At 69.0% G+C, this 56,919-nt stretch carries 51 protein-coding genes (2 of these 51 running past the window's edge); 29 read left to right on the top strand and 22 right to left on the bottom strand.

All coding sequences use genetic code 11. The features are described 5' to 3' along the window. The 3 genes in view from glgX to treZ are tightly spaced (each overlapping or abutting the next) and all read left to right on the top strand, a layout consistent with a single transcriptional unit that may run on beyond the window. Nucleotides 1-1,335 carry the 3' portion of a glycogen debranching protein GlgX gene (gene glgX, locus ACSHWB_RS47695; RefSeq protein ID WP_439659971.1) on the top strand. It extends 771 nt beyond the left edge of the window, so only the last 1,335 of its 2,106 coding nucleotides appear in the window; its start codon lies beyond the left edge, outside the window; it ends in the stop codon at nt 1,333-1,335. Next, complete coding sequence (treY, locus tag ACSHWB_RS47690; protein WP_439659970.1) at nt 1,335-3,413, top strand: malto-oligosyltrehalose synthase; 2,079 nt, start codon at nt 1,335-1,337, stop codon at nt 3,411-3,413. The genes glgX and treY overlap by 1 nt, the downstream gene beginning before the upstream one ends. Then, nucleotides 3,410-5,083 (top strand): malto-oligosyltrehalose trehalohydrolase, encoded by a 1,674-nt coding sequence (treZ, locus tag ACSHWB_RS47685; RefSeq protein ID WP_439659969.1) that lies wholly within the window; start codon nt 3,410-3,412, stop codon nt 5,081-5,083. The genes treY and treZ overlap by 4 nt, the downstream gene beginning before the upstream one ends. On the opposite strand, the gene ACSHWB_RS47680 is transcribed toward treZ, so the two are convergent. Beyond that, nucleotides 5,002-5,346, bottom strand: coding sequence for an ANTAR domain-containing protein (locus tag ACSHWB_RS47680; RefSeq protein ID WP_439659968.1), 345 nt, complete (start codon nt 5,344-5,346; stop codon nt 5,002-5,004). The genes treZ and ACSHWB_RS47680 overlap by 82 nt on opposite strands. A 187-nt stretch (nt 5,347-5,533) precedes the next feature. Here ACSHWB_RS47680 and ACSHWB_RS47675 point away from each other — a divergent pair, with 187 nt between their 5' ends. The 3 genes from ACSHWB_RS47675 (at nt 5,534) to ACSHWB_RS47665 (ending at nt 6,851) form a co-directional block, all read left to right on the top strand. Then, nucleotides 5,534-5,713, top strand: coding sequence for a CsbD family protein (locus ACSHWB_RS47675; protein WP_319981380.1), 180 nt, complete (start codon nt 5,534-5,536; stop codon nt 5,711-5,713). After that, complete coding sequence (locus ACSHWB_RS47670; protein ID WP_439659967.1) at nt 5,691-6,326, top strand: UdgX family uracil-DNA binding protein; 636 nt, start codon at nt 5,691-5,693, stop codon at nt 6,324-6,326. The genes ACSHWB_RS47675 and ACSHWB_RS47670 overlap by 23 nt, the downstream gene beginning before the upstream one ends. Nucleotides 6,327-6,593: 267 nt before the next feature. Further along, nucleotides 6,594-6,851, top strand: a complete 258-nt coding sequence (locus ACSHWB_RS47665) for a helix-turn-helix domain-containing protein (RefSeq protein ID WP_401041549.1) — start codon at nt 6,594-6,596, stop codon at nt 6,849-6,851. 15 nt (nt 6,852-6,866) lie between these two features. Here ACSHWB_RS47665 and ACSHWB_RS47660 read toward each other — a convergent pair whose 3' ends face one another. After that, the gene (locus tag ACSHWB_RS47660; protein WP_439659966.1) at nt 6,867-8,045 is read right to left on the bottom strand and encodes a cytochrome P450; all 1,179 of its coding nucleotides are present in this window, start codon (nt 8,043-8,045) and stop codon (nt 6,867-6,869) included. A 164-nt stretch (nt 8,046-8,209) separates the two neighbouring features. Here ACSHWB_RS47660 and ACSHWB_RS47655 point away from each other — a divergent pair, with 164 nt between their 5' ends. Beyond that, a complete protein-coding gene (locus ACSHWB_RS47655) occupies nt 8,210-11,011 on the top strand; it encodes a glycosyl hydrolase family 95 catalytic domain-containing protein (protein WP_439659965.1) in 2,802 nt (933 codons plus the stop codon). Continuing rightward, complete coding sequence (locus ACSHWB_RS47650; RefSeq protein ID WP_439659964.1) at nt 11,008-12,996, top strand: NPCBM/NEW2 domain-containing protein; 1,989 nt, start codon at nt 11,008-11,010, stop codon at nt 12,994-12,996. Before ACSHWB_RS47655 ends, ACSHWB_RS47650 begins: the two co-directional genes overlap by 4 nt. Here the strand turns inward: ACSHWB_RS47650 and ACSHWB_RS47645 are convergent. Continuing rightward, the gene (locus ACSHWB_RS47645; protein ID WP_439659963.1) at nt 12,950-14,275 is read right to left on the bottom strand and encodes an amino acid permease; all 1,326 of its coding nucleotides are present in this window, start codon (nt 14,273-14,275) and stop codon (nt 12,950-12,952) included. The two genes, ACSHWB_RS47650 and ACSHWB_RS47645, sit on opposite strands and share 47 nt — an antisense overlap. Before the next feature lie 116 nt (nt 14,276-14,391). On the opposite strand from ACSHWB_RS47645, the gene ACSHWB_RS47640 reads away from it, so the two are divergent. Further along, entirely contained in the window at nt 14,392-14,886 is a 495-nt protein-coding gene (locus tag ACSHWB_RS47640; protein WP_439659962.1) for a hypothetical protein, read from the top strand. Here the strand turns inward: ACSHWB_RS47640 and ACSHWB_RS47635 are convergent. From ACSHWB_RS47635 to gabT, 4 genes are all read right to left on the bottom strand, one after another. Continuing rightward, entirely contained in the window at nt 14,861-15,373 is a 513-nt protein-coding gene (locus ACSHWB_RS47635; protein ID WP_439659961.1) for a CAP family protein, read from the bottom strand. The two genes, ACSHWB_RS47640 and ACSHWB_RS47635, sit on opposite strands and share 26 nt — an antisense overlap. A 419-nt stretch (nt 15,374-15,792) precedes the next feature. Next, the gene (locus ACSHWB_RS47630) at nt 15,793-16,755 is read right to left on the bottom strand and encodes a LacI family DNA-binding transcriptional regulator (protein ID WP_439659960.1); all 963 of its coding nucleotides are present in this window, start codon (nt 16,753-16,755) and stop codon (nt 15,793-15,795) included. Between the two features lie 309 nt (nt 16,756-17,064). Next, complete coding sequence (locus tag ACSHWB_RS47625) at nt 17,065-18,477, bottom strand: aldehyde dehydrogenase family protein (RefSeq protein ID WP_439659959.1); 1,413 nt, start codon at nt 18,475-18,477, stop codon at nt 17,065-17,067. After that, entirely contained in the window at nt 18,372-19,655 is a 1,284-nt protein-coding gene (gene gabT, locus ACSHWB_RS47620; protein ID WP_439659958.1) for a 4-aminobutyrate--2-oxoglutarate transaminase, read from the bottom strand. Before gabT ends, ACSHWB_RS47625 begins: the two co-directional genes overlap by 106 nt. A gap of 81 nt (nt 19,656-19,736) precedes the next feature. Here gabT and ACSHWB_RS47615 point away from each other — a divergent pair, with 81 nt between their 5' ends. Further along, complete coding sequence (locus ACSHWB_RS47615; protein WP_439659957.1) at nt 19,737-20,999, top strand: PucR family transcriptional regulator; 1,263 nt, start codon at nt 19,737-19,739, stop codon at nt 20,997-20,999. Here ACSHWB_RS47615 and ACSHWB_RS47610 read toward each other — a convergent pair. Both ACSHWB_RS47610 and ACSHWB_RS47605 read right to left on the bottom strand, forming a co-directional pair. Beyond that, a complete protein-coding gene (locus ACSHWB_RS47610) occupies nt 20,973-21,770 on the bottom strand; it encodes an intradiol ring-cleavage dioxygenase (protein WP_439659956.1) in 798 nt (265 codons plus the stop codon). The two genes, ACSHWB_RS47615 and ACSHWB_RS47610, sit on opposite strands and share 27 nt — an antisense overlap. Before the next feature lie 199 nt (nt 21,771-21,969). After that, a complete protein-coding gene (locus tag ACSHWB_RS47605) occupies nt 21,970-23,118 on the bottom strand; it encodes an FAD-dependent monooxygenase (protein ID WP_439659955.1) in 1,149 nt (382 codons plus the stop codon). Between the two features lie 75 nt (nt 23,119-23,193). Between ACSHWB_RS47605 and ACSHWB_RS47600 the strand changes: the two genes are divergently transcribed. Further along, nucleotides 23,194-23,655, top strand: coding sequence for a MarR family winged helix-turn-helix transcriptional regulator (locus ACSHWB_RS47600; protein WP_439659954.1), 462 nt, complete (start codon nt 23,194-23,196; stop codon nt 23,653-23,655). Here the strand turns inward: ACSHWB_RS47600 and ACSHWB_RS47595 are convergent. The 3 genes from ACSHWB_RS47595 to ACSHWB_RS47585 are packed head-to-tail and all read right to left on the bottom strand — an operon-like array spanning nt 23,642 to nt 28,822. Then, entirely contained in the window at nt 23,642-26,020 is a 2,379-nt protein-coding gene (locus ACSHWB_RS47595; protein ID WP_439659953.1) for a TIM-barrel domain-containing protein, read from the bottom strand. The two genes, ACSHWB_RS47600 and ACSHWB_RS47595, sit on opposite strands and share 14 nt — an antisense overlap. Continuing rightward, nucleotides 26,017-27,393, bottom strand: a complete 1,377-nt coding sequence (locus ACSHWB_RS47590; RefSeq protein WP_439659952.1) for a glycoside hydrolase family 28 protein — start codon at nt 27,391-27,393, stop codon at nt 26,017-26,019. The genes ACSHWB_RS47595 and ACSHWB_RS47590 overlap by 4 nt, the downstream gene beginning before the upstream one ends. 4 nt (nt 27,394-27,397) lie before the next feature. Continuing rightward, entirely contained in the window at nt 27,398-28,822 is a 1,425-nt protein-coding gene (locus ACSHWB_RS47585) for a glycoside hydrolase family 28 protein (protein WP_439659951.1), read from the bottom strand. Between the two features lie 139 nt (nt 28,823-28,961). Between ACSHWB_RS47585 and ACSHWB_RS47580 the strand changes: the two genes are divergently transcribed. After that, nucleotides 28,962-29,924, top strand: a complete 963-nt coding sequence (locus ACSHWB_RS47580; protein WP_439659950.1) for a helix-turn-helix domain-containing protein — start codon at nt 28,962-28,964, stop codon at nt 29,922-29,924. Here ACSHWB_RS47580 and ACSHWB_RS47575 read toward each other — a convergent pair. The 4 genes from ACSHWB_RS47575 to ACSHWB_RS47560 all read right to left on the bottom strand — a co-directional run bounded on the left by ACSHWB_RS47575 (nt 29,918) and on the right by ACSHWB_RS47560 (nt 35,544). Then, entirely contained in the window at nt 29,918-33,625 is a 3,708-nt protein-coding gene (locus ACSHWB_RS47575) for a S8 family serine peptidase (protein ID WP_439659949.1), read from the bottom strand. The genes ACSHWB_RS47580 and ACSHWB_RS47575 overlap by 7 nt on opposite strands. Before the next feature lie 159 nt (nt 33,626-33,784). Then, entirely contained in the window at nt 33,785-34,420 is a 636-nt protein-coding gene (locus tag ACSHWB_RS47570) for a lamin tail domain-containing protein (RefSeq protein WP_439659948.1), read from the bottom strand. Nucleotides 34,421-34,557: 137 nt separating this feature from the next. Beyond that, nucleotides 34,558-35,007, bottom strand: coding sequence for a lamin tail domain-containing protein (locus ACSHWB_RS47565; protein ID WP_439659947.1), 450 nt, complete (start codon nt 35,005-35,007; stop codon nt 34,558-34,560). A gap of 228 nt (nt 35,008-35,235) precedes the next feature. After that, a complete protein-coding gene (locus ACSHWB_RS47560) occupies nt 35,236-35,544 on the bottom strand; it encodes a helix-turn-helix transcriptional regulator (protein ID WP_439659946.1) in 309 nt (102 codons plus the stop codon). 254 nt (nt 35,545-35,798) lie between these two features. On the opposite strand from ACSHWB_RS47560, the gene ACSHWB_RS47555 reads away from it, so the two are divergent. The 4 genes from ACSHWB_RS47555 (at nt 35,799) to ACSHWB_RS47540 (ending at nt 39,489) form a co-directional block, all read left to right on the top strand. Then, on the top strand, nt 35,799-36,209 hold the full coding sequence (locus ACSHWB_RS47555) for a nuclear transport factor 2 family protein (protein WP_093604291.1): 411 nt from the start codon (nt 35,799-35,801) through the stop codon (nt 36,207-36,209). Further along, the gene (locus tag ACSHWB_RS47550) at nt 36,206-36,823 is read left to right on the top strand and encodes a ScbR family autoregulator-binding transcription factor (RefSeq protein WP_439659945.1); all 618 of its coding nucleotides are present in this window, start codon (nt 36,206-36,208) and stop codon (nt 36,821-36,823) included. Before ACSHWB_RS47555 ends, ACSHWB_RS47550 begins: the two co-directional genes overlap by 4 nt. A 92-nt stretch (nt 36,824-36,915) precedes the next feature. Beyond that, nucleotides 36,916-38,148, top strand: coding sequence for an ATP-grasp domain-containing protein (locus tag ACSHWB_RS47545; RefSeq protein ID WP_439659944.1), 1,233 nt, complete (start codon nt 36,916-36,918; stop codon nt 38,146-38,148). Nucleotides 38,149-38,217: 69 nt separating this feature from the next. Next, nucleotides 38,218-39,489: a serine/threonine-protein kinase gene (locus ACSHWB_RS47540; RefSeq protein WP_439659943.1), complete on the top strand. Its 1,272-nt coding sequence runs from the start codon at nt 38,218-38,220 to the stop codon at nt 39,487-39,489. A gap of 9 nt (nt 39,490-39,498) precedes the next feature. Here the strand turns inward: ACSHWB_RS47540 and ACSHWB_RS47535 are convergent, their stop codons facing one another. From ACSHWB_RS47535 to ACSHWB_RS47525, 3 genes are all read right to left on the bottom strand, one after another. Continuing rightward, the gene (locus tag ACSHWB_RS47535) at nt 39,499-40,164 is read right to left on the bottom strand and encodes an HAD family hydrolase (protein WP_439659942.1); all 666 of its coding nucleotides are present in this window, start codon (nt 40,162-40,164) and stop codon (nt 39,499-39,501) included. Nucleotides 40,165-40,186: 22 nt separating this feature from the next. Continuing rightward, on the bottom strand, nt 40,187-41,482 hold the full coding sequence (locus tag ACSHWB_RS47530; protein WP_439659941.1) for a wax ester/triacylglycerol synthase family O-acyltransferase: 1,296 nt from the start codon (nt 41,480-41,482) through the stop codon (nt 40,187-40,189). 61 nt (nt 41,483-41,543) lie between these two features. Further along, the gene (locus ACSHWB_RS47525; protein ID WP_439659940.1) at nt 41,544-42,440 is read right to left on the bottom strand and encodes an anti-sigma factor RsbA family regulatory protein; all 897 of its coding nucleotides are present in this window, start codon (nt 42,438-42,440) and stop codon (nt 41,544-41,546) included. Between the two features lie 181 nt (nt 42,441-42,621). On the opposite strand from ACSHWB_RS47525, the gene ACSHWB_RS47520 reads away from it, so the two are divergent. After that, nucleotides 42,622-43,356 carry an alpha/beta fold hydrolase gene (locus tag ACSHWB_RS47520; protein WP_439659939.1) on the top strand — a complete coding sequence of 245 codons (735 nt, stop codon included), beginning with the start codon at nt 42,622-42,624 and terminating at the stop codon, nt 43,354-43,356. Between the two features lie 216 nt (nt 43,357-43,572). On the opposite strand, the gene ACSHWB_RS47515 is transcribed toward ACSHWB_RS47520, so the two are convergent. Continuing rightward, a complete protein-coding gene (locus ACSHWB_RS47515; RefSeq protein WP_439659938.1) occupies nt 43,573-44,112 on the bottom strand; it encodes an MOSC domain-containing protein in 540 nt (179 codons plus the stop codon). A 264-nt stretch (nt 44,113-44,376) separates the two neighbouring features. Between ACSHWB_RS47515 and ACSHWB_RS47510 the strand changes: the two genes are divergently transcribed. The 9 genes from ACSHWB_RS47510 to ACSHWB_RS47470 all read left to right on the top strand — a co-directional run bounded on the left by ACSHWB_RS47510 (nt 44,377) and on the right by ACSHWB_RS47470 (nt 53,804). Next, nucleotides 44,377-45,372: a LacI family DNA-binding transcriptional regulator gene (locus ACSHWB_RS47510; protein WP_093604271.1), complete on the top strand. Its 996-nt coding sequence runs from the start codon at nt 44,377-44,379 to the stop codon at nt 45,370-45,372. A gap of 115 nt (nt 45,373-45,487) precedes the next feature. Then, nucleotides 45,488-47,131 carry an ABC transporter substrate-binding protein gene (locus ACSHWB_RS47505; protein ID WP_439659937.1) on the top strand — a complete coding sequence of 548 codons (1,644 nt, stop codon included), beginning with the start codon at nt 45,488-45,490 and terminating at the stop codon, nt 47,129-47,131. A 4-nt stretch (nt 47,132-47,135) separates the two neighbouring features. Next, a complete protein-coding gene (locus ACSHWB_RS47500; protein WP_439659936.1) occupies nt 47,136-48,041 on the top strand; it encodes an ABC transporter ATP-binding protein in 906 nt (301 codons plus the stop codon). Continuing rightward, entirely contained in the window at nt 48,038-49,018 is a 981-nt protein-coding gene (locus ACSHWB_RS47495; RefSeq protein WP_439659935.1) for an ABC transporter permease, read from the top strand. The genes ACSHWB_RS47500 and ACSHWB_RS47495 overlap by 4 nt, the downstream gene beginning before the upstream one ends. Nucleotides 49,019-49,025: 7 nt before the next feature. Next, the gene (locus ACSHWB_RS47490) at nt 49,026-49,844 is read left to right on the top strand and encodes an ABC transporter permease (protein WP_439659934.1); all 819 of its coding nucleotides are present in this window, start codon (nt 49,026-49,028) and stop codon (nt 49,842-49,844) included. Then, nucleotides 49,841-50,797, top strand: coding sequence for an ABC transporter ATP-binding protein (locus tag ACSHWB_RS47485; protein WP_439659933.1), 957 nt, complete (start codon nt 49,841-49,843; stop codon nt 50,795-50,797). Before ACSHWB_RS47490 ends, ACSHWB_RS47485 begins: the two co-directional genes overlap by 4 nt. Then, on the top strand, nt 50,790-52,124 hold the full coding sequence (locus ACSHWB_RS47480; RefSeq protein WP_439659932.1) for a GH1 family beta-glucosidase: 1,335 nt from the start codon (nt 50,790-50,792) through the stop codon (nt 52,122-52,124). The genes ACSHWB_RS47485 and ACSHWB_RS47480 overlap by 8 nt, the downstream gene beginning before the upstream one ends. Nucleotides 52,125-52,340: 216 nt before the next feature. Further along, the gene (locus ACSHWB_RS47475; RefSeq protein ID WP_439659931.1) at nt 52,341-53,588 is read left to right on the top strand and encodes a lysine N(6)-hydroxylase/L-ornithine N(5)-oxygenase family protein; all 1,248 of its coding nucleotides are present in this window, start codon (nt 52,341-52,343) and stop codon (nt 53,586-53,588) included. A 21-nt stretch (nt 53,589-53,609) separates the two neighbouring features. Continuing rightward, the gene (locus tag ACSHWB_RS47470; RefSeq protein WP_439659930.1) at nt 53,610-53,804 is read left to right on the top strand and encodes an MbtH family protein; all 195 of its coding nucleotides are present in this window, start codon (nt 53,610-53,612) and stop codon (nt 53,802-53,804) included. Here ACSHWB_RS47470 and ACSHWB_RS47465 read toward each other — a convergent pair. After that, nucleotides 53,782-54,474: an SDR family oxidoreductase gene (locus tag ACSHWB_RS47465; protein WP_439659929.1), complete on the bottom strand. Its 693-nt coding sequence runs from the start codon at nt 54,472-54,474 to the stop codon at nt 53,782-53,784. The two genes, ACSHWB_RS47470 and ACSHWB_RS47465, sit on opposite strands and share 23 nt — an antisense overlap. Next, complete coding sequence (locus ACSHWB_RS47460) at nt 54,471-55,289, bottom strand: hypothetical protein (protein WP_439659928.1); 819 nt, start codon at nt 55,287-55,289, stop codon at nt 54,471-54,473. The genes ACSHWB_RS47465 and ACSHWB_RS47460 overlap by 4 nt, the downstream gene beginning before the upstream one ends. A 66-nt stretch (nt 55,290-55,355) precedes the next feature. Between ACSHWB_RS47460 and ACSHWB_RS47455 the strand changes: the two genes are divergently transcribed. The 3 genes in view from ACSHWB_RS47455 to ACSHWB_RS47445 are tightly spaced (each overlapping or abutting the next) and all read left to right on the top strand, a layout consistent with a single transcriptional unit that may run on beyond the window. Then, nucleotides 55,356-55,724 (top strand): GntR family transcriptional regulator, encoded by a 369-nt coding sequence (locus ACSHWB_RS47455; RefSeq protein WP_439659927.1) that lies wholly within the window; start codon nt 55,356-55,358, stop codon nt 55,722-55,724. Further along, nucleotides 55,724-56,599, top strand: coding sequence for an ATP-binding cassette domain-containing protein (locus tag ACSHWB_RS47450; protein WP_439659926.1), 876 nt, complete (start codon nt 55,724-55,726; stop codon nt 56,597-56,599). The genes ACSHWB_RS47455 and ACSHWB_RS47450 overlap by 1 nt, the downstream gene beginning before the upstream one ends. After that, nucleotides 56,596-56,919, top strand: partial view of a hypothetical protein gene (locus ACSHWB_RS47445; RefSeq protein ID WP_439659925.1) — the beginning only. It continues 336 nt past the right edge of the window; the window shows 324 of its 660 coding nt (coding positions 1-324); the start codon lies at nt 56,596-56,598; the stop codon falls past the right edge of the window. Before ACSHWB_RS47450 ends, ACSHWB_RS47445 begins: the two co-directional genes overlap by 4 nt.

Genomic DNA, 56,919 nt, shown 5'->3' with positions numbered 1-56,919 from the left:
GGCATCGAGGTCATCCTCGACGTCGTCTACAACCACACGGCGGAGGGCAACCACCTCGGGCCCACGCTGTCGATGCGCGGTATCGACAACGAGTCGTACTACCGGCTCGAAGAGGAAGACCCGCACTACTACACGGACTACACGGGTACCGGTAACTCGCTGAACGTGCGCTCGCCGCACACGTTGCAGCTCATCATGGACTCGCTGCGGTACTGGGTCACCGAGATGCACGTCGACGGCTTCCGGTTCGACCTGGCGGCGACGCTGGCGCGCGAGTTCTACGACGTGGACCGGCTGGCGACGTTCTTCGAGGTCGTGCAGCAGGACCCGGTGGTGTCGCAGGTCAAGCTGATCGCGGAGCCGTGGGACGTCGGGCCCGGTGGGTACCAGGTCGGCAACTTCCCTCCACTGTGGACGGAGTGGAACGGCAAGTTCCGCGACACGGTCCGCGACTTCTGGCGCGGTGAGCCGGCGACGATGGGCGAGTTCGCGTCGCGCATCACCGGCAGCAGCGACCTCTACCAGGACGACGGCCGGCGGCCGTACGCGTCGATCAACTTCGTGACGGCGCACGACGGCTTCACGCTGAACGACCTGGTGTCGTACAACGACAAGCACAACGAGGCCAACGGCGAGGACAACCAGGACGGCGAGAGCCACAACCGGTCCTGGAACTGCGGTGTCGAGGGGCCGACGGACGATCCGGAGATCCTCGCGCTGCGGGCGCGGCAGCGGCGGAACCTGATGGCGACGACGTTGCTGTCGCAGGGTGTGCCGATGATCGTGAACGGTGACGAGTTCGGCCGCACGCAGAACGGCAACAACAACGCGTACTGCCAGGACAACGAGGTCTCCTGGGTCGACTGGTCGCTGCTGGAGGCCAACAAGGAGCTGGCCGACTTCACCGCGGCGCTCACCGCGTTCCGCAAGGCGCACCCGGTGTTCCGGCGCAAGCGCTTCTTCGCGGGCAGGCCGATCCGCAAGGGCGACGAGCTGCGCGACATCGCGTGGTTCACGCCGGCCGGCGAGGAGATGACCGAGCAGAACTGGGAGGACGACCTCGGCAAGTGCATCGTCGTCTTCCTCAACGGCGAGGGCATCCCCGACCTCGACTCGCGCGGCATGCGGGTGGTCGACGACTCGTTCCTGATGGCCTTCAACGCGCACTACGAGGACATCCAGGTCACGTTGCCCGAGCCCGAGTACGGTCCCGAGTGGAGGGTCGTCGTGGACACCACGACAGGTGAGGTCGGCGGCAAGGAGAAGCCGATCGCCGCCTCCGGGCAGCTGTCGCTGACCGCGCGGTCGCTCGTCGTGCTGCAGCGGGTGGGCTGATGGGCGCGCCGTCCTCGACGTACCGCGTCCAGCTCACACCGTCCTTCACCTTCGCTGACGCCGCCGGTGTCGCGGACTACCTGGCACGCCTGGGCATCGGCGCGCTGTACGCGTCGCCGATGCTCGACGCGCGGGAGGGTTCCACGCACGGCTACGACGTCGTGGACCCGACCCGCGCCCGGCCGGAGCTGGGCGGCGACGAGGGCAGGGTGGCGCTGCAGGACCGGCTGAAGGCACTGGACCTCGGTCTGGTCGTCGACATCGTGCCGAACCACATGGTCGTGCCGAACCCGTGGTGGGAGGACGTGCTCGAGCACGGCCAGGCGTCGCAGTACGCGAAGTACTTCGACATCGACTGGTCGTCGGGCAAGGTGCTGCTGCCGGTGCTGGGCGAGGACGCTCCCGACGAGGTCCACGAGCACTACCTGAAGGCGAACTGGCGACGCGGCAACACCGAGCTGAACTACCGCAGGTTCTTCGACATCACCGAGCTCGCGGCGGTCAGGGTCGAGGACCCGGAGGTGTTCGAGGCGACGCACCGCGCGGTGTTGTCCTGGGGTGTCACGGGGTTGCGCATCGACCACCCGGACGGGCTCGCCGACCCCGGCGGGTACTTCCGGCGGCTGCGCGAGCACTTCGACGGCTGGCTCGTGGTGGAGAAGATCCTCGGGCCGGACGAGTCGCTGCCGCAGAGCTGGCCGGTCGACGGCACGACGGGCTACGACGCGTTGCGCGAGATCTGCGGCGTGTTCATCGCCCCCAGGGACGCCTTCAGCGGCGACTTCCACGAGATCGAGCACTCGTCGCGGCAGCAGGTCGCGGACTCGATCCTGGTGGCCGAGGTGCGCCGGATCGCGCGGCTGGTCCAGGGCGTCGAGTTCGAGGACGCCTGCAAGGCCGTCGCCGAGGTGATGGTCAACTTCCCGGTGTACCGCTCCTACCTCCCGGAAGGCCTGCGGCACTGGGAGATCGCGGTGCAGCGGAGCAGGTCGTCCGCGGTGCGCGCGTTGGACGAGCAGGTCCGCGCCGACCCGCACGGTGAGCTGGCGACGAGGATCCAGCAGACGTCCGGCATGGTCGTCGCGAAGGGCACCGAGGACACCGCGTTCTACCGGTACACGAACTTCGTTGCGCTCAACGAGGTCGGCGGTTCGCCGGACCGGTTCGGGATGCCCGTCGGCGAGTTCCACGAACGCGCGGCCCGGCGGGAGTCCGCGGAGCCGACCGCGATGACGGCACTGTCCACCCACGACACCAAGCGGTCGGAGGACGTGCGCGCGAGGCTCGCGGTGCTGGCGGAGATCCCGAACGAGTACCTGGCGTTCGAGGCCGAGATGAGCCAGAAGCACGGCCTCTCCGAGCCTTCGCTGAACCGCCTGGCGTGGCAGTCGCTCGTCGGCGCGTGGCCGCTCACGGAGGAACGCCTGGGCGCCTACCTCGAGAAGGCGTCCCGCGAGGCCAAGATCAAGACGTCGTGGGTCGACCGGAACGCCGAGTTCGACGCCGAGGTGGCCGCCTGGCCGGCGAAGGCGCTGAACGAGCCGGAGGTCGCGGCGTTCGCGGAACGGATCAAGGCTCCCGGCTGGTCGAACTCGCTGGGGCAGAAGCTGGTCCAGCTCACCGCGCCGGGTGTGCCGGACGTGTACCAGGGCACCGAGCTGTGGGACTTCTCACTGGTCGACCCGGACAACCGCAGGCCGGTCGACTACGACGTGCGCCGGGACCTGCTGGCACGCCTGGAGTCCGGCTGGCTGCCGGAGGTCGACGACTCGGGCGCGGCGAAGCTCCTGGTGGTGCAGAAGGCTTTGCAGGTGCGCAAGCGCGGTCTGCACGGTTACCGGGCGTTGCACGCGGAAGGTCCGGCCGCCGAGCATGTGCTGGCGTTCGAACGGTCCGGCGTGATCACCGTGGCGACGCGGCTGCCGGTCGGCCTGGAGCAGAAGGGCTGGCAGGACACGGTTCTGCCGTTGCCGGGTGCGAAGTGGACGGACGTCCTCACCGGGCGGCCGGCGACGGAGGACCTGGCCTCGTTGCTCGAGACCTATCCGGTAGCGCTGCTGGTGCAGGGGGATCAGTGAGCTTCTCCGTCTGGGCGCCCGCGCCCGAGTCGGTGCACGTGCGGGTCGACGGTGCCGACCACGAGATGAAGCGCGACGGCGACTGGTGGCACTCCGAGGCCGAGGGGACGGACTACGCGTTCGTCATCGAGGGCAAGGCGTACCCGGACCCGCGGTCGCTGTGGCAGCCGAACGGCGTGCACGAGGCCTCCCGCGTGTACACGCACGACTTCGAGTGGACCGACGGCGCGTGGACCGGCAGGGCGTTGCCGGGCGGCGTGATCTACGAGCTGCACATCGGCACGTTCACGGCCGAGGGCACGTTCGACGCGGCCATCGGCCGGCTGGACCACCTGGTGGACCTCGGCATCACGTTCGTCGAGGTCATGCCGGTCAACAGCTTCGACGGCGTCGAGGGCTGGGGCTACGACGGCGTGCTGTGGGGTGCCGTGCACCACCCCTACGGCGGGCCGGACGGGTTCAAGCGGTTCGTGGACGCCTGCCACGCGCGCGGCCTGGCCGTGCTGCTCGACGTGGTCTACAACCACCTCGGGCCGTCCGGCGCGTACCTCGACAAGTTCGGGCCGTACTTCGCCGGGCGCAACGACTGGGGCCCCGGGCTGAACCTGGACGGGCCGGGCTCCGACGAGGTGCGCCGGTACGTCATCGACAACGCGCTGCAGTGGCTGCGGGACTTCCACGTCGACGGGCTGCGGCTCGACGCGGTGCACGCACTGGCGGACAGCCGTGCGACCCACGTCCTCGAGGAGATGTCCGTCGAGGTGGACGCGCTCTCGGCGTCCGTGGGCCGTCCGCTCACGCTGATCGCCGAGTCGGACCTGAACGACGCCAAGCTCGTGACGGCGCGCGAAGGCGGCGGGTACGGCCTGCAGGCGCAGTGGTCCGACGACCTGCACCACTGCCTGCACGTCGCGCTGACGGGCGAGACCTTCGGCTACTACGAGGACTTCGCGGCACCGGGTGCGTTGAAGAACACGCTGGAGAAGGTGTTCTTCCACGCCGGCACCTGGTCGTCGTTCCGGGGCAAGCACCACGGCAAGCCGGTCGACACGGCGCTGATCCCCGGCTATCGGTTCCTCGCGTACACGCAGAACCACGACCAGATCGGCAACCGGGCCACGGGCGACCGGCTGTCCGCGTCGGTGTCCACCGGCAGGTTGCTGTGCGCGGCCGCGATAGTGCTGACCTCGCCCTACACGCCCATGATCTTCATGGGGGAGGAGTGGGCTGCGTCCACGCCGTGGCAGTTCTTCGCGTCCTTCCCGGACCCGCAGCTCGCGGAGGCCGTCCGGACGGGCCGGCGGCGGGAGTTCTCCCGGCACGGCTGGGGCGAGTCCGACGTTCCTGACCCGATGTCGCCGCAGACGGTCGAGAATTCGCGGCTGCGCTGGGACGAGGCCGCTGAGGGCGACCACGCCGTCGTCCTGGACACCTACCGCGCCCTGATCGCGTTGCGCCGCTCCCGCCCGGAGCTGGCCGACCCGCGGTTGGACAGGTTCGTGGTGGAACAGGACGGGGAGTGCCTCGTGCTGCACCGCGGAGTGCTCCGCGTGGTGGTGAACCTCGGCACGACCCCCGTCCCGCTGCCTCAGGGAGACGTGCTGCTGACCTCCTCGGCGAACCCGTCGTCGCTCCCACCGGAGTCGTTCGCGGTCGTCGCGTCGACGTGATCCCACAGCATCTGGTCGGCCGGTTCGACGGGCCGTCCCAGGTACGCGTGCACGAACGCCATGACCAGCCGGTCGGCGGCGACGTGCAGCTTGATGTTGTGGTGCTGGGAGATGTGCACCAGCAGCTGGAACGCCTGCTGGGGTGTGCAGGGTTTGCGCGCGGCGATCAGGCCTGTGGCCTGCCCAATGACTGTCCGGGACACCAGGGCTTTGCGCAGCCCCGCCACCTCGGCCTCCAGGGCGGTGATTCTCGCGGACGACACCGCCTGCTCCTTTCGCGTCGTCACGGTCACAGCGGCATGCCGGTGTGACGACGGGCTCTGGGAGCTGCGTTGCGAAGGGCGGGCACACCCAGGGCAAGCCGTCACATCGGCTTGCGGCTGGGTTCTCAACCGCGAGTGATCACCTTAGCAACTGTTTCAGAGCGTGCTCGCCGGGTAACCACCTCACATGGGTGCCGAGGAGAAGTTCAGCAACAAGGCAGACGAACTCAAGGGTCGCGCCAAGGAAGCCGTCGGTGACGCCACGGACAACGAGCAGTGGCAGGCCGAGGGTCGCGCCGAGCGCGCGAAGGCCGACATCAAGCAGGCCGGCGAGAAGGTCAAGGATGCCTTCCGCTCGGACAAGTAGCAGCAAGAGCAAGACGGCGGACGCCGCCCAGTACGTCCCTGAGGGGGCAGACTGGGCGGCGTTGCAGTCTGCGGCCAAGAAGTGTCGCGGTTGCGAGCTGTACAAGGACGCCTCACAGACCGTGTTCGGCGAAGGTCCGGTGCCGGCGCGGCTGATGATGGTGGGGGAGTGCCCCGGTGACCACGAGGACACCGAGGGCCACGTGTTCGTCGGCCCTGCTGGGCGATTGCTGGACAAGGCGTTCAAGGCCGCCAGGATCGATCGCTCGAAGACGTACCTGACGAACGCGGTGAAGCACTTCCGGTTCACCGAACGGGGAAAGCGCCGGATTCACCAGCAGCCCCGGCGCAGCGAGGTCGTGGCCTGCTTCCCGTGGCTGCGGGAGGAGATCCGCGTGGTGAGACCGCGGCTCGTGGTGGTGCTGGGGGCCGTCGCGGCGAAGGCGGTGCTGGGGCCGTCGTTCAAGCTGACCGAGCACCGCGGCGAGGTGGTGGAGCACGACGGGCTGCGGGTCGGCGTGACGGTGCACCCGTCGGCGGTGGTGCGGGCGGAGAACTTCGGCGAGGCGTTCGACGCGTTCGTGGCGGATCTTCTCGCCGTGAAGAAGGCCTGAAACGGGACAACCCCCGGACGACTCCTGCGCGAGCAGGCCGAGCGGGACCAGCGCTCGAAGTCCGGGGGCCGGGTGGCTGCCTGGGTTTACGACAAGGCGTCACCAAAAGGCGGTCCTATCGGACAGCCACCTCACGAGTCCTGTTGCTATACAACTTTGGACCACCTCCTCTCGTGTGTAAGACGAACCTATGTCGATCCCGGCCGGGCTCGCAACGGACTTTTCTCACGCCACCCGGCACGTCTGGTTCGCGTAGAATCCGCAGCCATGGTGCGCATCCCACTGACGTCGCTGGAACGGGAGCGCGGCAGGCGGCTCGGTCAGATGCTGCGGGACGCCCGCGGCGAGGAGAGCATGGTCGAGATCGCGGCCCGCGCCGGCCTGTCCGCCGAGACCGTGCGCAAGATCGAGACCGGACGTGCCCCCACGCCGTCGTTCTTCACCATCGCCGCCCTCGCGGGTGCGCTCGGGATCTCGCTCGACTCGATCAACGAACTGCTGACCCCGCAAAGCCGGTCGGCGTAGCTCACCGCCTGGCCGTCACCACGTGACCGGCATCGCCAGCGGACCCCGCATGGCCATGCCCACCCGCCATTCCACGTCACCGGCCAAACGCAGGTCCGGGAACCGTTGGAGCAGCGCCGTCAGCGCGACCTGCACGTCCATCCGCGCCAGCTGCGCGCCGATGCAGTGGTGCGGCCCGTGCCCGAACGCGAGGTGTCCCTTGGCGTTGCGCGTCACGTCGAACCGGTCCGGGTCGAGGAACTGGCGGGGATCGCGGTTGGCGGCGTGCTTCGCGAGCAGGACGGCCTCGCCCGCGCGCACCGTGCCGCCGCTCAGCTCGACGTCCTCCAGGGCGTAGCGGGGCAGGACGTCCGCGACCTGCTGCCCGGGGATCCACCGCAGCATCTCCTCGACGGCGCCCGGCATCAGGCCCGGCTCCGCGCGCAGCAGTGCGGCCTGGTCGGGGAACCGCAGCAGGGTGTGGACCGAGTTGGCGATCTGGCTCGCGGTCGAGTCGTACCCCGCGCCGAGCAGCAACACCGTGATCTGCACCAGTTCTTCGGCGGTGAGCCGGTCGCCTTCCTCCTGTGCCACCACCAGCGCGCTGATCAGGTCGTCCTCCTGGTGCACGCGGCGCTGGTCGGCGAGGCCCGCCAGGTAGCCCGCCAGTTCCCCGAGCTTCGACAGCTTCTCCTCGTCGGTCATCGCCGTGGTGGACATGAACGCCTCGGCGAGCGACTGGAAGTGGTCGCGGTCGTCGTACGGGACCCCCAGCAGATCGCAGACCATCAAGCCGGGCAACGGAATCGCGTACGCGGTCAGCAGATCGGCCGGCGGCCCGGCCTTCTCCATCTCGTCGAGCAGGTCGGCGGCCACGCGTTCCGCGGTGGCGCGCAGCTGTTCGACGCGGCGCACGGTGAACGCGTGCGACAGCAGGCGGCGCAACCGGGTGTGGTCCGGCGGGTCCATGTCGGTCAGGATCGCGCCGATGCGCGTCGGGCCCATCCTGGGGGTGTCCCGCACGGCCGCCTGCGCCAGGCTGAACCTCGGGTCGCTCAGCGCTAATCGGACGTCGTCGTATCTCGTGAGCAGCCAGCCCTCTTCCCCGTGGGGGAGTTTGACGCGGGCCAGGGGTTCGTCGTCACGCAGTCGGGCGTATGTCGGGTCGAGGTCGAGCCCGTCCACCGGACCGAACGGGTAGGAACGCGCTGTCATGAGCATCCTCCAAGGGTTTGCGGCAGCCTCAGCGTACTTCCGGTAAACGCTTACATCCGAGGCTTGACCGGTCTTGACCGTCTTCATTGGCGGTCCTAGGCTGCGTTCGGACCTACACATCCGATCTTTAGGCGCCGCCGCCAACGGACCTGAAGGGTGCTGGAGTGGAGCTGTCGCGGCGCGGGCTCATGGGCGGGGTGGTGGCGGGAGCGGCGCTCACGGCGCTGCCCGCCGGGGCGGAAGCGGAGACTTCCGGATGCACGACGAGGATCGACTGGGAGAGGTTCCTCGGTGAGCAGGACCTGGTGTGGTTGCGGGTTCCGCGCGCCTGGTACGAGGGACCGTTCCTGGGCAACGGGTTTCTCGCCACCGCGGTCTACCGCGAGCCCGGCGCGAACGCACTCCGGTTCACCGTCGACCACGCGGAGGTGCAGGACCACCGGCCGCAGTTCGGCAACGAGTGGGGTGTGGCACGGCTGCCGGTCGGACGGCTGCTGCTGACGCCGGTCGGCACGATCACCGGGGTCGACCTGCGGCTCGACCTGTGGAACGCCGAGCTGCGCGGCAAGATCCTCACGGACCGCGGTGAGCTGGCGGTCAGGTCGTTCGTGCACGCCGAGAAGTCGTTGCTGTGCCTGGAGGTTCGCCCCACGAGTGGCGAGCGGGCGTTCCGGCTGGAGTTCCAGGCGCTCGACGCGGTGAGTCCGCGCACGATCCGCGAGCCACCGCCCGCGACGTTCCCGCCCAACCCGAAACCCGTCAGCCGCACCGTGAACGGGCTGACGCTCGTCATCCAGGAGATGGTCGCGGGTGGACAGACGGCCACGGCGTACCGGACGCGCGAACGCCGAAGCGGCAAGGACTTCCTGTTGTCGGTGGAACATTCGTTCCCGGACAGCACCGCGGAGGCCGCGGTCAGGACCGCGATCACCACGGCGCCACCACCGCTGGTGCTGCGCGGGCAGCACCAGCGGTGGTGGCACCGCTTCTACCGCAAGAGCTTCGTGTCCGTGCCGGACGCGCTGATGCAGAGCTTCTACTGGATCCAGCTGTACAAGCTCGCGTCGGGCGCACGCCGCGAAGCACCGATCATGCCGACCACCGGGCCGTGGCTGGAGCCGACGCCGTGGCCGTCGGTGTGGTTCAACCTCAACGCGCAGCTCGAGTACTGGCCGGTGCTCGCCTCGAACCACCTCGAGCTCGACCCCATCCCGCGCACGATCTCGCAGCACCAGCAGATCCTGGTCGACGCGCTGCGGCCCGAGTTCCGCGCGGACTCGATGGGGTTGCGGCGCAGCACCGACCCGACGTTTCAGGACGCCGGGTTCGTCGGCTCGCCGCTGCACCCGTCGCCGGACCCGGAGATCGGGAACCTGCCGTGGCTGCTGCACAACGCGTGGCTGCACTACCGGCACAGCATGGACGAACGGGTCCTGCGCGACACCGTCTTCCCGGTGTTGCGCAGATCCACGAACTACTACCTGCATTTCCTGCGCAAAGGTGACGACGGCAGGCTGCACCTGCTGCCCACCTACTCGCCCGAGTACGGCGTCGCGCCGGACTGCAACTACGACCTCGCGCTGCTGCGCTGGTCGTGCCGCACGCTCATCGAGTCGGCGCGGATCCTCAAGATCGCCGACCCGCTGGCCCCGCGCTGGCAGGAGGTGCTGGACCAGCTCGTCGAGTACCCGGTGGACGCGGGTGGTTTCATGATCGGCGCCGGGGTGCCGTTCGCGAAGTCGCACCGGCACTACTCGCACCTGCTCGCCGTCTACCCGCTGCACGAGGTCACCTGGGAGCAGCCGGAACGCCGCGACCTCATCGCGCGCTCGCTGAAGCACTGGCTGAGCTTCGAGGGGTCGTTGCGGGGCTTCACCTTCACCGGCGCCGCCTCGATCGCGGCCCAGATGACCCGCGGAGATGAGGCGCTGGGCTACCTGCGCGAGTTCGTGGCCAGGTTCGCGCAGCCCAACACCATGTACTTCGAGGCGGGGCCGGTGATCGAGACGCCGCTGAGCGCCGCGAAGTCGTTGCAGGACATGCTGGTGCAGAGCTGGGGCGGGCTGATCCGGATCTTCCCTGCGGTGCCGGCTGCGTGGCGGGACGTCACGGTCCACAACACCCGCACCGAGGGCGCGTTCCTGGTCAGCGCGGTGCGGCGCGGTGGCAGGACCCGGTTCGTGCGCGTCCGCAGCGAGGCCGGTCAGCCGTGCCGCGTCCGCACGGGCATCGACGGGCCGCTGACCGTGCGCGGCTGCTCGCGGTGGAGCGTGCGGGACGGCGTGGTCGAACTGGAGGTCGCCCGCGGCCAGGAGGCCCTGATCCACGCCAAGGGGGAGCGCGACTTCACGATCGCGCCGGTGCGGGTCACGTCCCCCGCACAGCGCTGGGGGCTGCCCGCGTTGCCGCCCGGTGGCAGCGCGGTGCCGGTGGACATCAGTGCCGCGTTCGACAACGACGGGCTGTCGAACGAGTTCACCAGCCGTGACGGCGACTTCGACGGTCTCGGTAACACCTATCCGGCCGCTCAACTGCCGCAGACCGGGTCCGTCACCGACGACGGTGTGCTGTTCGAGTTCCACAACGGCGACGAGGCCAGCAGGAACAACACCGTCGCAAATGGACAGACGCTCGCTGTTCCCGTTGGCAGGTACACGAAGCTGCACCTGCTCGTGGCCGCCGACACCGGCAACGTCGAGGCGGACGGTGCGGTGGTGTACGCCGACGGCGCCGCCGCGGCCAAGTTCCGCGTGACGGCCTGGCAGCAACGGCCGCAGTTCGGCGAGTCGGAACCCGTGACCACGACGCTGATGCACACGCCGTCCGGTCCGGTGACCAGGCAGGTGTCGATCTTCCACCAGTCCGTCGACCTGGACGCCGCCCGAGAGCTCTCCGCCGTCACCCTGCCCAGGACGGGCGGGCCACGCCTGCACGTCTTCGCGATCACCTTGGAGAAGCCGAAGTGAGATCACTGCTCACCGCGCTGGCGCTGGTCGCAGCGTCCGTGGTCGTACCGGCAACACCCGCAGCGGCCGTGGACCCGACGTTGGCGCTGACGCCACCGATGGGGTTCAACAACTGGAACACCACCGGCTGCGACATCAACGAGCAGATGATCCGCGACATGGCGGACATCTTCGTGACGAAGGGGCTCAAGGACGCCGGCTACCAGTACGTCAACGTCGACGACTGCTGGGCGGACGCGACCCGCGACCCCGAGACCGGACGGCTGCGCAACCACCCCGTGCGGTTCCCCAGCGGCATGAAGGCGCTGGCGGACCACATCCACGCGCGTGGTCTCAAGTTCGGCATCTACACGAGCGCCGGCGTGCAGACGTGCGCCAAGACCATGCCGGGTGCGCTGGACCACGAGGAGATCGACGCGCAAACGTTCGCGGACTGGGGCGTCGACTACCTGAAGTACGACAACTGCAACAACGAGGGCCGTCCCGCCCTGGAGCGCTACACGAAGATGCGGGACGCGCTGAAGAAGACCGGACGGCCGATCGTCTACTCGATCTGCGAGTGGGGCCAGAACAAGCCGTGGGAGTGGGGCAAGGGCGTCGGGCACCTGTGGCGCACCACCGGCGACATCAACGACACCTGGTCCAAGACCGTCGAGATCCTCAAGCTCAACGCGCCGCTGGACGCCTACGCCGGGCCCGGCCACTGGAACGACCCCGACATGCTGGAGGTCGGCAACGGGCGGCAGAGCACCGTCGAGTACCGGAGCCACTTTGCGCTGTGGTCGATCATGGCGGCCCCGCTGCTGATCGGCGCGGATCTGCGCAAGGTCTCCGCCGAGCATCTCGACATCCTGCGCAACAAAGAGATCATCGCGGTCAACCAGGACCGGCTGGGCGTCCAGGGCAAGGTGATCCACCAGGAGAACGGGCACTGGGTCTTCGTGAAGCCGCTGGCCAACGGGGACAAGGCGGTGGCCTTGTTCAACGAGTCCGAGGTGAACGCGACGATCTCGACCTCGGCGCGTGCGGCGGGGTTGCCGCGCAGCGTCGGTTACACCGTGCGGGACCTGTGGCAGGGCAAGGACTTCCAGTCCGCCGGGCAGATCTCCGCCTCGCTGCCGCCGCACGGCACCGCGATCTTCCGGGTGAAGGCGTCGCAGGACTGGTACCGGCACGAGCCCGCGATCGACACCTCGCTGGACGTCGCGGCCACGGTGCCCGGCATCCCCGGCACGATCACGCCGGCCGGGGAACCGTTCGTGGCCACCGTGACCGCCACCAACCAGGCGCCGGTTCCGCTGCTGAACGCGTCGCCCTCCTTCGCGGCGCCCGCCGGGTGGAAGGTCGAGAAGCTCTCCGCCGAACGGGCACCGGTCCTGCTGACCTCGCAGTCGGTGCAGGGCAGGTGGCGCGTCACACCCCCTGCCGGCGTCACGCCTGGGGCACATGCGTTGCGCGGCTCGCTGGGCGTGACCTGGGTCGGGCACGGCAGGTTGTCGCGGCCCGTGGAGGCCGGGGTGCTCGTGCCGGGTGCAGGGCCGTCAGGGGAGGTGTGGGCCAGCGACGTCGCGTTCACCACCGAACGCAGCGGGTACGGGCCGGTCGAGCGGGACCGGTCCAACGGCGGCTACGTCGGTGGTGACGGCAAGACGTTGACCATCAACGGGAAGACCTACACGAAGGGACTCGGCGCGCACGCCCAGGCCGAGCTGATCCTGTACGTGGGCGGGCGGTGCACGTCGTTCTCGTCCGAGGTCGGCATCGACGACGAACGCGACGTGAACCAGGTCGGCTCGGCGGTCTTCGAGGTCTGGGCGGACGGCACCAAGGTCGCCGACAGCGGGCTGCGGACGTGGCGCGACGACGCCGTGCCGGTGGCGGGGTCGTTGCGGGGCGCCAAGTTCCTGCGGCTGGTGGTCGGCGACGGCGGTGACGGCGTCAGGTTCGATCGGGGAGACTTCGCCGGCGCAAGGCTGTCCTGCTGAGTGCCACCGCGGCGATGACGGCGACGAGCACGCCCGTGGACAGGATCTGCCCGCGGGCCTGCTCGTCGCTGAGCATCAGCACGATGATGCCGAGGATCGCCGCCAGCGCCACCCAGGACAGGTACGGGTAACCCCACATGGGGACCGCCGGGTTCTCGTACGTGCGGCGCAGCCGGATCTGCGAGATCGCGACGAACGCCCAGACGACCAGCAGCGCCGAGCCCACCGCGTTGAGCAGCAGCAGGAACACCGTGTCCGGCCACAGGTAGTTGAGCAGCACGGAGAAGAAGCCGAACGCCGTGGAGGCGAGCACGGCGTTGCGCGGGACGCCGTTGCTCTTGGTGAGCAGTGCCTGCGGTGCCTCGCCGCGTTCGGCGAGCGAGCTGAGCATGCGGGCCGCGCCGTAGAGGGTGGCGTTGATGGCGCTCAGCAGCGCCACGAAGATGACGACGTTCATGATCTGCCCGGCCGCCGGGATGCCGATCCGGTTGAGCACCGCGACGTACGGGCTCGCGCCGACCTCGGAGTCGTTCCACGGCAGGAGCGTCACGACCACGGCCATCGAGCCGAGGTAGAAGACCAGCAGCCGGGTCATGGATGTCCGGACGGCCTTCTTCACGGCGTGCTGGGGGTCCTCCGCGTCGGCCGCGGCGATCGTGACGACCTCCAGCCCGCCGAACGCGAACACCACCGCCACGAACCCGGCGATCACGCCGCCCCAGCCGTGCGGGAGGAAGTCCTGCAGGTTCTGCGTGCCAGGGGAGTCGACGCCGGGGAGCAGCCCCGCGATGGCGGCCGCACCCAGCACCAGGAACAGCACGATCGCGGCGACCTTCAGGCCGGCGAACCAGAACTCGAACTCGCCGAAGTTGCGGACGCCCGCGAGGTTCACGGCTGTCAGCGCCGCCATGAAGATCAGCACCCACGCCCACTGCGGCACCGCGGGCACCCAGCCGGACGCGATCTTGGCCGCGCCGGTCGCCTCGACCGCGAGCACGACACCGACGGCCGCCCAGTAGGTCCAGCCGACCGTGAAACCGGCCCACGGCCCTATCGCCTTTTCCGCGTGCACTGAGAACGCGCCACCACTCGGGTGTTCCGCGGCCATTTCCCCGAGCATGCGCAGGACGAGCAGAGCCAGAATTCCGGCAAGTCCAAATGAGATGAGCACCGCCGGTCCGGCGAGCGCTATGCCCGCACCCGTCCCGACGAACAGACCCGCTCCGATCACGCCTCCCAGCGCGATCATGGTGACATGCCGTTCCCGCAGGTGAGTCACGCTCTCCAGCCCCGTTCGAGTGTGCCGATGGCGGCCCGATAGTGAGTTCATGGCGGCGGAGAGTCAAATCGTGTGATCGGAGTTACACCGTACTGAAACAAGTGAGGGTGAGATCCATGAACTCGCCTAAGGGAGTACTGCCGTCCGGGGTTCTGCCACAACTCGACACGTTCTCCGGCTCACTCGAGCGTTACTCGAACTGGGGCTGGCTGGTGCTGCGGTCGGAGAACCGGCTGCTGCTGACCACCGACCACACCGTGTCCGCCGTGGAGATGGCGGCGGGGATCGGCGGGGAGGTGCAGCACTACCTGTCCGTGCGGATGCTCGGCGGGCCGGTGGTGGTGTTGCCCTCCGCGTCTGGGACCGCTGGGCGATGGCTCATCCTCACCGAATCCGCCGACGAGGCCTCGCAGGTGAACCTGATCCGGCTGCGCGCCCGCGGGGCGCTGACCCACCGGCTGGGGACGCTCGTGCCGTTGCCGCCGTCCCGGATCGACGGGGGCGGGGTGCGGTGGTCGGGCGAGGTGCCGGCGTCGCGGCCGTTCCTGCCGCCGTTCTCGGCGGTGGTGGCCGCGTTGCGGGCTGTTACGGAGACAGCCGGGCTGCGCTGACGGGTGACATCACGTTCGCCCTGAAGTGACCGAGGGTGTTGCCGCGCTCGGCGAAGTTCAGCACCACGTACGTGCCGTTGCGGCCTTGCGTCAGGCCGACGCCCACGCGGTCCGACGACCGCCAGACCATCGCGGTGAAGTGCAGGACGCCGTAGTCCACGTGTGACTGCGTCATCTCTTTGCCGTAGTCGTAACCGCGCGATTCGCCGTACCAGTCTTCCAGGGCTTTCACGATCACTGAATCGATTGGCTTCGTGCGCCCGGTCTTGTAGAGGTTCTCGCCGTACGCGTTGTCCGGGCGGTGTTCGAAACGCTTTGTCGTGTGCAGGTGATCGGCCCATTCTTGCGCTGTTCTTGACACTTCGGAATCGAGGGAGAGAGGCGCGACACCGTGCTTTGCGCGGTAGGAGTTCAGCAGTTCCACCGTCTTGGCAACGAGGTCCGAGGCGTGTGCAGGGGGTGGTGGGAACATCAGGGCTGCCGCCACGGCGATTACGGTGAGCATCGATCGCATAGCTAGCTTTGTCCCCCAAATGGTGCATGGCGGGCAAGACCGACCAGTAAAATCGCTGTCTTGATAGGCGCTGCGTAGTCGTGGTGTAGCCTTAGTGTGTGACCCAGGTCACGGGTGGGCTAGGTGTGAGGGGACACCCCTACGACCCCCTTGGGTTACCGCCGACTACCCCGGTTGCGATGCAAATTCACTCCACAGGACGCGGCTGAGGCTCTACGGTTTGTGATGTCGAACACCAACGTGAGGAGCTTGTCATGGATGGCTACGAAATTCTCGCCGACGAAGACGGCCACGTTCGCGGGTACGACTAGAACCCACTCGACGGGCCGCGCGAGGGAGTCACCCGAAGCGACTCCCTCGCGGCCTGAGTGGTCAACCGGCCACTTGTCCGGTCAGGACGAAGAATGCGCGCGGGTCGTGCTCGCGCGGACCACGAGCGTCGTCGGGAGTTCCCGGTGCTCGGCCGGTCCGCCGTCGAGCAGGGTCGCGAGGAGGTCGACGGCGACCTCGCCGGCGTCCTCGGTGGGCATGTGGACGGTCGTCAGCGCGGGCGAGCACATCGTCGCGTAGAGGATGTCGTCGAAGCCCGTGACGCTGATCTGCTCCGGCACCTTGACGTCGTGCTCCGCGAGGTAGGCGAGCGCGCCCAGTGCGATCAGGTCGTTGTAGGCGATGAACGCCGTCGCGCCGGTCTTGAGCGCCTGCTCGGCGGCCGCGTAACCGCCGTCGAAGTTCGGTTCGAACGAGCCGAGCAACCGGGCGCGGCCACCCAGGCCCTGCATCCTGCGGTTGTTCGACCACGCCGCGGCCGGGCCGCCCAGGTAGACGTAGTCCTCGTGGCCCAGCGACTCCAGGTGCGCGACCACCTGCTCCATGCCGGAGGCGCTGTCCATCAGCACGGACGAGACGCCCGGCACGATCCGGTTGATCAGCACCAGCGGTGTCGCCGCGGCCAACTCGACGATCGTCTCGTCCGTCAGCAGCGACGCGCACAGCACCACGCCGTCGACCTGCGACGCCATCGTCCGCACCAGCTCGGCCTCGGTCTCCGGGTCCTCCCTGCTGTCGCAGAAGAACACCGAGGTGCCCGCCTCGCCCGCCTTCGTCTGCACGCCCCGCAGGACGGAGGGAAAGAACGGGTTGAGCAGGTCGGGCACCACCACGGCGAGGTTCCCGGTGCGGCCGGTGATCAGGCTTCTCGCCGCCCGGTTCGGCTGGTAGCCGAGCCCGGCGACGACGTCCAGGACCCGTTGCCGGGTGGCTTCCTTGACCAGTCCCGGCGCGCTGAGCGCACGCGAGACCGTCGAGACGGAGACCTGAGCCTGGCGAGCGACATCCCTGATCGTGACGGCCACGCGCAAATCATCGCAGTCAAGGTCAAGAGCGCCGCACTCGTGCGGCTGGCACCTGGCCAGAGGTCTTGCCCGAGACCTCGTGTCCTTGTTGGCGCCGAGGCGTCTGCAAGTACCACCAACTCTTGATCGAATCGCCGTCAACCACACCCAACCTGTTCGCCGTCCGACGAACAGGCGCTGCGTTCTCAGGCCCCAGTTGGTAGTAGGAAAGTGCCTGTTGATGTTGAGTTGGTGGTACTTGCAGACGCCATCAGGGCCAGGCGCGGGGCCGCTTGGGCGAGTAACGAACGCAACTTCTGGCAACAGGCTTTAGAGCTCCAGGCCCGTCAGGACCAGAACGCGCTGTTCGGTGAGGTCGTCCATGGCCGCGCGCAGGCCCTCCCTGCCGATGCCGGACTCCTTCACACCGCCGTACGGCATCTGGTCCGCGCGGTAGCTCGGCACGTCGCCGACGATCACACCACCGACCTGGAGTCGTTGCGCGGCGCGGAAAGCGAGCCGCACGTCGGTGGTGAACAGCCCGGCCTGCAGGCCGTACCGGGAGGCGTTGACGAGGTCGAACGCCTCCTCGACGCTGTCGACCCTGGTCAGCGTCACGACCGGGCCGAACACCTCCTCGACGTTGACCTTCGAGTCTTCCGGCACGTCAGTCAGCACGGTCGGCGCGTAGGTGCGGCCCTCGCGGGTGCCGCCGGTCAGGACCGTCGCCCCTGCCTCCCGCACCCACTCCTCGACGCGGTCGGCGGCGGCGTCGTTGATCAACGGGCCGACGTCGCCGGCCACGTCGAGCTTGTTCACGTGCTGCACAACGGCTTCCGAGACCGCGTCGTACACGTCGGTGTGCACGTAGACGCGCTGCACCGAGATGCAGGACTGGCCGGCCTGGTACATCGCGAACGTGGCGATGCGCTGCGCGGCGAACTCGACGTCCTGCCAGTCCGGCGCGACGATCGCGGCCGCGTTGCCGCCGAGCTCCAGCGTGACGTGCTTGCGCGGCACGCGTTCCTTGATGCCCCAGCCGACCGGGCCGGAGCCGGTGAACGAGACCACCGGCATACGTGGGTCCTCGACGAGGCGCGCGGTGTCCTCATTGGACAGGTGCAGGATCGAGAAGGCGCCGTCGGGCAGGTCGGTCTCGGCCAGCAGCTCGCCGAGCAGGAACGCGACCTTCGGCGTGGCGGGCGCGGGCTTCAGCACGATCGGCGCACCGACCGCGATGGCCGGGGCGACCTTGTGCGCCACCAGGTTCAGCGGGAAGTTGAACGGCGCGATGCCCAGCACCGGACCGCGCGGCACCCGGCGGACCAGCGCGAGGCGACCCTCCGCGGACGGGTCGGTGTCGAGGCGCTGCAGCTCACCGGAGAACCGGCGCGCCTCCTCGGAGGCCCAGCGGAACGTGGAGATCGCGCGGGTCACCTCGACGCGGGCCCACTTCAGCGGCTTGCCCGAGTCGTCGTTGATGGCCTGGGCGAACTCCTCGGCGCGTTCGGCCAGCCGCCGGGACACGTGGTCCAGCGCGGACGCACGGCGGTGTGCCGGCAGGGCGGCGAGTTCGGGAGCGACGGCGACGGCCTTCGCGACGGCGTTCTCGACGTCCGCGGGGGTGTGGAATTCGATCATGCGAGCAGGGCTCCTTCGAGCACGTCGAGACCTTCGGCGAGCAGGTCGTCCGGGATGACCAGTGGGGGCAGCAGGCGGATCACGTTGCCGTAAGTGCCGCACGTCAGCACGACGACACCCTGTTCGTGGCACGCCTTCGCGACGCGCGCGGCGACATCGGGCGTGCGTTCGGTGAACTCGATGGCGAGCATCGCGCCACGGCCGCGGATGTCCGCGATGACGTCGGTCTTCTCCGCGATCGCCCTGAGCCTGGCCAGCACGGTCTCCTCGATGCGGCGGGCGGCGGCGTTCAGGTCGCGTTCGCGCATCGTGCGGATGGCGCCCAGGGCCGCCGCACACGCCACCGGGTTGCCGCCGTAGGTGCCGCCGAGGCCGCCGACGTGCACGGCGTCCATGATCTCGGCGCGACCCGTGACGGCGGCGAGCGGCAGACCGCCCGCGATGCCCTTGGCCGTGGTGATCAGGTCCGGCACCACGTCCTCGTGGTCGAGCGCGAACCACTCGCCGGTCCGGCAGAAGCCGGTCTGGATCTCGTCGGCGACGAACAGCACACCGCGCTCACGGCACCATTCAGCGAGCGCGGGCAGGAAGCCCTCGGCGGGGGCGATGAACCCGCCTTCGCCCTGGATCGGCTCGATCACGAGTGCGGCGGTGTTGTCCGCGCCGACCTGCTTCTCGATCGCGGCGATCGCACGCGCGGCCGCCTCGGGCCCGGTCAGGCCGTCGTGCAGCGGGTAGGAGGCCGGCACCCGGTAGACCTCGGGCGCGAACGGGCCGAACCGGTGCTTGTACGGCATGTTCTTGGCGGTCAACGCCATCGTGAGGTTCGTGCGGCCGTGGTAGCCGTGGTCGAACACCACGACGGCCTGCCTGCCGGTGACGTGCCTGGCGATCTTGACCGCGTTCTCGACGGCCTCGGCGCCGGAGTTGAACAGCACCGACCGCTTCTCGTGGTCGCCGGGCGTGAGCTCGTTCAACGCCTCGCAGACCTCGAGGTAGCTCTCGTACGGCGTGATCATGAAGCAGGTGTGGCTGAACCGGTCGATCTGCGCGTGCACCGCCTCGGCGACGGCGGGAGCGGGGTTGCCGACGTTCGTCACGGCGATGCCGGAGCCGAGGTCGATGAGCTGGTTGCCGTCGACGTCGATCAGCAGGCCGTCGTCGGCGGAGTCGATGTAGGCGGGCAGCGTCGAGCCCACCCCGGCGGCGACGGCGCCCTTGCGCCGCGCCTGGAGTTCCAGCGATTTGGGACCGGGGATCGCGGTGCGCAGTCGGGTCATAGGCTCAGCATGGCCCTGGTCAGCAGGCTGCGCAGTGTCTGAAATGGCGATCTGTGGGCGTTGAGATGTACAAAGTGGCACATGCCCATCACGCTGCGGGAACTCGCCGGGAAGCTCGCGTTGCCGGTGCTCGCCGGGGACGTGTCGAGGCCGGTCGGGTGGGTGCACGGGACGGAACTGGAGGATCCGACGCCGTTCCTGGAGGGCGGCGAGCTGTTGCTGACGACAGGTCTCAACGCCCTGAGGGACGGGTACGTCGAACGGCTCGTGCGCGCAGGGGTCGTCGGACTCGGCTTCGGCACCGGTCTGGGGCACGACGTCGTGCCGCCCGCACTGGTGGAAGCGGCGGCTCAGGCGGGACTGGGACTGGTCGAGGTGCCGCGCGAGGTGCCGTTCATCGCGATCAGCAAGGCCGTGTCGAAAGCGCTGGCCGCGGACGAGTACGCGGCTCTGACCAGGACCAGCGAAGCCCAGCGCGCGCTCACCAGAGCCGCTGTCCGCGCCGGTGTCGGGGGAGTGGTGCGCAGGCTCGGCCAGTGGATCGACGGCTGGGCCGTGCTCCTCGACGCGGCCGGCGAGCCCGTGCACGCCCACAACCCGCGTCTCATCCCTGACCTGACCGCCGAGCTCGCCCGGCTGAAGACCGCGGGCGGCCTGGCCAGCGCCGCGTTCGAGCTCGACGGCGTGCACGTTTTCCTCCAGGTCCTCGGCAGCCGCGCCCGAGGCGTGCTGGCGGTCGGCACCGCCAAGCCGGATCCGGGCATCGTCAACACGGCGGCGTCGCTGCTCGTCCTCGCTCTCGCCCAGCACGACTCCGTCGACGCGGCCAGGAGGGAGCTGCGTACCGGCGAGTTCCGGATGCTGTTGGCAGGGCTGCCGATCGACGGACTGCCCGCACGGTTCCGGGTGTTCCTCGCCGACGAACCACCGGGCGACACCGTGTTCTGGGCCGAAGTGGACGGTGACGTCGTCGTGCTCACCGAAGAGTTCGACGGCGTCGCTTCGTCCGAAGTGGACGCCACAGAGGTCGCGCGCGGCTATCGCGAGGCCCAGCAGGCACGTCGCGCGGGTGTGCGGACCTTCGAGGACCTGGCCGGCAGCCTGAAGGTCCCGGACGGGTTCGCGGACGCGTTGCTCAGACCACTCGACGCCGAGACCCGTGAGACGCTGCGGATCTGGCTGACCCACCACGGCGCCTGGGACCCGGCGGCGGCGGAGTTGGGCGTGCACCGCCACACGCTGCGCAACCGTGTGCGCAAGGCGGAGCAGGCCCTCGGCCGCTCGCTCGACTCACCCGGTCTGCGCGCGGAGCTGTGGCTAGCCCTCCACCGCGAAGGTCAGTGAGGCCGTGTAGCCGGACCCGACGTCGCCCGACATGGTCGCCATCTGATGGTCCGTGCCGTCGCGGAACACCATGTCCTGCTGCAACGACGTCCGCGACATGTTCCGGACGCTCTGCGTGTACCCGGTGGTGCCGTAGACCTCCTTGCACGTCGACTCGGGCAACGCGAGCTGCGAGGTCGTGATCTTGTTGCCCGCCTTGGTCGCCTCGGCGAGGCTCGGGTAGACCTCGAAGTGGATGTGCGGCCACCGTCCCGAGTACGCGCCGGGGAAGACGCTGACGAACTTCAGCTTCCCGGACGAGTCGGCCTCCTGGACGCCGCGCAGGAAGTTCTCGTCCTTCACGCGGTCCGAGTACATCGAGTAGTCGCCGTTGATGTCGCAGTGCCACAGGTAGACGGCCGCGCCCGCGAACGGCTTGCCGTCGTCGTTCTGCACGGTCAGGTCGATGGTCAGCTGCACGCCCTCGGCCGTGCGGGTCGAGGAGCCGAAGCTGGAACGGATGTCCGAACGCACGATCCCGCTCTGCGTCAACGCGTTCGGGCCGTTGGAGCCGTCGCCGGGGTAGGGACCGGCGGTCTCCTCGGGAATCACCTCCAGCGGCGAGCCGTCCGCCGTGGTGGAACCGGCCGTGGTGGTCGAGGTCGCGGTGGTGGTCGACGGGGCGCAGGCCACGAGAGTCAGGCCTGCGCCGCCGAGCAGCGTCAACGCCCGCCGACGCCCGAAGAGCGTGGCGAGGTCGAACTGGAGGCCGCGGTCGTGGTTGTCCGTCATGCGACTCAGATTGCGGCCGAATCCTGTGAGCCGCCTGTGGACAACCTGTCTGTGTCGTATGGCCGCTGTGCTTTTGGCCGCTGCTCCGCAGACGGCGGTGAGTTCGTCGGGAAGTCGGTCGTCCGGCCACAGCTTCGGCCCGAATCGCCTGCGGCGGTTGACCCGACGAGGTGACCGGACGACCGACACGAACTCACACCTAGCTGAATTCCGGGAGGGTCAGCGCGGAGTGCTCGGGCCGGGCGGGCGCCGCGGGGATCGTGGCGCGGGAGCGCAGGCTGGCGTTGCGTGCCGCCAAAGTCTCCGGAGTGCCGGGGAACAGCTCCGCGTCGCCCACGTCGACCAGGCCCTGGTTCGCCTCGACGAACGGCCTGATCGTGCGTTCGTAAGCCCCGAAGTCGTTCATGTTGCCCGCCAGCACGTAGGCGCCGACCAGCGCGAGGCTCGACCCCTGTCCCGTGAGGAACGACGGGGCGTACGCGGCGTCCCCGACGAGAGCGACGCGGCCGGACGACCAGCGCGGCATGCGGATCTGGCTGACCGTGTCGAAGAACAGGTCGTCGGCCGCCTGCATCGCCTTGACCAGCCCCGGCACCTCCCAGCCGTCCTCGGCGAACACCGACGTCACCAGGTCGCGCTGGGCCTGCGGGTCGCGGAACGCGCCGAACGGGGCCTCGGCGCGCGCGAAGCTCAGGAAGCCGTGGATGTTCTCGTTGAACCCCACCGCGTACAGGGCGGCGGCGCGGCCGGGTTCGTTCCACATCAAGGCTTCCTGCCTCAAACCGAGGTGGTTGGGCAGGGTGAAGCCGGCGAAGCAGTAGCCGAGGTAGCGGTGGAACTGCTCCTCCGGCCCGAACGTCAGCTCGCGCACCGCCGAGTGCAGCCCGTCCGCGCCGATGACGTGGTCGTAGGTGCGCTGGAGGCCGCTGCGGAACGTCACGTCCACGCCGCCGACGTGCTCGTTCATCGCCAGAATGCTGTTGTCGAAGAGGAACTCGACGTCGTCGCGCACGGTCTCGTAGAGGATCTCGGCGAGGTCGCCGCGCCGCACCTCCAGGTCTGTGCCGTCGCCGCCGATGAGGGTTTCCGGGCTGATCGACGCGACCTGGCTGCCGTCGGCGTTGAGGAACGTGATCCGGTGGGTGTCCACGTGGGCCTCGCGCAGGCGGGGGAGCAGGCCCATCCGGTCGACCACCCCTAACGCGGTGCCGCGGATGTCGATCGGGTAGCCGCCGCCGCGCAGCGCGTCGGACTTCTCCACGACGGTCACGTCGAAGCCGTTGCGCCGCAGCCAGAACGCGAGCGCGGGACCGGCGATGCTGGCGCCGGAGATCAGGACTGAGCTCATGGGGTCCTCCAGTTACCTGACTTAGGTAGGCTTTTCTGCCCGACGAAAGCATATACCTAAGTTAGGTAGGTAAGTGTGAGCGACGCCCTGGACCCTGCCGCGCTGCTGCCGCGCCTCATGCAGCTGGGCACCGTGCTCAACCGCAGCCAGCTGGTCGAGCGGGGGATGGAGAGCGTCGGCCTCCCGCTCGACCGGCCCGGCCTGACCGTGCTCATCACCCTGCGGATGGCCGGTCAGCCGTTGCGGGTGGGGGAGATCGCCGCACGGATGCAGGTCGTCGGCCCGCACGTCACGCGGCACCTGCACGACCTGGAGCGCGCCGACCTGGTCCGCCGTGTCACCGACCCCGACGACCAGCGTGCGCGCCTGGTGGAGCTGACCGAGACCGGCGCCGCGGCGGCCGGGCGGTACCTGGAGGCCGTCCTCGGCCGGTTCACCGGTGCCGTCGCCGACTGGTCCGAGGAGGACCAGGTGACGTTCGGGCGGCTGCTCAGCCGGTTCGTGGACGACCTCCAGGCGCACCTCAGCCGAGAGTGAGCACCACGGTGCTGGAGCCGTGCCGGGGGCGCAGCTTCAGCACCGTGCCACCGAACGTGCCGGGCGCGGAGGTGACAGCCGCCCAGCCCGTCGCCTTGCCGCGCAGTTCCTCGACGGTCGAGGCGCCGGCGGGTTTGCCGTCGATCACCACGCGCCGCACGTCCGCCGGCACCATCAGCTGCGACTCGGCCGGCGCACCCCGCAGTGTCACCAGGACGTGCTTGCCGAACGAGCTGACCTGGAGGTTGCCGAACCGGCCGTTCGCGGTGGGCGACACGAGCCAGCCCGCCCGGTCGCGCCGGTCCAGGTCGTTGACACCCCAGGCCTTCGACCAGACGTTCGGCGTGCGGAAGTTGAACGGCACGGCCGAGCCCGCCCGCAGGTAGAGCGGGAACTCGTCCAAAGTGGACTCGCGAGTGATCGTCCTGCCGCCGGCCACCCGCGCCCCGGAGAACAGGTCGATCCACTCACCGCGCGGCAGCCAGACGTCGACCGGCGTCGGTTTCCCGGCGGCGCCGTCGGCTTCGGCGCGGTCGGCCGTCACCGGAGCCGCGAGCAGGTCCGGCCCGACCATGAACTGCTGGTCGGCCTTCCACGCGGCCTCCTCGCCGGGATAGCGGAACGCCATCGGTTGCGTGATCGGCGTGCCATCGCGAGAGGCACGAACGGCTTGCGCGTACAGGTACGGGAACAGCTCGTAGTGCAGCACGGCGGCTCTGCGGAACCGCTCGAACGTCGCCGCGTCGTACACCCACGGCGTCGAGTTGCGGCCGGAGCTGCCGACCTGGAAGACCGGCGTCACCGCGGACTGCTGCGCCCATCGGACGAACAGCGACTCCGACGGGCCACCACCGAGGTTGCGGTAGCCGCCGATGTCCGAGCCGTGCACCGGGTGTCCGGAGATCCACGAGTTGATGCCGCGCCGGGTCGTGAGCCGCAGGCCGTCGAAGCTCATGTCCGCGTCGGCCTGCCAGAAGCCGTGCAGGATTCCCGGCATGCCGTCGCCGCCCGCGCGGAACAGCGTCGTGTAGTTCTCGCCGTGCACCTTCCGCAGCATCTTCACCACGGATTCCGCGTACAGCAACGGATACTCGTTGTGGATCAACGTGCCGGGTCCGCCGGCGAACGTCGTCTCCTCGAAGTTGTGCTCCTCGCCGCGATCGCCCTTGACGAAGTTCACGCCCATGCGGAACACGGCTTCCAACCGAGCCTCGTAGTGGGCGCGCGCAACGGGGTTCGTGAGGTCGATGTCCCACACGTTCGTGCGGTCCGACTGCGCGAACGAGCCCTCCGGGTAGTCGTGCGGGCACGTCTTGCCGTCCGAGGTCTTGTTGAGGAACGGCGCCACCCACACGCCCATGTTCACGCCACGCGACCGCATCCAGTCGATCGTGCCCTGCGCGTCGGGATACATCGTCTTGTCGAACTTCAACGCGCCGATGCACGCGTAGGTCGGCCGGGCGCCCTCAGGACCCTGCTCCCACGGGTTGTCGACCCAGAGCGTGTCGAGCGGGACGCCGCGGGCCTGGAACTGCGTGACGTCCTCGACGACCTCGTCGGAGTGGTTGTACTTGTCGCGCCACTTCGTCAGGGCGAACTGCCGGGCGGGCGGCAACGTGGGCGTGCCGACGCGTTGGAAGTAGGCGCTGTTGACCTTCTCCGGCGAACCCGCGTACACCTCGTAGTCCAGCCGGGAGGTCTTGAAGCACAGCTGGATCCGGTCCGGCACGCCTGAGGTGACCGGGCAGGGTGCCGGTTTGTCGGCGCAATGGTCGTCGGCCACCGCGCCGGGGAACGCCGTCCTGCCGATCGCGCGAGTGTCCGCGTAGATCCCGTATCCCGCGCTGGACATGAAGAACGTCGAGGGCGCGCCGTTCTTGTTGCACTTGCCGAACGTCGACGCGCCGACGAACACGGCCTTGTTCAGCAGCACACGCCGTTGCAGGTCGACGAACATCGTGTGCGCGCCTCCGCCCAGGAAGTGCTCTTCCAGCGAGCCGGTGAGGTTGGCGGACACCTGCGCGACCCCCGCTGACGGCTCCAGCGTCCAGCCGACGCGCAGGCCGCGTCCGGTCCGCGTCACGACCACGTCTGCCGTCCGGGACACCTCGGTGGTCGCCACGACGTACCGCACGCCGCCCGGAACCCGTTTCTGGGCAACGACCTTCGTCAACGAGTGCTGCGTGCCGTCCGCGAGCCGGTAGAACGTCTCGCGCTGGCCGGTCAGCGTCCGCCGGCCGTCCTGGAAGTCCAGCGCGAACGGGGTGTTGGTGGCCTTCCACGACAGGCCCGGGGAAGCGACGGCGATCGGTGCGCCGGCCGTCAGTCCGGTGGCGACCAGGAGCAGTGTCAGCAGGTACCTCATGCCGGCACCACCCCGTTGATCGTGGTGTTGCGGAACACGAGGCCGTCGGTGTGCTCGACCAGGTTCGGCTCGGCGATCGCGGTGAACGTCGAGTTCGTGATCCGGACGTTCCTGATGTGCTGCTCCGGGAACCCTCGGAACGTCGCCGCGGTCCGGCCGCCGTTGATCCGCATCCGGTCGATCGTGAGGTTGTCGATCCGCGGGAAGAAGCCTTTGGTGCCGCCGTTCTGGTAGTACATCGACACGTACAGGATCTCGCGTTCGACGTTCTGCCCGAAGACGTCGCGCAGGTGCACGCCGTCGATCACGCCGCCGCGGTCCTGGTTGGTCTTGACGTAGAGCGCGTGCTTGACCGGGTAGCGGCCGGGGAAGTCCGGCGCGTTGATCTCGCAGTCGCGGCAGAAGACCTTCCGCACGCCACCGGACATCTCGCTGCCGATCGTGATCCCGCCCCAGCGGCCGGAGAACTTGCAGCGCTCGACCACGATGTGGGTGGACGGGATGCCGACCCGCCGTCCGTCAGCATCCCGTCCGGACTTCACCACGACGCAGTCGTCGTTGGTGTTGAACTTCGAGTCGTGCACGTGCGCGTAGGAGGACGAGTCGAGGTCGACGCCGTCACCCTGCGAGTTCGTGGAGTAGATCTCGATCCGGCGCACGGTGATGTTGCACGAGAACACGAAGTGCAGCGACCACATCGCCGGGTTGCGGATCAGCACGTCCTCGACCAGCAGGTTCTGGCAGCGGAAGAACTGGATCATGTTCGGTCGCATGTTCCTGCCGGGACCCATGATCCGTTGCTCGACCGGGACGCCGTCCTCACCCCACTGCCGCAGCAACGCCGTCGAGCCCGCGCCCCAGCTCGCCCACTTGCCGCTGGGGGCGTCGCCGTCGATCGTGCCGCGGCCGGTGATGGCGATGTTCTTCTGCTCGAACGCGTAGATGAACGGCTGGTAGTTGTGGCAGAGCGTGCCCTCCCAGCGGGTGAGCACGAGCGGCAGGTAGTCCTCGGGGTCCGTGGAGAACTTCACCGTGGCGCCCTCGCGGACGTGGAGCTCCACATTGGACAGCAGCCGGATGCCGCCGTTGAGGAACGTGCCCGCGGGCACCACGACACGTCCGCCACCGGCGCGATGGCACGTCGTGATCGCGCGCTGGAACGCCTCGGTGTTCTTGGTCAGGCCGTCACCCTTCGCGCCGAACGCGGTGACGTCGTAGTCCTTCCTGCGGAAACGCGGTGGGCAGATGCGGGCCAGGATCATCGGCACCTCGCGCCACGGGTCCGCGGCCGCATTGGCGATCCCGGTGGGCAGCAGGAGACCGGCGGCGGTCAGGCCGGAGACACGGGCGAGATCACGACGTGACAGGGACACGGGATCAGACCTTCTTGCCGTTGATGGTCACGTTGGTGAACGTGGTGCCGTCCGCGTTCTTGATGCTGGGCTTCGCGGTGGCCACGTTCGTGAAGGTGCTGTTGGAGACCACGACGTTCCTGATGTGCGACTCGCCGAGGCCGTCCAGGGTGACCGCGGTCTTCTTGACCCCGTTGACGGTGAAGCCGTCGGCGGTGATGTTCTGCACCTTCGGGTTCACGATCGGGCCGTAACCGGGGCCGGTGAGGCTGTAGTTCAGCGTCACCATGATCGCCTCGCGGTCGACGTCGGTGGCCTTGATGCGGCGGGCGTGGATGTTCTCGACGGTGCCGCCGCGCCGCTTGTTCGTCTTGATGTACAGGACGTGGAACGGTTTGTACGACGAGCCCTTCTTCACCGTGCAGTCCTGGAAGAAGACGTTGCGCACCCCGCCGGACATCTCGCTGCCGACGGTCAGCGCGCCCCAGCGGCCCTCGAACGAGCAGTTCTCGATGACGATGTTCTCGCTCGCGACGCCGACCCTCCGGCCGTCGACGTCCCGGCCCGCCTTGATCGCGATGCCGTCGTCGCCGCAGTCGAACCGGCAGCCGGTGATGTGGACGTACCGCGACGCCTCGGGATCGCAGCCGTCGACCATGCCACCGCGGCTGTAGACGAAGATGTTCCGGATGGTCACGTTGGTGCACAGCACCGGATGCACGTTCCACATCGCCGAGTTGCGCAGCTGCACGCCTTCCACGAGCACGTTCCGGCACTCGTAGAGCGTGATCATGTTCGGCTTGAGGTAGTGGCCCATGCCGAACTTCCGCTCGGTCACCGGTTTGTCGTCGACGGCCTGCTTCTGCAGCTGTTCCCAGTCGGGCTGCCGCTTGCCGTCGTAGTCGAACCACGGTCCGGACGGGCCCTGGCCGTCGATCAGGCCGGGACCGGTGATCGCGATGTTCTCGGCCCTGCGGGCGTAGATGAACGACGAGAAGTTCATGCACTCGATGCCCTGCCACCGCGTGTAGACCAGCGGGAAGTCTTTGGGATCGGTGGAGAACTTGATGGTGGCGCCCTCGGACACGACGAGGTTCACGTTGCTGAGCAAGGTGATCGCGCCGGTCAGGAAGACGCCCTTCGGCACGACGACCTGGCCGCCGCCCGCCGCGGTGCAGGCCTCGACGGCCTTCCGGAACGCCTCGGTGTTCTTCGTCCTGCCGTCACCCTTGGCGCCGTACGCGGTGATGTCGAACCTGGCGTCGGGGAACGTCGGCGGCACGATCCTCGCGAGGATCGCGGGCACCTGGTCCCAGGGCGACTCGGCGATCGGGATCGCGGTGTGGTCCTGCGCCGAGGCGACCGGCGCGGACAGGAAGGAGCCGGACAACATCGTGACACCCGCGGTGGCACCGGCGACCCTGAGGAAGTCGCGGCGATTGGTCTCCATCGGCCGTCCTTTCGCGCGCATGCGTTGGCACAACTGCGAGCGGCGGCGATGAGAAGGTATTGAAAACCTTTTCACCCGATGTCTACACCCGATTCCGGCCCCGCGTCAACGGGTGCCCGAAGTCGGCATACTGGCTTGCGTGCTCGGATTGCGTCCGGCGGAACTCGCGGTCTACGAGGCGCTCGTGGACTCCTACCAGCTGGGTCTGGCCGAGCTCTGCCGTGCGGCGGCGCTGGCCGAGCGGGCGGTGCGGACCGCGCTGAGGTCGTTGACCGAGCTCGGTTTCGTCCACCAGGTCGACGGCCTGCACACCGCCGTGGCCCCGGACGTCGCGCTCGCGGCGTACTTCCTGCGCCGCGAGGACGACCTGCGGCGGGAACGGCTGCTGGCGGGCGCGCTGCAGGTCCGCTACGAACGGGCGGCGGGTGTGCGCGCCCCGGCGGACCTCGTCGAGGTGGTGCACGGCGCAGAGGCGATCTCGCGGCGCGCGGACCAGGTGATGCGCACGGCCAAGCACGAGGTGCGGTTCGTGGACAAACCGCCGTACGCCAAGGCGCCCACGTCGTTGCACCCGGTGGAGGAGGAGCTGCTGCGCCGCGGCGTCCGGTTCCGGGGCATCTACGAGCGCCGGGCGCTGGAGCTGCACGACCTGCGCGCCGACCTGGAGATGGGGCTCTCGCTGGGGGAGGAGGCCAGGGTGGTCGCGACCGCGCCGACGAAGATGATCCTCGCGGACTCCCACCTCGGGCTCATCCCGTTGTACAGCACCGAGACGACGCTGGAGAGCGCGGTGATCGTGCACCGGTCGGCGTTGCTCGACTCGCTCGGGGCGTTGTTCGGGAGACTTTGGGACGACGCGGTACCGCTGTCGCTGCCCGGTCAGCCGGCGAGCTCCGATGTCTCGATCGCGGACGCGCGGCTGCTCGCGCTGCTGGCGACCGGGTTGCCGGACCGCAGCATCGCCAAGCAGCTCGGGCTGAGCTACCGGACCTACCAGCGGCGACTGCACCGGCTGATGGACGACCTGGGCGCGCAGACCCGGTTCCAGGCGGGTCTGCGCGCGGCTTCCAGGGGTGCGGGTTCCCTGCTCCCGCCTCAGTGAGTGCGGAACGCCTTCTGCATGGTCTGCGTGACGGTGTTCCCGGCGCCGTCCCTGGCCTCGGTGCGCAGCCAGACGTCACCGCTCGGCTTGTCGATCGTGACCTGCCAGCGGCCCGCGTCGGGCTGGATCCGCGCCGGCCGCCAGGTCACGCCGTCCGCGGACCACTGCACCTTCACGACGGTGACGGGCGCGCTGCTCGCCGTGGTGACGTGGTAGACGAACGGCGTGTTCGCCGGTGCGGAGTTCATCAGGTCGAGCGGCAGGTCGTGGCGCAGCTGGATCAGCGGCTGGAACTGGCAGGTCGCCGCCTGGGCGTGGCAGGAGTAGCCGCGCGGTGGCGGGGTGAGCGACCGGCGTGACTGGAACGTCCACGTCGTCTCGGTGCGCGGAGCGAGGGTGAACAGGACGGGGTTGACCGCGCCCGCGACGGCTCCCTGAGCGTGGCTCTCGATCTTCTCCAGGCGGTAGGTGGCCTGGTCAGGGGACAGGGGGAAGGTCGGGTAGAACGCCAGCGGGTCCTGGTTCGGCGCGATCTCGCGCTCGCCCTGGAAGAGGCGGACCTTGGTCGTCGTGAAGAACTTGCTGTTCTGGTAAGGGTTCGTGTAGTGGCCGGGATTGCCGTCCGTCCATTGCAGAGCGGGGACGAACGTGTCGCCGGTCCGGCAGTTCGAGCAGAGCTGACGCCACGCGTCGCCCGCGGCGGGGTAGCGGGCGGGGTGGTCGGACTGGAGGTCGATCGCGGTGCTGTGCACCGGTCCGGCGAACCAGCGCTCGACGGCGGGGGCCTGGCCGTCGCGGAACACGTTCTCCTGGTACATCGCCATCGCCGCGCGGGCACCCTTGTCGTCCGTGCCGCTCAGCGTGACCGAACGCTTCCAGACGATCCGGTCGTCGCCGGGGCCGATGTACTCGTTCCACGCGGCGGGCGGGCTGAACGTGGTGCCGCGCATGATCTGCGTCTGCCACAGCCCGGTCGGGAACGGGTACCAGGTCTTCTGCACGGTGAGGCCGGGTTTGTCGGCGTGGTAGGAGGTCCTGCGCAGCACCAGCTTCGCCGGGTCGACGGTGTGGCGGTGGGCGGCCGGGATGCCGTTGGCGTCGAGGTAGCTGAGGTTGAACACGGACTCGGGACCGGACCTGATGCTCAGCTTGATCGCCGACTGCTTCGCGAGGAACTCGCCGTCGGCGTTGCTGACGCTGAGCGAAGGGAGGGCGCTGCTGGCCAGACCCGTGAGCGGGAGTGCGCCTTGCTGGTCCACATAGGACACCAGCGCCTTCCTGCCCTCCTGGGCGGCGGTGGCCGCGGCGGCGTTGGCGGCCTTGACCATGACGGCGGGGGTGTCCGGCTTGATCCTCACGACCTTGACGTCGGTCCGCTCGCCCGGCCACTTCGCGGACAGCACGGCGACGTCGCCGTCGGTCTTCAGCGTGCGGCCGCCGGAGGTCAGCGTGATCGCGGCGGTCTGCAGGGTCACGTTGTCCTGCAACGAGATCGCGCCCCTGCCGGCGGCAGGGGAGGGGGTCGCGCGGACCTCCCACGGCGTGGTGCCGAGCGCGGCCGAGGTCTCGGTGATCAGGGGCAGGTTGGCGCCCTCCGCGGGCAGCACGCGGCGCATCGTGACGGTGCGGTCGCGTTGCTCGGCCGGGCCCGGCGGCACGACCTCGATCGGCACGGTCCGTTGCGCGTCGAGCGAGACGTCCTGAGCGCCGGAGACCGTCAGTTCCGGTGCGGCCAGCGCGGACCAGCGGCGCACGCCCGCCGTGTTCTCGGTCGCCCAGCTCACCGCGGAGTAGCGGCCGCTGGGCACGTTCGCGACACCCTCGCCGTTCACCACGTCGAAGACGTAGCTGACGGTGTCGTCGAACGGGTCGTTGACGTCGTCCTGGCCGTTGGAGTCGTCGATCAGCTGGCCGAACGCGGGTGCGGGAGCCTTGCCCGCCGTGTCGCGGACGTGCACCGACACCGGGAACGTCCGCGGTGCCTCGTAGACGCTGACCGCGGTGCGCAGAGAGGTGCCCGCGCCGGTGGCCGTGACGACGCCGCCGTACACACCCGCCGGACCGGCGTCGGGGTCGAGGGTGAGGAGCGCGGTGGCCTGGCCGCGGGCCGGGACGGTGAGACGGGACGTGCTGAGCCGGAACGCCGTCGCGGACGTGCCGTCCCAGCCCTTCAACGCCGCGGCGAGATCGAGGCTGAGCGGCGCGTCGGAGTCGTTGGTGTAGGCGAGTTCTCTCGTGAGCGTGTCACCGGATCCCTTCTCCTGACGCCCGAAGCTCACCGATGCCGGTCCCGTTGCCTTGGCCACCACCGCCCGCGCCACGTCCAGCCGTCCCGCGCCCTGCTCGTGCCAGGGCATGCCGACGTCGGCCGCGCTGGTCACGAGTGCGTTCTTCAGCTGCTGCGCGGTCCAGCCGGGGTGTTGCTGTGCGAGCAACGCGGCCGCGCCCGCGACGTGCGGAGTCGCCATCGAGGTACCGGACGACGCGGTGTGCAGGTCCGAGACCGGCGCGCCCATCGACGTGCCCGCGGCGCGGGCGGCGACCACGCCGACACCCGGCGCGGTGATCTCGGGCTTCACGTGCGCGTCGCCGATGCGCGGGCCGGTGCTGCTGAACGGCGCCAGCCTGTCCTGCCGGTCGACCGCGCCGACCGTCAGTGCGGAGGCCGCGGCGCCGGGGGAGGTGACCGAACGCCCTGCCGGGCCGTTGTTGCCCGCCGCCACCACGAACAGCACACCGGTCTCGGCGGAGAGCCGGTCGACCAGCGCGCTGAGGTCGTCGGAACCGTCCGTGACGTCGCCGCCGAGGCTGAGGTTGACGATCTTCGCGCCGGAGCGGGCCGCCCACTCGATGCCCGCCATCACCTGCGAGGTGTCGCCCTCGCCCGCGCCGTTGAACACCTTCGCGATCTTCAGCTGCGCCGCCGGGGCGACACCGGTGTACCTCGCGCCGGTGCCCGCGATGGTCGAGGCGACGTGCGTGCCGTGCCCGTGCAGGTCGGTGACGTCGGGCTCGTCGGAGAAGTTCGCCGTCTCGACGATCTTCGCGGCGACGTCGGGGTGGTGCGGGTCGATGCCGGTGTCCACGACGGCGACCGTGACGCCGGACCCGTTCAGTCCGGCCGTCCACGCCGCCGGGGCCCCGATCTGCTTGGTGGTCTGGTCGAGCGTGACGCGGATCGGCCGGTCGTACTTCACCCGCACGCCGGACTTCGCGCTCATGTCCAGCGAACGCCAGAACTGCTGGGCCTTGGCCTTCTCCACGTGGACGCCGGACGCGTTGAGAGTGTTGATCCTGGTGTGCGCGCTGGCACTGATGGCACCGGTCATGAGCACCGGGACGGAGGCCGTGCGGTCGTCGGACTGGCCCGTGCGCGCGAGTTCGGTGACGTTGAACAGGGTTCGGTCGACGGTGCCGGACGCGACCGCGCCGATCGCGTCCGACGGGTAGACGTGCAGACCTTTGGCCGTCGTCATGGTGTGGAAGACCGGCGGCTCGCCCTCCCGTGGCGCGGCGTGGATCTGGGCGAATTTTCGGCCGTCGGAGCGTTCGGTGTAGTCGACGACGTCACCGGTGATCAGCGTGATCCGGTGCGACGCCTCGGACGTCTGCGCCGGCGGGGGTGCCGGTGGCGTCGCGGACACCGGTGGTGCGACGAGCGTGGCCGCGGCGATGGCGAGTGCCAGGACGTGTCGGAACACGGCGCCTCCTCGTGATCAGTTCACAGCAGGATGAGGGGCCGGAATTCCTTGCGGAACAGTGGAAAGCGGCGGTTGGTCGCCGTTGGCGACTTCGCGCCACACGACGAAGCCCGGACCGTGGCGGTCCGGGCTTCTGGGGAGCTCTCGTGGAGCGGCCGGTCAGAAGGTGCGTTCCTGCAACGAGAAGTCACGCTGGTTGTTGTTCGTGTCCTGGCTGAGGATGTTGCGGGTGTTCGACCCGTTCAACGCGGCGGTCTGCGCGGTTTCCGGAGCGGCGTTGACGCTCTCCCTCGGAGTGACCGCGCTCGCCGAGAACGCGACGCCGTCGATCTTGAAAGCGGTCGGCGCGTTGCTGCCGAAGATCGCGACACCGCCGTACACCGGAATGCCCTCGATCCCGAGGAAGTTCACCGGGAGCACGTGCTGGGTGCTCGTGGTGCCGGAGAACTCTGCGCCCGTCAGCACCAGCGTGGAGCCGGTGTTGTTCTTGGGCGCCAGCACGATCGGCTGGCCGAGGGAGTCCATCAGCGGAATCGTCTGGACGACCTGGTTCTGCTGGTTGTAGATCTTCAGCACCCAGTTGGTCAGGTCGAGCTGCTGGTCCGTGGTGTTGGCGATCTCGATCGCCTCGTCGAGCGGCCCGTTCGGGCCCATGGTCGAGACCTCGTTGACGAGCACAGCCGGCACGGCCATGACCTCGGGAGCACCGGGCTCCTCGGCCGCGGTCGCCGTTCCCGCGAACGCGATGGTGCCCGCGAATGCGAGAGCCGTGGCTCCGCTCAGCAGTCGACGCATTGTCTCGGTCCTTTCGAGAAGTGAGTTGTGGACATTTCTCGTGGCGGCGTTCCTGGTCTCGTGAATCGACCTGTCTTGCCGCCGGGACTGACTTTGCTCCGATTTGCTGGAGGTCGTAAGGGGCCATTGCGGCGCGGTTACGGATTGATTTCACCGGGAGTGGGAATGCGGCAGGTGAAGTCCGCGGAGTTGTGATCCGTGTCGCGTGAGGCGCTGTCGCGGCCGAGCGAGGAGCCCTCGCCCGAATTCTGGCAGGGCGTGGCCGGACCGTCTTCGCGGCACGGTGAGGACGAGGTCAGGCCCACGCTGTCGGTGTGCGCGCCGTGCCGGTTTCGAGCGATAACGCCCGAGCCGTCCACCGTGTGCACGACGATCCCGTTGGGTGCGGTTCCGCTGAACGCGCTGCCGACTATCAGGAAGTATTCACCCGGAGGCACCACGGTGGGAGAGGGGATGGTGGCGAGGATTCGCGCGGAGCTGCCGGCGCACGCCTGGACCGCCCATCCTCCGATGTCTGCCTCGGTGGAACCGGTGTTGCGCAGTTCTACGAATCCGCTCGATCCGAGCGCGATCTCGTTCACTTTCACCGGGGAGACCCCCGGTACGCCGCCGAGCGCGGTACTGGCGAGCAGCAGGCACGTTGCGACGGAGTTTCCTGGAGGTGTCACAGATCGCAGTCTGGCCCTGCCCGGTGGTCGTCACAGGGGGCCAAAGACCTGCTCTGCCTGGGACTTGCGGGAAGGCGGTGGCCGCGGAGTCCGGGCGGTGCACCGCTTCCCGCTGGGGGCAGGTCCCGCTCGGGCCTGCCCGCTCCGTCAATCGGAGTGGTCTTCCGAGTTGGCCCTGCGTGTCTCACGCGTGATCGTCGCGGCCTTGTCGACCGCGGCGTGCGGCACGTCGAGCGCCGCGCTGAGGAAGGCGCGCCAGTAGGGGCCGGGAATGCGTTTGCCGCGTTCCCATCTCGACACTTCTTCACGGGTGACGCTGTCGTTTTGTGAGATCTCGCACAACAGGTCCGCGAGTTCGCGCTGAGTGAGGCCCTGCTCTCGCCTCGCCTGCGGAATCAGCGCGGTAATGGGCGGCACGTCCTGGTGCTCGGTGGCTGGTAGGGCTGCCTTGAGCACGGTTCTGCTCCGTTTCGGTGTGATGGGTGGGTGTGCCGACCACGATGCCTCAAAGCCTGGATCATGGGTCCCTGCATTGCGGTGATACCCGCGGTCGTTGAAAGTTCGCGTACCGCCGGAATCCGCCGCTCGGATGTTCGGGTGAAAGAGAGCTGGGCCAACGGGGTGCGCGTTCTCGCATTGTGGGTCTTTGACTAGTGTGACCGCGCCGGGACCGTTGCGACAGCAATGACCGGGATGAGAAGGTGGAGAAAATGCTCTCGACGGTCGAAGTGGTGCAGGTGTTTCTCGCGCGGCTGGCCGCGCAGGACGCAGCGGGCATCGCGCGGTTGTGCGCACCGACCGTGGAATGGGAGGCGCCCGACCCCGGTGGCGCCAGGTGGACGACCGGCCAGCGCACCCGCCGGGAGGTCGAGTCCCAGTTCCTCACCCTGTTTGCCACGTTCGGCCTGGAGCGGCTCTCGGCCCGCCAGGTGATCGTCGACGGAGGAGACGCGGCCGTGGTCGGTTCGGCACGCTGGCGGGTCCTGACCACGGCAGAGCGGGTGGACGTGCGGTTCGCCGCCGTGGTGTCCGTGCACCTCGGGGAGATCGAGCAGTACTGGCAGATGCCGGACACACTGGCCGCCGCCGTCGCCACAGGGGCCGCGCGGACCGAGGCATGAGCGTCAACCGCGAGAGATCGGTCCGCACGAGGTCCAGGCTGCTGAACGCCGCCGCGGAGGTGTTCGACCGCGACGGGTTCGCCGGATCCAGCCTCACCGCCGTGTGCGCCCGAGCGGACGTGTCGAAAGGCGCGCTGTATTGCCACTTCCGTTCCAAGGAGGCCCTCGGTGTCGCGATCATCGAGGAGCAGTCGCTGTTGTGGCACCGGTTGCGCGACGACCAGCTCGCGATCGAGCAGTCGCCGGTCCAGGCGCTGATCGCCATGTCGTTCGAGTTCATCCGCAGGCTGGACACCGATCTCACCGTGCGGGTCAGCGCGAAGCTGTTGCGGGAGGCGGTGTTCTTCGACGTCGTGGCCGCCGCGCAGGTCGTCGGCTGGGTCGCCGTGGTGCGGGAGCTGCTCTCGCTCGCGCGCGAACGAGGGGAGCTGCGGCCGGAGGTGAACGTCCGGCACGCGGCGGAGCAGATCGTCGCGGAGCTGCTCGGGCTGCAGTTCGTGGCCCAGGCCCTGAGCGGCGGCACCGATCTCCGCACCCGGCTCGCGCGGGTGTGGCGGGCGTCGTCTGGCTGTCTGGTGACAGCACCTGTCTACAAGACGTTGCGGTTCGAGTGACGGTCGTCTCGACCCAATCGAGACAGGAATGCCTGGTCGCGCCCATGCCGTTGTGCTCCTCGTTCGTCAGGAGTCCTAACGAGGGAGCAGGCGTGAGCAGCATCGTGGTGGTGGATCCGTACTCGGCGGGCAAGGGCATCGCGCCCGCGTTCGCACGGCGTGGTGTCGACGCGATCGCGGTGCTGACGACCGAACGGCCACCCGCGGGGCTCGCCTCGACGTGGAACCCGGACGACTACCGCGAGATCCACGTGCTGCACGACCTCGACGAGCTCGCCGCGAAACTGGCCGTGCACGACCCGATCGCCGTCGTGCCGGGCACCGAGACCGGTGTCGAGGCCGCGGAGACGTTGTCCGAACTCATCGCACCGGGCCGGTCGAACGTCCTGACGCTCTCGTCCGCGCGCCGGGACAAGTGGCAGATGGCCGTGGCGCTGCGCACCGCCGGCGTGCCGCACCTGCGTCAGATCAGCTCGGACCGCGTGGACGAGGTCGCCGCGTGGCTGCGACGCGAGGGCCTGGAGAACTCGCCGATCGTGCTGAAACCGCAGGAGAGCGGCGGTGCGGACGACGTCTTCGTGGCGATGCCCGGCGACGACTGGCGGGCGAAGTTCCACCGGATTCTCGGCTGCGTTAACAAGCTGGACATCCGCAACGACAAGGTGCTCGTGCAGGAACTCGCGGTGGGCACCGAGTACGAGGTCGACACCTACTCGATCGACGGTGAGCACGGTCTGGTCGCGGTGTGGCGTTACGCCAAACAACGCCGCGGCGACCGGCTCGGCATCTACCTGTCGAACACCCTGGTGGAGTCCGGCGAACCCGTGGTCGGCGTGCTGTTCGACTACGTGTGCCAGGTGCTCGAGGCGACCGGTGTCCGCAACGGTCCTGCGCACGTCGAGGTCATGATCACGCCGGAGGGGCCGCGGCTGATCGAGATCGGTGCGCGGCTCGCGGGTGCGGAGCAGCAGGAGCTGACGTTGCTCGGCACCGGGGAAAGCCAGATCACGCGGATGGTGCGGCATCGCGTCGACGGCGACACGTCGGTCGGCCGGTACTCGCGGCGCCAGCACGTGAAGTCGGTCTACCTGTCCTCGCCCGCGGCAGGAGAGCTCGGCAACTCGGTGCGTTTTGACGAGCTGGCCTCACTTTTGCCGAGTTACCAGAGTGATGCGCTCGCGTATCGGGAAGGTTCCACGGTGCCCCGTACCGATGACCTGTGGACGTCGTTGGGTTCGGTAGTGCTGGCGACGACAGACGCCGACCAGCTGGAACGGGATGTGGCGATGGTCAGGGAGATCGAGTCCGGGCTCATCGTAGTTTGATCTTCAGGTTGGTCGGGTAGCCGAAATTCCACGCGACCCGTTAGCGTGCTGCGCAACGAGCGGAGGCCCATGAGCGCACCTTGGGACGGCGATCTGACCGGGGCGGTGATCGACAACCGCTTCGTGGTCGGGACGCTTCTCGGGTCCGGGGGCATGGCGGAGGTCTACCGCGCGTACGACCGATCGACGACGTCTTCGGTGGCGATCAAGATCTTCTCGGGTCCCGGTCTGCCCGACGACGAACTGCGGCTGCAGCGCGAGGCCACGATGCTGTCCTCGCTCGACTGCCCCGGCGTCATCCCGGTCTACGCCTCCGGCACCGTGTCGCGCCGCCCGTACTTCGTGATGCGCGAGATCACCGGCGGCACCCTGCGCCAGCGCATGCGCGAACCGCTGCCGCCCCGGTTCGTGGCGCGCATCGGCAGCCAGATCGCCGAGGTCCTGGACCACGTGCACGGCCTGGGCGTCGTGCACCGCGACATCAAGCCGTCCAACATCCTGCTCGACGACACGGAGAAGCAGGCGTACCTGGCGGACTTCGGCCTCGCGCTGGTGGCCGAGGTGACGCGGGTGACGACGTCCGGCGTGCTGGTCGGCACCGCCGGCTACCTGTCGCCGGAGCAGGTGCGCGGCGCGGAGGTCGGGCCCGCCGCCGACGTGTACGCGCTCGGGCTCGTGCTGCTGGAGTGCCTGACGGGCCGGTCCGAGTACCCCGGTGGCGACGCCGAGGCCGCGCTGGCCCGGCTGGCGCGGGCGCCCCGGATTCCCGTCGACCTGCCGGCGGCCTGGGTGTCGTTGCTGTCGGCGATGACGGACATGGTTCCTGAACGCCGTCCTACCGCCGCTCAGTGCGCGCGGTCGCTGGCCGCCGCCCACGAGGCCAGCCGCGGGTTACCGGCCCTGGTGCCGGACGCGGCGGTCACGTTCGCCGCCTCGGCACCCGCCGTCGTGCCGGAGCCCCGGTCCCGGAAGCGGTGGGCGATCGCGGCTGCTGCCGTCTCCGCTGTCGCGGTGGCCGTGGTGGTGACGAACCTGTCCGGCGGAAGCCAGTCCCCGGCAGCGGACCAGCCGGTGACGCCGGACGCGCGGACCCAGGTGGTGACGGTGACGCAGTCGACCGTGACCGTCGTGCCGACGACGGACGGGGCGGAGGCGCCGGGTGTGCCAGGGGCGCCGCAGCCGGGTGCCGGTGGGGTCGTGCTGACGTCGGCTCCGGCCGTGGGGACCACCGAGGCCCAGCCGAGCGCGCCGGCGGAGACGACGAAGGTCAGCAAGGAGAAGAAGAAGGACCGCAAGAACTCCTCGGAGGCGCCTGCCCCGTCGCAGGTGCCTCAGCCCTGAGCCGGGTTCTCAGGCGTTCGGCTCGCTGACCACGGCGAACGGCAGGTCGGCCAGCTCCGCACGCAGCGTGTCGAGGTCCTGGTAGACCGCGGACGCCCCGCGATCGACCAGCTCGTCCTCGCTGAACCCGCCGGTCAGCAGCCCGATCGACGGCAGGCCCGCCCGTGCGGCCGCGTCGCAGTCCCACACCGAGTCGCCCACGACGACCGCGCGCTCGCTCTTCACCTCGCGCAGCGCCACCTGGATCAGGTCCGGCGCCGGCTTGCTGTCCTCGACGTCGTCGGAGGTCGTCCACGCGATGTCGCCGGGATCGAGCAGCTTCAGGTAGTGCTCCACGTGCTTGCGCTTGCCCGAGCTGGCCAGCACCACGGCCAGGCCGAGGTCGGTGGCGGCGCGGACCAGGCGATGTGCGCCCTCCAGGGGCTGGATCTCGGGCAGCATCTCGTCGAAGTGGCGTTCCCACGCGGCGCGCACTTCGTCGCCGTGGTCCTGCTCGACCTTGTCCCCGGCCACCGCGGCCACCAGCCTGTCGCCACCCATGCCGATCGCGCGGTGCACCCGCCACGCGGGCACGGTGACGTCCACGCCGCGGAAGGCGCGCAGCCACGCCACCACGTGGTGGTAGTTCGTGTCGACCAGGGTTCCGTCCACGTCGAGGACCAGGGTGTTGCTCATGAAACCAGGTTTGCCCGCGGGTCTACCTCGGCAAACCCACCAGCTCGCGGCTCTCCTGCAACGCCAGGAGCTCGCGGCGCAGCACCGCGTCGAGCCACTGCGCGTCCGACATCCACGACTGGTTCGTGTTCAGGCAGACGTGCACCGAGTTGCGGTACACCGACAGCGCGATGCCGACGGCGTGGCCGGGTGCGACCGGCGCGACCGGGTACATCTCGCACAGCGCGGCGCCGTCCAGGGCGAGCGGCACGGACGGCAGCGGCACCGAGGTGACCAGCGTGTCGAACAGCAGGGGAGCGCAGCGGCCCATGACCGGCGCGGCCAGGCGGTGCACCAGCGGCGGCACCTTGTCGGCGAGCAGCGGCAACGCGCCCGCACCCCGGTCGGGGCCCGCGGCCTTGGCGGACTCCATCTGCGCGCGGATGTTCCGCAGCCGCTCCGCCGGGTCCGCCTCACCGACCGGCAGCGCGACCAGGAAGCCGGAGATCTGGTTGCCGGAGGCGCCGCCGGTGCGTGAGCGCTGGTTAACCGGGATCAGCGCCCGCACGACCGAGTCCGGTCCGGCGCTGCCGTGCGCGGAAAGCCAGTGCCGCAGGGAACCCGTGACCAGCGCGAGCAGCACGTCGTTCACCGTGCCGCCGTGGGTGCGGCGGATTCGGTGCACGTCCGCGAGATCCAGGCGCGACATCACCACGCGGCGTGGCCGGGTGGACGCGGTGAGCACCGGAGAGTTCAGCGTCGGCGGGCGCGTGTTCATCAGCACGCTCGACGCGATGTCGAACGTGTCCTTGAGCTCGCGCAGCGACGGCATCGACGGGATGATCGACTTCGCGATCGGCTCCGGAGCGTCCGGAATGGACAAACGCGACGGGTCGAAGAGCTGGATCCCCAGGCCAACGGCCTTCATGCCGTCGCACAGCGAGTGGTGCAGCTTCGCGACGACGGCGAACCTGCCGCCCGCGAGACCGGTGATGACGTGCAGCTCCCACGGCGGGCGCGCGAGGTCGAGCGGCTGCGCCATCAGGTGCGACACCAGGGTGGCGAAGCGCTCACGGCCGCGCACGTGGTGCGTGAAGACGTGGTCCTCGGGCGCGAAACCGGGGTCCTCCACCCAGCGCGCGCCACCGAACATCGAGGTGCGGGCGCGCTGGCGCAGGCGCGGAATCTCTTGCGCCCGTTCGCAGAGCACGGCGGCGATGCGGGCCGGATGCACCGGAGTGGACGGTGCGAAGGTCGCGACCGCGCCGAGGTGCAACGGATTGGTGTCGCCCTCCATTGCGAGGAAGGCGATGTCGAGGGGGGAGAGGTGGTCTGTCATATCCGTGCAAGGAAAACAGGTCCGCGTGTCATGCGCATTGCGATGAGATGGCGGCTACTCCCTACCGCCCCAAGTACACTCGAACGGTGGTACCGCTGTGACTCGTGTGAGTGCGAACCAGGTCACACAACAGGTTCACCATCACGATCCCGAAGCCGGACAGGCCCGTGAACGACGGCGGGAACCCGCTGCCCTCGTCGCTCACCTCGCACACGGCGGTGTCGTTCTCGCGCCACATCCGCAGCACCCCGCGACCGGACGCGTGCAGGATGCTGTTCGTCGTCAGCTCGTTCACCGCGAGCATCAGGTCCTCGACCTGTTCGCGCCGCAGCCAGTGCGCGAACGCCGCCACGAGCTTGCGCATGTGCGCGAGCGTGCCGACGGTGAACGGGTGCTCCTCGACGCCGGCGGGCGGCGGCGGTAACGGCACGTTGTAGATGTCGGCCAGGCCCGCCTGGTCGGTGTACCACTCGCTCGCCATGCGCCGCTCGCCGTCGATCACGACCGGGTGGGTGCGCCGCGCGTCCTCCAGCACGTGACCGGGCAGCGCCGTCGCGTCGTACGGGCACAGGATGACGCCCTGCCTGCCCTCGAACGCCGTGTTGATCAACGCCTCGTGCTGCACGCACGCCGGGTACTCGAGCGCCGTGCGGCCGGGCCACATCGGTTCGCCGACCATGCGGAAGCGGCGCTGCGTGCTCGCGCTGAACGCCATCAGCACACCGGGGATGATCCGGCCGGGGTTGCGGCCAGCCTCGGTCATGTCGATGAAGTGGACCTCGTCCGCGGCATCGCCCAGCCGTTCGCGCAACGCGCCGATGCTGGCCTCGGGCACCGCCACCAGCACCGGCTCGCCTCTGTCGACGCCGCCCGTCACGAATCTGGCCGTACCGGCGAGGAAGGCGTCCTCGTCCCGGTAGAACAGGGCTTCGTGCGCGAACGGAGCAACGGGGTTCATCGGCTTCCCGGGCGGTAGGTGGCTGCGGCAGGTCACCATTCTGCTACCCGTAACAGTGTTTCGGCGGGGGCCAGGCCGGTGGTTGTCGGTATGCGTGCCGCCGTCCGCCGGATTCGTCGTGCGGGCGGGCATAAGCCCAGGCAGACTCGCGCATGTCGGGGCACAGCGAGGAGGTGACGCCGTGCTGCACCACACGCTGACCGGGCCGGAGGACGCGCCGGTGCTGGTGCTCGGCAACGCGCTCGGCGCGACGACGGAGCTGTGGAGCGGGTTCTCGCTGCCCTTCCGCCTGCTGCGGTTCGACCACCGCGGCCACGGCGGCAGCGCGCCCGTCCAGGGCCCGTGCACGATCGAGGACCTGGCGCAGGACGTCGTGGAACTTTTGGATCACTTGGGTTTGCGCCAGGTGTACTACTGCGGTGTGTCGCTCGGCGGCATGGTCGGCATGTGGCTGGCCGCGCACACCGACCGCGTCTCCCGGCTGGCTCTGGTGTGCACGACCGCGTGGGTGCCGGACAAGGCCAGACTGGACGAACGGATCGAGCTGCTGCGCGCGCACGGCATGGAGGCCGTCGCGGACACGATCGTCTCGCGCTGGTTCACCCCGGCGTGCGCCCCGGACGTCGTCGCCCGCTTCCGCGCCGAACTGCTGGAGGTCGACCTGCCGTCGTACCTCGCCTGCGTCGAGGCCGTCCGCGCCATGGACCTGCGGGGTGACCTGGCGAAGATCGACGTGCCGACCGTGGTGATCGCGGCGGCGCAGGACCACGCGACGCCGACCGAGCTCGTCCGGCACATCGCGGACGACCTGCCGGACTCGGAGCTCTACGTCGTCGGGGACGCCGCGCACCTGGCGGTGGTCGAGGCGCCTCGAACCATCTCGGTCATCCTCGACGACCACTTCGGCAACGACTAAGCACCTGGCGAGAAGTTCTGTCCCCGGCCCGTCGGGTCCAGTTCCCGATGGGTCACAAGGGTCCCGGCACGCCCTTTTTTGCGGTACGCGGGGTCCCCGCGTGTGCTCTGACAGTACGAAAGGTCCCCGCGTGCGGTTCTAGACTTGAGCCGGGCACGCTCAAGTTCGGGGTGGGGGTGTAGCCCGTCGTTTCGGACAGGACTTCCGGTCAGGTGCTCAGACCTTCTCCAGCGGCCGGTGCGGCTCCGCCGGCAGCTCGACCCGGATCTCGTCACCGGGCCGCACGACCCCGCCGACCAGCACGACCGACATGATCCCCGCGCGCCGGACCAGCTCCCCGTCCGGACCCTTGCCCACGACCTCTTTGAGCAGTCCTTTCGAGAACGCGTCGATCTGCACGCACGGGTTGCGCAGCCCGGTCACCTCGACGACCGCCTCGGAACCCAGGTGCAGCAACGTTCCCGTGGGCAGGGCGAGCAGGTCGATGCCCCGCGTGGTGACGTTCTCGCCGATCTGACCCGGCTCCACGGCGTAGCCCTTGTCGCGCAGCTCGTCGAAGAGCTCGGCGTGCATCAGGTGCACCTGGCGCAGGTTCGGCTGCGTCGGGTCCTGCGCGACGCGGGACCGGTGCTTGACCGTGACGCCCTGGTGGACGTCGCCCTCGACGCCGAGACCGGCGAGCAGGGTAATGCTCTCCCGTGTCGGCTTTGTGAACGAATACTCCTCGTTGCGGCTGACCGCTGCTACAACCCCCATGACAACGATTGTGCCCGATCGGTTGAGACGCAACGGATACGCCGTTCGGCGGAATGAAACACGGAGGATGGAATCGATCAAGGTGTCTCATTTCGGGTCACCTGACAGTGTCCTACCTGCGTGGACGTGCCGAACTGTGGAAACGCTCTCACGAACTTCCGGCAAGACTCTTGACTAATCCTCACGTCAGGCTGTTGACTCCGTCACACCTCGTCGGAACCGGTACCGAAACCGGTTTCAGGAGGCGGCGGAAGGAAGTTCGGCATGCGTGTCACGATCGCAGAGGTCGCCCAACGCGCCCAGGTGTCCAAAGCGACCGTGTCACGTGTGCTGAACGGTAAGCCGGACGTGGACGCCTCCACCGCACAGCGGGTTCGCAAGGTCATCGACGAGATCGGCTACGTGCCCAGCGCCCGTGCGGTCGGTCTGGCGAGGGGCCGCACCCGCACCGTCGCGATGCTCGCGCCGTCGCTCACCTGGCCGTGGATGGGCGAGGTCCTGCAGGGAATCGTGGACACGCTCGAAGCCGACGGCTACGGCCTTCTGCTCTACACGCTGAACCGCGGACCCGAGTCGCTGAACCAGTTCGCGAACCACGTGTCCGCCAACGCCTTCGACGGCCTGCTGGTCGTCGAGCCCCCGGACGCCCTGCACTACATCTCCACGCTCTACCGGGCGGGCCTGCCGGTCGTCATGATCGACGACCGCGGCTCGCACCCGGAGTTCCCCTCGGTGACGACGACGAACCGGCAGGGAGGCGCGGATGTCGCGAGGCATCTCGTCGCGGCCGGTCGCCGCAGGTTCGCCGTCGTCACCGGACCCCCGCACTTCGGGTGCACTCAGGCGAGGCTGGACGGGTTCCGGCTCGCTTTGGCGGAAGCGGGCCTGACGCTGCACCCGGACCTCGTCGTCGACGGGGACTTCACCACGGAAGGTGGTGAGGTCGCCGTGGACAAGCTCGTCGCAAGTGGAATCCCGTTCGACGCCGTGTTCGCGCAGAACGACCTCTCGGCGGTCGGTGTGCTGCGAGCGCTGCGGGAGGCCGGCCGCGTCGTCCCCGACGACGTGTCCGTGGTCGGCTTCGACGACGTCCCGGTCGCGGGACACACCGAACCTCGGCTGACGACGATCCGCCAGCCGCTGCAGGAGATGGGTGCCGCCGCCGCGCGGATGCTGCTCTCCACGCTCGAGGGACAGCCGATGCCCGACCATCCGCTGGTGCTGCCGACCTCGTTGATCGTGCGCGAATCCGCGCCCTGACACACCCGCTCCACCACAACTGAAACGAACACGCCAGACCTGCCAAAGGTCTGGCGAGTTCGCCGTACGCATGAGAGAGCGCTCTCATGCCTCCGTCGTATCGGGAGATTCCCCCATGCGCAGAACAGTCATCGTCGCGCTGGCACTGGCGCTCGCGGCGACCGGTTGCTCCTCTGGTGGCGCCACCAAGGCTGCCGGAGTGCTGACCGTGGGCATGCCCAACGGGCCGCTGACCGAGAACCACAACCCGTTCCTGCCCACGTCGGCGGCGGGTTCGCTCGGCTACCGCTACCAGATCTACGAGCCGCTGGCGTTCGTGAACAACACGCGCCCTGCTCAGGACCCGGTGCCGTGGCTCGCCACCAAGTGGGACTGGACGCCTGACTACAAGAAGGTCACCTTCACGATCCGGGAGAACGTGAAGTGGTCCGACGGCAAGCCGCTCACGGCCGCTGACGTCGCCTTCTCGTACGAGATCCTGAAGAAGTGGCCGGCGCTCAACAACCGCGACTCGCTCAAGGTCGAGACCGCGACGGCGACGCCGGACAACAAGGTCGAGGTCTCGTTCGCGACGCCGCAGTTCGTGAACCGCAACAAGGTCATCAGCGCGATGGTCATCCCGCAGCACGTGTGGAGCACCGTCCCCGACCCGACGACCTACACGAACCCGAAGCCCGTCGGCACCGGTCCGTACGAGCTGAAGTCGTTCACCTCGCAGACCGTCACGATCGCCCGGCGCGCCGAGTACTGGCAGGAACTGCCCAAGGTCCCGGAGATCCAGTACACCTCGTACAACGACAACACGGCGCAGACCACCGCGCTGGCGTCGGGCGCGAGCCAGTGGTCGTACGTCTTCATCCCGGACTACCAGAAGCTCTACGTCGACAAGGACCCGGCGAACCACAAGCTCTGGTTCCCCGCGGGTCTCGGCATCCACGGTCTGTGGCTGAACACGACGGTGGCGCCGTTCGACAACGCCGCGCTGCGCTCCGCGATGAGCGACGTGATCGACCGCGAGGCGATCTTCGTCAAGGGTGAGGCCCGCCTGTTCCCGAAGCTCGAGTCGAAGACCGGCATGCCGTTGCCCGCCGGTGACTCGTTCCTCGCGCCGGAGTACAAGGACGCGAAGTTCAAGATCGACGTCGACGGTGCGAAGCAGAAGCTCGCGGCCGCCGGCTTCACCCTCGAGGGCGACGTGCTCAAGGCGCCCGGCGGCAAGCCGGTCACCATCGAGCTCACGAACCCGTCCGGCTGGTCCGACTACCTGACGGTGCTCGACATCATCAAGGGCGACCTGAAGAAGATCGGCATCGAGGCGACCGTGCGCACGCAGACGGCGGACGCGTGGACGACCGACTTCGCGAACGGCGCGTTCCAGGGCTCGCTGCGCTGGACCAACACCGGCGCGACGCCGTACGAGATGTACCAGAACATCATGGACGCGGCGGAGATCAAGCCGATCGGGCAGACCGCGGCGGTGAACTTCGGCCGCTACAACAGCCCCGAGGCGACCGCGGCGCTGGCCGAGTACGCGAACGCCGGCGACGACGCGGCGCGGGCCAAGGCCCTCGCGGTGCTGCAGAAGATCATGGTCGAGCAGGTGCCGATGATCCCGACCTCCGCCGGCCCGATCGGTGCGGAGTACAGCACGAAGAACTGGGTCGGCTGGCCGTCGGAGGAGGACCCGTACGGTCCGCCGCAGGCGACCCTGCCCAACGCCCTGCAGATCGTCATGAAGCTGAAGCCCGCGGGGTCGTAGAACCATGAATGAAGTCGCGCTTGAAGCGAAGGGTCTGGTCAAGACCTACAAGCGCGTGCGCGCGGTGCAGGACGTCTCCATCGTCCTGCGCCGTGGGCGCGTGACCGCCCTCGTCGGCGAATCCGGTTCGGGCAAGTCGACGGTGGCGAAGCTGCTCGCGCGGCTCGTGGAACCCACCTCCGGCGAGATCCTGCTGGACGGCGAGAAGGTGCGAAGGGTCCGGGAGTACCGGCGCAAGGTCCAGATGGTGTTCCAGGACCCCTTCGCGTCCCTCAACCCGATCCACACGATCCGCTACCACCTGACCCGGCCGCTGAAGATCCACAAGCAGTCGGAGACGGTCGAGGAACTGCTGGAACGGGTGAACCTGCCCACCGACTTCGCCGCGCGGTACCCGCACGAGCTGTCGGGCGGTCAGCGGCAGCGCGTCGCGATCGCACGGGCGCTCGCGGCGAACCCCGAGGTGCTGCTCGCCGACGAACCGGTGTCCATGTTGGACGTCTCCATCCGGCTCGGTGTGCTGAACCTGTTGCTGGACCTGAAGGAACGGCTCAAGCTCGCGGTCCTCTACATCACGCACGACATCGCGTCGGCGCGCTACTTCGCCGACGAGACGTTCGTGATGTACGGCGGGCAGATCGTCGAGGGCGGCGAGAGCGAGTCCGTGACGCAGCGGCCGGCCCACCCGTACACGCAGCTGCTGATCGAGTCCGCGCCCGACCCGGAACGGTCGGTGCTCGCGCTGGACGCGCCGCTGGAGGAGGTCGCGCAGGTCTCCACCGGTTGTCAGTTCGCCGCGCGCTGCCCGAAGGTGCAGGAGCGGTGCTGGACGCAGGCGCCCCCGCGCACCGAGGTCGACTCCTACGGGCACTGGGCGGCCTGCTGGCTGTACGTGGAGGCGGCGGCATGACCTTCCTGTTGCGCCGTGCGCTGTTCTACTTGGTCACCCTGTGGGCAGCGATCACGGTGAACTTCCTGCTGCCGCGGTTCCTGCCGGGCGACCCGGTGCAGGCCATGATCACCAAGCTCGGTGGACGGCTGAACAGCGACGCGATGGAGTCGCTGTACATCCTCTTCGGGCTCGACGACAACAAGTCGATCTGGGAGCAGTACGTCGCCTACTGGGGTTCCCTGGTGCAGGGCGACCTCGGGCTGTCGTTCACGTTCTTCCCGACGCCGGTCGCCGACGTGCTCGCGCAGTCGATGCCGTGGACGCTCGGGCTGGTCGGCGTCACCACGATCATCGCGTTCCTGCTCGGCACCCTGCTGGGTGTCTACGCGGGGTGGAAGCGCGGGTCGTGGATGGACAACCTCATCCCGATCACGACGTTCCTGTCGTCGATCCCGTACTTCTGGCTCGGCCTGATCGCGATCTCGCTGTTCTCCGTGACGTGGCCGCTGTTCCCCGCGTCCGGCGGGTACGCGCCGGGGCTGGTGCCGGAGTTCTCCGGCGAGTTCATCGGCAGCATGCTGGAGCACGCCGTGCTGCCCGGCGTCACGATCATCGTGAGCTCGGTGGCCGGCTGGATCCTGGGCATGCGCAACATGATGGTGACCGTGACGGCGGAGGACTACGTGCTCGTCGCGCGGGCCAAGGGGCTCACGCAGAAGCGGATCATGTTCGCCTACGCGGCTCGCAACGCCGTGCTGCCGTCGATCTCCGGTTTCGCGCTGTCGCTGGGTTTCATCGTCGGCGGCGCCCTGCTGGTCGAGATGGTGTTCTCCTACCCGGGCCTGGGCTACGTGCTGTTCCAGGGCATCGGCGCGAAGGACTACCCGTTGATGCAGGGAGTGTTCCTGGTGATCACACTGGCCGTGCTGGTGGCGAACCTGCTCGCGGACATCGGCTACCTGCTGCTGGACCCGCGCACGCGGCGGGAGGGCTGAGACTCCGATGAACTTCAAGACCAAGCTGGGCCTGGGGATTCTGGCCTTCTTCACGCTGATCGCGGTGATCGGCGAGTGGATCGCGCCGTACGACCCGTCCGCGATGAGCGACGACCTGCTGTCGCCGCCGTCGGGCGCGCACTGGTTCGGCACGACCATGACCGGGCAGGACATCTTCTCCCAGGTGCTCGTGGGCACCAGGGGAGTGATGGTCGTCGGGCTGGTCTGCGGTGTGCTCGCGACCTTCCTGTCGATCCTGGTCGGGGTGACCGCCGGGTTCCTCGGCGGCGCGGCCGACGAGGCGTTGTCCATGCTGTCCAACGTCTTCCTGGTGATCCCGGCGCTGCCGCTGATCATCATCGTGGCCTCGATGCTGCCCTCGGCGGACACGGTCCTGATCGCCGCGGTGATCAGCCTGACCGCGTGGGCGTGGGGTGCCCGCATCCTGCGCGCGCAGACGATGTCGTTGCGGCGCAGGGACTTCGTGGAGGCCGCTCGAGCGTCCGGCGAACGGACCTGGCGCATCATCGTGTTCGAGGTCCTGCCGAACCTGCTGGCCGTGATCGGCTCCGGCTTCGTCGGCACGGTGATCTTCGCGGTCATGCTGCAGATCACCCTGTCGTTCGTCGGCGTGATCTCGCTGTCGACCTGGAACTGGGGCACGATCCTGTTCTGGGCGCAGAGCAACCAGGCGCTCGGCCTGGGCGCGTGGTGGTGGTTCGTCCCCGCCGGCCTGTGCATCGCGTTGCTGGGCACGGCACTGGCTCTGATCAACTTCGGGATCGACGAGTACGCGAATCCCCGCCTGCGGAAGGTGCGCGCATGAGCCCGGTGCTGGAGATCCGCGATCTCTCGGTGGACTACGGCAACCTGCGAGCCGTGCACAACGTCTCGCTGACGCTGAACGCGGGCGAGGTGCTCGGCCTGGCGGGGGAGAGCGGCAGCGGCAAGTCCACTTTGGCCTACGCCGCGACCCGTCTGCTCCAGGTACCGGGCAAGGTGCCGTCCGGCGAGGTGCTGTTCAAGGGTCAGGACCTGCTGTCGTTGAGCGACAAGCAGCTGCAGGTGCTGCGGTGGAACGAGATCGCGATCGTGTTCCAGGGCGCGATGAACGCGCTGAACCCGGTGATCTCGGTCGGCACGCAGATCGACGACGTGCTGCGCACCCACCGGCCGCAGATGAAGCGCCCGCAACGCACGGCGCGCGGCCGCGAGCTGCTGTCGCTGGTCGGCATCCCGGTCGACCGGCTGTCGTCGTACCCGCACCAGCTCTCCGGCGGCATGCGGCAGCGCGTGATGATCGCGATGGCGCTCGCGCTGGAGCCCGAGATCGTCATCATGGACGAGCCGACGACCGCGCTGGACGTGGTGGTGCAGAGGCAGATCCTCGGCCAGATGATGAGGCTGCGCGAGACGCTCGGCTTCTCGGTCATCTTCATCACCCACGACATCTCGCTGCTGGTCGAGTTCTCCGACCGCATCGCGATCATGTACGGCGGGCGGGTGGTCGAGGAGGCTCCTGCCGACGAGATCTACCGCGCGGCCAAGCACCCGTACAGCCAGGGCCTGCTGGGGTCGTTCCCGGCGTTGCGCGGCCCGCGCCGTGAGCTGAAGGGCATTCCCGGCTCACCGCCGGACCTGCGGTCGATGCCGTCTGGCTGCCCGTTCCACCCGCGGTGCCCGTCCGCGATGGACGTGTGCGGTGAGCGGATGCCGTCGCTGGAGTCCGTCGAGGAACGCCGCCGCGTGGCGTGCTGGCTGGAGGACGCGCGTGTCTGACGTGACCGCAGGACTGCCCGCGGACTTCTTCTGGGGTGTCGCGACCTCGGCGTACCAGATCGAGGGCGCGTACGACGAGGACGGCCGGACACTGTCCATCTGGGACACGTTCTCCCGCCGTCCCGGTGCCGTGGAGAACGGCGAGACCGGTGACGTGGCGTGCGACCACTACCACCGCATGCCGTCCGACGTGGCGATGATCGCGCGCCTGGGCGTCGACAAGTACCGCTTCTCCGTGTCGTGGCCGCGCATCCAGCCCGGCGGCCGCGGCCCGGTGAACGCCAAGGGCGTCGACTTCTACTCACGGCTCGTCGACGAGCTGCTGGCCAAGGGCGTCGACCCGTGGCTGACGCTCTACCACTGGGACCTGCCGCAGGAGCTGGAGGACGCGGGCGGCTGGCCGCACCGCGACACCGCCTACCGCTTCGCCGAGTTCGCGGGCCTGGTGCACGACGCGCTGGGCGACCGCGTGCCGACGTGGACGACGCTGAACGAGCCGTGGTGCTCGGCCATGCTCGGCTACGACACCGGACGGCACGCGCCGGGCCGCACGAACTTCGCCGAGGCGATGCGCGCCACCCACCACCTGCTGCTGGCACACGGCCTGGCCGCACAGGAGCTGAGGACGCGCGGCGTGACGTCGCTGGGCATCACGCTGAACATGGGCACCCACACCGCCGCCTCGGACGACCCGCGCGACGTGGACGCGGCCCGTCGCGCGGACGGCCTCGGCACGCGGATCTACATGGATCCGCTGGTGCACGGGCGTTATCCGGAGGACGTGCTCGTCGACATCGCCGCACGCGGTGCCGAGCTCCCGGTCCGCCCCGGCGACATGGACATCATCTCGACGCCGCTGGACGTCTTCGGCGTGAACTACTACACCTCGCACGTCCACAGGGCGACCGATGACCCGGCCGTGTCCGAGGTGGTGCCGCAGGGCAACCCGGTCACCGCGATGGGCTGGGAGATCGTCCCCGAGGGCTTCACGCGGCTGCTCGTCCGGCTGCACGAGGACTACGGCGTGCCGATGGTGATCACCGAGAACGGCGCGGCCTTCGACGACCTCGACGTCGAGGATGGCTACGTCGCCGACACCGACCGCGTCGAGTACCTGAAGTCGCACATCGGGGCCGTGGCCGCCGCGGTGCGGGCCGGTGCGGACGTGCGCGGTTATCTCGCGTGGTCGCTGATGGACAACTTCGAGTGGGGCTACGGCTACGCCAAGCGCTTCGGCATCGTCCGCGTCGACTACGAGACCCAGGAACGCACCCTGAAGCGGAGCGCGCAGTGGTTCCGTGACCTGATCACCCGTTCCAGGGCGTAATCCCTGGTCATCCAGTCCCCGGCCCGGTTGTTGTGGAATCTCTGCGCCCCCACAGCGGCCGGGCCGGTTCCATCTCCGGCACTCGAGCGACGCTCGCGCACGGCCGTTCCCCCGATCCAGCGGCGTAGATCACGTCCGAATGTACTAGCTAAGGCATACCTTAGTTAAGTTAGGGTTACTTTACGCTGTTCGAGGGAGTGCCTGGAGAGGATCGCGATGGAACCGGTGTTAGACATGGCCGGAATTGGGTTCGGGCCGTCCAACCTCGCTCTCGCGATCGCCGTGGAGGAACACGACCTGCCTGTCAGAGCTCGTTTCTTCGAACGGCAGCAGCGGTTCGGCTGGCACAGGGGCATGCTGCTCGAGGACGCCACCATGCAGGTGTCGTTCCTCAAGGACCTCGTCACCTTGCGCAACCCCACCAGCAGTTTCAGCTTCCTGTGCTACCTGCGCGACCGCGGGCGGTTGATCGACTTCGTCAACCACAAGAACCTCTTTCCGCTGCGCAAGGAGTTCCACGACTACTTCGAGTGGGCCGCGCAGCGCGTCGGGCACCACGTCTCCTACGGCGCCGAGGTCTCGCAGGTCAGGGCGATCGCCGACGGCTTCGAGTTCACCGCGGACGACCAGCGGGTCAGGGCGCGCAACCTGGTGCTGGCCACCGGGCTCGAGGCGAACCTGCCGGACGGCATCGAGACGAGCGACCGCATCTGGCACAACAAGGACCTGCTCACCCGCGTCGACAGCCTGAAGGACCCTCGCCAGGTCGTCGTGGTCGGAGCAGGGCAGAGCGCGGCAGAGGCCGTGGCGTTCTTCCACGACCGGTTCCCCGCGGCGGAGGTGCACGGCGTCTTCGCGCGGTACGGCTACAGCCCCGCCGACGACAGCTCGTTCGCGAACCGGATCTTCGACCCCGCCGCGGTGGACGACTTCTACGCAGCGCCGGAAGAGGTCAAGCGCAAGCTCATGGGCTACCACGCCAACACCAACTACGGCGTGGTCGACGGCGACCTGATCGAGGAGCTGTACCGGCGGGTGTACCGCGAGAAGGTCGTCGGCCGCCCGAGGTTGTTGCTGCACAACACCTCCAAGCTCACCGACGTGACCGCCGACGGCAAGTGCGTGGTCGAGTCGCTCGCGGACGGCGGCAGGCTGCCGATCGACGCCGACGTGATCGTCTACGCGACGGGCTACCGTCCCGCCGACCCCGTCCGGCTGCTCGGCGACCTGGCACGGCACTGCGAACGCGACGAACGCGGCCGGCTGAAGGTGACCCGCGACTACCGCGTCGTCACCGGCGACGGCCTGCGCGGCGGCATCTACCTCCAGGGCGGCACCGAACACACGCACGGCATCACGTCGTCGCTGCTGTCGAACACCGCCGTGCGCGTCGGGGAGATCCTCGACTCCGTGCTGCGGCGGGTCGCGCAGCAGGCAGAACCCAGGCTCCAGGCAGTCAAGTAGTTCCACCAGAAAGGGATCGTCATGACCAACCCGTTCGAGGACCCGCAGGGCCGATTCTTCGTTCTGGTGAACGAAGAGCAGCAGCACTCGCTGTGGCCGGTGTTCGCGGAGGTGCCCGCCGGGTGGACCAAGGTCTTCGGCGAGGAGAGCCGCGAGGCGTGCCTGAGCTACGTCGAGGAGAACTGGACGGACCTCAGGCCTGCGTCGATCCGGTGAGGTAGTCCTCGAACGTTCGCTTGCCCACCGCGCGGCCGGGAGTCAGGTTCCCGCCCGCGCGGTAGGCGCGGTACGTCGCCCCTGGCACCTTCAACGGCACGAGCCGGCGCGTCTTTCCCGTTGCGGCCAGGTACATCCGCGCGAAGTCGACGGCCTCGCGGATCTCCGGGCCGCCCATCTCGGGTGCCTTGCCCGACGGTGACCCCTGCGCCAGCGCGGCCAGCTCCAAGCCGACCTCGGCCTCGTCGACCGGCTGGAAGCGGAACCCCGGCACGAGCATCAGCGGCAGCTTCGACGCGCCGTCGAACATCTTGTGCAGCAACGAGTGGAACTGCGTGGCCCGCAGGATCGTGTGCGGCACACCGGAATCGATGATCACCCGCTCGGCGGCCAGCTTCTGCCTGTAATAGGGGAGCGGCACCTCGTGGCAGCCGACGATCGAGATGTACACCAGGTGCGCGGGCTTCGAGGCCAGCACCGCCCGTGCCATCGGGACCTCGTGCCGGAACGACGTCGCGCAGTGCACCACCACGTCCGCCCGCAACGCGCCCAACCCCGTGCCGCGCACCAGATCCGTGCCGCTCGCACGGGAGACCGACCGCGCTCCCGGCAACGCGGCGACGACGTGCCTGCCCAGCGATCCACTGCCACCCGTGACGACGAAGGTCATGCCGTGACTCTCGCACGGTGGTAGTAGGCCAGCACGACGGTGCCGGAGACGGCCGCCACGGCACTGATCACCAGGCCTGCCTGGGACAGCGCGCTCATGCCCGTGCCCTCGCCGAGCAGTTTGATGCCGATCCACGCGGCCACGATCGGGTTCACCACGGTCTGCCCGGCCACGACGAGGTCCGGCGGCCCGGCGGCGTACCCGAGCTGGATGAACCACGCGCCCGTCAGGAAGGCGATCGCGAGCCCGCCGAGCGAGACCCACTCGATCACGGGCAGAGCGGTCGTCACGTCCCTGACCAGCACCGCGACCAGCCCGTACGCGATGCCTGCACCCACGGAGAGCGCCAGCGCACGGACAGCGCCGACCGTGAAGGTCGCGGCGACAACGCACACCAGCACACCCGCGACGACGAGTTGGCCCGCCTGCAACGCCACCTTCGGCGACACGTCGGTCGGCACCGCCGCGCCCGCCGTGATCGACACGAACACCACGATCCCGGCCGTCGCCACGAGCACCGCCACGGCGAGCAGCCCGGTGAGCCGGCGCGCCCGCGCCACCGCGATGATCGGGATGGCCAGCGCGTTCAGCGGCGCGACCACCGACACCGGGGCCAGGGCGAGCGCGAAGACCTGCAGGACCGCGCACGCGAAGAGCACCAGGAACCCGTAGACCCACCGGCGTGATCGCACGAGCTGGTGCGCCGAGGTCAGTTTCAGGCCGGGCGTCTCCCGGACACCGGCGTGCTGCCACATCGCGCCGAGTGCGCTGCACCCGGCCGCGAGCACCGCGCACAGAATCGCGACCCCGACCACCTGGTCGATGCTACCTCGCCACTGCTATGGTTCATTACATGAGTAACGAACCGAGGAACTAGGGCCATGTTCGACGACCGGAGCCCGATCTACCGGCAGATCGCCGACCGGATCAAGGCGGACGTGCTCAGCGGGGCGTTGAAGGCGGACGAGCAGGTCATGTCGACCAACCAGTACGCCTCCTACTACCGGATCAACCCGGCGACGGCCGCGAAGGCGTTCCAGCAGCTCGTGGACGAGCAGGTGCTCTACAAGAAGAGGGGGATCGGGATGTTCGTGAGCACGAGGGCTCGCGACATGCTGCGGGCACAGGGGCGGGAGACGTTCTTCGACGAGGTCGTGGACCCGATGGTCGCGGAGGCCCGCGCCATCGGCATCCCGCTCGCCGACGTCATCCGCAGGATCGAACAGCACGACAACAACGGGGGCGCGTGATGCGGGTCGACGTGCAGGGCTTAACGGTGCGCTACGGCGACGTCACCGCGGTCAACGACATGAGCTTCTCGTTGGCCGGCAACAAGATCTACGGCCTGCTCGGCCGCAACGGCTCCGGCAAGACCAGCCTGATGTCGGCGCTGGCCGGCTACCGCAAGCCTTCAGGATCCGTTCAGCTCGACGGCCTGCCGGTCTTCGAGAACGCCACCGCGATGAGTCAGGTGTGCCTGGTGCGGCACAGCGCCGACGCCGCGGACAAGGGCGACAAGGTCTCGCACGTCCTGGAGCACGGCGCCGCGTGGCGTGCCACGTGGGACAACGACTACGCGCTGGAGCTCGCCGACCTGTTCAAGATCGGGCTGAAGACCAAGGTCGGCGCGCTGTCGCTGGGGCAGCGCTCGGCGCTCGGCGTCGTGATCGGGCTCGCCAGCCGCTCCCCGCTGACGATGCTGGACGAGTCGCACCTCGGCATGGACACGCCGACCCGCTACGCGTTCTACGACGCGCTGCTCGGCGACTTCATGACGCACCCGCGCACGATCATCATCTCCACGCACCTCATCGAGGAGCTCTCCTCGTTGCTGGAGGAGGTGCTGATCATCGACGGCGGCCGGCTGGTGCTGCAGGAGGAGGCCGACGTGCTGCGCTCGCGCGGTACCGAGGTCACCGGGAACGCCTCCGACGTCGACGAGTTCACCCTCGGGCTGACCGTGCTGAGCGAGAAGTCGCTGGGGCGCACCAAGGCCGCGATGGTCTACGGCGCTCTCGACGACGACCAGCTGATCCGTGCCCGCCAGCTCGGCCTGGAGCTCGGCCCGATCGCGGTGCAGGACCTGTTCGTCCACCTCACCGAACCGGTCGGAGGCAAGCTGTGAAGATCTTCCGCCACCTGACGGGCTCGGTCGGTGTGTTCTGCGCGCTGATCCTGGCCGGAGCTTTCGCGCTGGCCGTCGTGACCCCGTTCGCGGTCGACGCGTTCACCCGCGTCGAGCTCAGCGCGTGGAACGTGGTGATCTCGCAGATCGCGCGCTGGTTCCTGTTCTGGGTCGGCATCTACCTGATCCACAACCTGCTGCCGATCGCCGTCGCGCACGGCCGCACGCGCCGGGAGTTCCTCGCCGGGGCAACGGCTTTCAGCGTCGCGCTGGCGTTCGTGACGGCGTTGGCCGGCTGGCTGGGGTTCCTCGTCGAGGGC

It is taken from the genome of Lentzea sp. HUAS TT2, assembly GCF_051853195.1.
GTDB lineage: Bacteria > Actinomycetota > Actinomycetes > Mycobacteriales > Pseudonocardiaceae > Lentzea.
The sequence above is the reverse complement of the archived record's forward strand: the minus strand, read 5'-3'. Positions and strand labels throughout refer to the sequence as shown.

Bases quoted from the DNA above. Each gene is read 5' to 3' on its own strand.
- treY (WP_439659970.1), top strand. From the start codon at position 1,335: ATGGGCGCGCCGTCCTCGACGTACCGCGTCCAGCTCACACCGTCCTTC.
- ACSHWB_RS47675 (WP_319981380.1), top strand. From the start codon at position 5,534: ATGGGTGCCGAGGAGAAGTTCAGCAACAAGGCAGACGAACTCAAGGGT.
- ACSHWB_RS47670 (WP_439659967.1), top strand. From the start codon at position 5,691: ATGCCTTCCGCTCGGACAAGTAGCAGCAAGAGCAAGACGGCGGACGCC.
- ACSHWB_RS47665 (WP_401041549.1), top strand. From the start codon at position 6,594: ATGGTGCGCATCCCACTGACGTCGCTGGAACGGGAGCGCGGCAGGCGG.
- ACSHWB_RS47660 (WP_439659966.1), bottom strand. From the start codon at position 8,045: ATGACAGCGCGTTCCTACCCGTTCGGTCCGGTGGACGGGCTCGACCTC.
- ACSHWB_RS47640 (WP_439659962.1), top strand. From the start codon at position 14,392: ATGAACTCGCCTAAGGGAGTACTGCCGTCCGGGGTTCTGCCACAACTC.
- gabT (WP_439659958.1), bottom strand. From the start codon at position 19,655: ATGACCCGACTGCGCACCGCGATCCCCGGTCCCAAATCGCTGGAACTC.
- ACSHWB_RS47615 (WP_439659957.1), top strand. From the start codon at position 19,737: ATGCCCATCACGCTGCGGGAACTCGCCGGGAAGCTCGCGTTGCCGGTG.
- ACSHWB_RS47610 (WP_439659956.1), bottom strand. From the start codon at position 21,770: ATGACGGACAACCACGACCGCGGCCTCCAGTTCGACCTCGCCACGCTC.
- ACSHWB_RS47605 (WP_439659955.1), bottom strand. From the start codon at position 23,118: ATGAGCTCAGTCCTGATCTCCGGCGCCAGCATCGCCGGTCCCGCGCTC.
- ACSHWB_RS47595 (WP_439659953.1), bottom strand. From the start codon at position 26,020: ATGAGGTACCTGCTGACACTGCTCCTGGTCGCCACCGGACTGACGGCC.
- ACSHWB_RS47585 (WP_439659951.1), bottom strand. From the start codon at position 28,822: ATGGAGACCAATCGCCGCGACTTCCTCAGGGTCGCCGGTGCCACCGCG.
- ACSHWB_RS47570 (WP_439659948.1), bottom strand. From the start codon at position 34,420: ATGCGTCGACTGCTGAGCGGAGCCACGGCTCTCGCATTCGCGGGCACC.
- ACSHWB_RS47555 (WP_093604291.1), top strand. From the start codon at position 35,799: ATGCTCTCGACGGTCGAAGTGGTGCAGGTGTTTCTCGCGCGGCTGGCC.
- ACSHWB_RS47550 (WP_439659945.1), top strand. From the start codon at position 36,206: ATGAGCGTCAACCGCGAGAGATCGGTCCGCACGAGGTCCAGGCTGCTG.
- ACSHWB_RS47540 (WP_439659943.1), top strand. From the start codon at position 38,218: ATGAGCGCACCTTGGGACGGCGATCTGACCGGGGCGGTGATCGACAAC.
- ACSHWB_RS47535 (WP_439659942.1), bottom strand. From the start codon at position 40,164: ATGAGCAACACCCTGGTCCTCGACGTGGACGGAACCCTGGTCGACACG.
- ACSHWB_RS47530 (WP_439659941.1), bottom strand. From the start codon at position 41,482: ATGACAGACCACCTCTCCCCCCTCGACATCGCCTTCCTCGCAATGGAG.
- ACSHWB_RS47525 (WP_439659940.1), bottom strand. From the start codon at position 42,440: ATGAACCCCGTTGCTCCGTTCGCGCACGAAGCCCTGTTCTACCGGGAC.
- ACSHWB_RS47515 (WP_439659938.1), bottom strand. From the start codon at position 44,112: ATGGGGGTTGTAGCAGCGGTCAGCCGCAACGAGGAGTATTCGTTCACA.
- ACSHWB_RS47510 (WP_093604271.1), top strand. From the start codon at position 44,377: ATGCGTGTCACGATCGCAGAGGTCGCCCAACGCGCCCAGGTGTCCAAA.
- ACSHWB_RS47505 (WP_439659937.1), top strand. From the start codon at position 45,488: ATGCGCAGAACAGTCATCGTCGCGCTGGCACTGGCGCTCGCGGCGACC.
- ACSHWB_RS47500 (WP_439659936.1), top strand. From the start codon at position 47,136: ATGAATGAAGTCGCGCTTGAAGCGAAGGGTCTGGTCAAGACCTACAAG.
- ACSHWB_RS47495 (WP_439659935.1), top strand. From the start codon at position 48,038: ATGACCTTCCTGTTGCGCCGTGCGCTGTTCTACTTGGTCACCCTGTGG.
- ACSHWB_RS47490 (WP_439659934.1), top strand. From the start codon at position 49,026: ATGAACTTCAAGACCAAGCTGGGCCTGGGGATTCTGGCCTTCTTCACG.
- ACSHWB_RS47485 (WP_439659933.1), top strand. From the start codon at position 49,841: ATGAGCCCGGTGCTGGAGATCCGCGATCTCTCGGTGGACTACGGCAAC.
- ACSHWB_RS47475 (WP_439659931.1), top strand. From the start codon at position 52,341: ATGGAACCGGTGTTAGACATGGCCGGAATTGGGTTCGGGCCGTCCAAC.
- ACSHWB_RS47470 (WP_439659930.1), top strand. From the start codon at position 53,610: ATGACCAACCCGTTCGAGGACCCGCAGGGCCGATTCTTCGTTCTGGTG.
- ACSHWB_RS47465 (WP_439659929.1), bottom strand. From the start codon at position 54,474: ATGACCTTCGTCGTCACGGGTGGCAGTGGATCGCTGGGCAGGCACGTC.
- ACSHWB_RS47455 (WP_439659927.1), top strand. From the start codon at position 55,356: ATGTTCGACGACCGGAGCCCGATCTACCGGCAGATCGCCGACCGGATC.
- ACSHWB_RS47450 (WP_439659926.1), top strand. From the start codon at position 55,724: ATGCGGGTCGACGTGCAGGGCTTAACGGTGCGCTACGGCGACGTCACC.